The 57,201-nt window shown below is 61.1% G+C and carries 49 protein-coding genes, 2 tRNA genes and 1 pseudogene (1 of these 52 only partly in view); 31 read left to right on the top strand and 21 right to left on the bottom strand.

The window, feature by feature from the left end; translation table 11 throughout:
• The 3 genes in view from QQK16_RS17130 to QQK16_RS17120 are tightly spaced (each overlapping or abutting the next) and all read left to right on the top strand, a layout consistent with a single transcriptional unit that may run on beyond the window.
• Positions 1–939: the 3' portion of an ADP-ribosylglycohydrolase family protein gene (locus QQK16_RS17130; protein WP_284197700.1), read on the top strand. It extends 18 nt beyond the left edge of the window; only the last 939 of its 957 coding nucleotides appear in the window; its start codon lies off the left edge, out of view; the stop codon is at positions 937–939.
• Positions 936–1,541, top strand: a complete 606-nt coding sequence (gene pnuC, locus QQK16_RS17125) for a nicotinamide riboside transporter PnuC (protein WP_284197699.1) — start codon at positions 936–938, stop codon at positions 1,539–1,541. The genes QQK16_RS17130 and pnuC overlap by 4 nt, the downstream gene beginning before the upstream one ends.
• Positions 1,541–2,593: an AAA family ATPase gene (locus QQK16_RS17120; protein ID WP_284197698.1), complete on the top strand. Its 1,053-nt coding sequence runs from the start codon at positions 1,541–1,543 to the stop codon at positions 2,591–2,593. Before pnuC ends, QQK16_RS17120 begins: the two co-directional genes overlap by 1 nt.
• Here QQK16_RS17120 and metG read toward each other — a convergent pair.
• The 3 genes from metG to rtcR form a co-directional block, all read right to left on the bottom strand.
• Complete coding sequence (metG, locus tag QQK16_RS17115) at positions 2,573–4,102, bottom strand: methionine--tRNA ligase (RefSeq protein ID WP_284197697.1); 1,530 nt, start codon at positions 4,100–4,102, stop codon at positions 2,573–2,575. The two genes, QQK16_RS17120 and metG, sit on opposite strands and share 21 nt — an antisense overlap.
• A gap of 228 nt (positions 4,103–4,330) precedes the next feature.
• The gene (locus QQK16_RS17110) at positions 4,331–5,215 is read right to left on the bottom strand and encodes a hypothetical protein (protein ID WP_284197696.1); all 885 of its coding nucleotides are present in this window, start codon (positions 5,213–5,215) and stop codon (positions 4,331–4,333) included.
• A 102-nt stretch (positions 5,216–5,317) separates the two neighbouring features.
• The gene (gene rtcR, locus QQK16_RS17105; RefSeq protein WP_284197695.1) at positions 5,318–6,910 is read right to left on the bottom strand and encodes an RNA repair transcriptional activator RtcR; all 1,593 of its coding nucleotides are present in this window, start codon (positions 6,908–6,910) and stop codon (positions 5,318–5,320) included.
• Between the two features lie 202 nt (positions 6,911–7,112).
• On the opposite strand from rtcR, the gene QQK16_RS17100 reads away from it, so the two are divergent.
• From QQK16_RS17100 to QQK16_RS17025, 16 genes and pseudogenes are all read left to right on the top strand, one after another.
• On the top strand, positions 7,113–8,663 hold the full coding sequence (locus tag QQK16_RS17100; RefSeq protein ID WP_284197694.1) for a vWA domain-containing protein: 1,551 nt from the start codon (positions 7,113–7,115) through the stop codon (positions 8,661–8,663).
• A gap of 831 nt (positions 8,664–9,494) precedes the next feature.
• Positions 9,495–9,926, top strand: coding sequence for a hypothetical protein (locus QQK16_RS17095; RefSeq protein WP_284197693.1), 432 nt, complete (start codon positions 9,495–9,497; stop codon positions 9,924–9,926).
• Between the two features lie 11 nt (positions 9,927–9,937).
• Positions 9,938–10,285: a zinc-ribbon domain containing protein gene (locus QQK16_RS17090; RefSeq protein ID WP_284197692.1), complete on the top strand. Its 348-nt coding sequence runs from the start codon at positions 9,938–9,940 to the stop codon at positions 10,283–10,285.
• Positions 10,286–10,376: 91 nt separating this feature from the next.
• Positions 10,377–11,588, top strand: coding sequence for an RtcB family protein (locus QQK16_RS17085; RefSeq protein ID WP_284197691.1), 1,212 nt, complete (start codon positions 10,377–10,379; stop codon positions 11,586–11,588).
• A gap of 71 nt (positions 11,589–11,659) precedes the next feature.
• The gene (locus QQK16_RS17080; protein ID WP_284197690.1) at positions 11,660–12,451 is read left to right on the top strand and encodes a nucleotidyltransferase domain-containing protein; all 792 of its coding nucleotides are present in this window, start codon (positions 11,660–11,662) and stop codon (positions 12,449–12,451) included.
• 374 nt (positions 12,452–12,825) lie between these two features.
• Entirely contained in the window at positions 12,826–14,112 is a 1,287-nt protein-coding gene (locus QQK16_RS17075) for a hypothetical protein (RefSeq protein ID WP_284197689.1), read from the top strand.
• Between the two features lie 148 nt (positions 14,113–14,260).
• A complete protein-coding gene (gene rtcA / locus QQK16_RS17070) occupies positions 14,261–15,301 on the top strand; it encodes an RNA 3'-terminal phosphate cyclase (protein ID WP_308447070.1) in 1,041 nt (346 codons plus the stop codon).
• 270 nt (positions 15,302–15,571) lie between these two features.
• Positions 15,572–16,297 (top strand): annotated as a pseudogene (locus QQK16_RS17065) (YoaK family protein); the annotation flags it as partial.
• Between the two features lie 118 nt (positions 16,298–16,415).
• The gene (locus tag QQK16_RS17060) at positions 16,416–17,741 is read left to right on the top strand and encodes an SWIM zinc finger family protein (RefSeq protein WP_284197687.1); all 1,326 of its coding nucleotides are present in this window, start codon (positions 16,416–16,418) and stop codon (positions 17,739–17,741) included.
• Positions 17,738–19,249 (top strand): DUF5691 domain-containing protein, encoded by a 1,512-nt coding sequence (locus tag QQK16_RS17055; RefSeq protein ID WP_284197686.1) that lies wholly within the window; start codon positions 17,738–17,740, stop codon positions 19,247–19,249. The genes QQK16_RS17060 and QQK16_RS17055 overlap by 4 nt, the downstream gene beginning before the upstream one ends.
• Positions 19,246–20,349: an ATP-binding protein gene (locus tag QQK16_RS17050; protein WP_308447069.1), complete on the top strand. Its 1,104-nt coding sequence runs from the start codon at positions 19,246–19,248 to the stop codon at positions 20,347–20,349. Before QQK16_RS17055 ends, QQK16_RS17050 begins: the two co-directional genes overlap by 4 nt.
• A 10-nt stretch (positions 20,350–20,359) precedes the next feature.
• Positions 20,360–21,085, top strand: a complete 726-nt coding sequence (locus QQK16_RS17045; RefSeq protein ID WP_284197685.1) for a DUF4241 domain-containing protein — start codon at positions 20,360–20,362, stop codon at positions 21,083–21,085.
• The gene (locus tag QQK16_RS17040) at positions 21,085–23,322 is read left to right on the top strand and encodes a DUF5682 family protein (RefSeq protein ID WP_284197684.1); all 2,238 of its coding nucleotides are present in this window, start codon (positions 21,085–21,087) and stop codon (positions 23,320–23,322) included. The genes QQK16_RS17045 and QQK16_RS17040 overlap by 1 nt, the downstream gene beginning before the upstream one ends.
• Positions 23,319–24,494, top strand: a complete 1,176-nt coding sequence (locus tag QQK16_RS17035; RefSeq protein ID WP_284197683.1) for a vWA domain-containing protein — start codon at positions 23,319–23,321, stop codon at positions 24,492–24,494. The genes QQK16_RS17040 and QQK16_RS17035 overlap by 4 nt, the downstream gene beginning before the upstream one ends.
• Positions 24,495–24,559: 65 nt before the next feature.
• Entirely contained in the window at positions 24,560–25,402 is an 843-nt protein-coding gene (locus QQK16_RS17030) for a hypothetical protein (RefSeq protein ID WP_284197682.1), read from the top strand.
• Between the two features lie 106 nt (positions 25,403–25,508).
• Positions 25,509–26,522: an alpha/beta hydrolase family protein gene (locus tag QQK16_RS17025; protein WP_284197681.1), complete on the top strand. Its 1,014-nt coding sequence runs from the start codon at positions 25,509–25,511 to the stop codon at positions 26,520–26,522.
• A 55-nt stretch (positions 26,523–26,577) separates the two neighbouring features.
• On the opposite strand, the gene QQK16_RS17020 is transcribed toward QQK16_RS17025, so the two are convergent.
• Both QQK16_RS17020 and QQK16_RS17015 read right to left on the bottom strand, forming a co-directional pair.
• Positions 26,578–27,255 (bottom strand): hypothetical protein, encoded by a 678-nt coding sequence (locus tag QQK16_RS17020; RefSeq protein ID WP_284197680.1) that lies wholly within the window; start codon positions 27,253–27,255, stop codon positions 26,578–26,580.
• Between the two features lie 99 nt (positions 27,256–27,354).
• The gene (locus QQK16_RS17015; protein ID WP_284197679.1) at positions 27,355–29,451 is read right to left on the bottom strand and encodes an ATP-binding protein; all 2,097 of its coding nucleotides are present in this window, start codon (positions 29,449–29,451) and stop codon (positions 27,355–27,357) included.
• A gap of 436 nt (positions 29,452–29,887) precedes the next feature.
• On the opposite strand from QQK16_RS17015, the gene QQK16_RS17010 reads away from it, so the two are divergent.
• Complete coding sequence (locus tag QQK16_RS17010) at positions 29,888–30,817, top strand: DUF808 domain-containing protein (RefSeq protein WP_284197678.1); 930 nt, start codon at positions 29,888–29,890, stop codon at positions 30,815–30,817.
• 79 nt (positions 30,818–30,896) lie between these two features.
• On the top strand, positions 30,897–31,241 hold the full coding sequence (locus QQK16_RS17005; protein WP_284197677.1) for a hypothetical protein: 345 nt from the start codon (positions 30,897–30,899) through the stop codon (positions 31,239–31,241).
• Positions 31,242–31,547: 306 nt separating this feature from the next.
• Here QQK16_RS17005 and QQK16_RS17000 read toward each other — a convergent pair.
• Positions 31,548–31,622: transfer RNA gene (locus tag QQK16_RS17000), tRNA-Arg, on the bottom strand.
• A 366-nt stretch (positions 31,623–31,988) separates the two neighbouring features.
• Positions 31,989–32,078, bottom strand: a tRNA-Ser gene (locus tag QQK16_RS16995).
• 105 nt (positions 32,079–32,183) lie between these two features.
• Between QQK16_RS16995 and mltF the strand changes: the two genes are divergently transcribed.
• From mltF to QQK16_RS16980, 3 genes are all read left to right on the top strand, one after another.
• The gene (gene mltF / locus QQK16_RS16990) at positions 32,184–33,611 is read left to right on the top strand and encodes a membrane-bound lytic murein transglycosylase MltF (protein ID WP_284197676.1); all 1,428 of its coding nucleotides are present in this window, start codon (positions 32,184–32,186) and stop codon (positions 33,609–33,611) included.
• Between the two features lie 341 nt (positions 33,612–33,952).
• Positions 33,953–35,866: a jacalin-like lectin gene (locus QQK16_RS16985; protein ID WP_284197675.1), complete on the top strand. Its 1,914-nt coding sequence runs from the start codon at positions 33,953–33,955 to the stop codon at positions 35,864–35,866.
• A gap of 329 nt (positions 35,867–36,195) precedes the next feature.
• Positions 36,196–37,092 (top strand): hypothetical protein, encoded by an 897-nt coding sequence (locus tag QQK16_RS16980; protein WP_284197674.1) that lies wholly within the window; start codon positions 36,196–36,198, stop codon positions 37,090–37,092.
• Between the two features lie 22 nt (positions 37,093–37,114).
• Here QQK16_RS16980 and QQK16_RS16975 read toward each other — a convergent pair whose 3' ends face one another.
• Positions 37,115–38,044 carry a LysR family transcriptional regulator gene (locus QQK16_RS16975; RefSeq protein WP_284197673.1) on the bottom strand — a complete coding sequence of 310 codons (930 nt, stop codon included), beginning with the start codon at positions 38,042–38,044 and terminating at the stop codon, positions 37,115–37,117.
• 91 nt (positions 38,045–38,135) lie between these two features.
• Here QQK16_RS16975 and lysA point away from each other — a divergent pair, with 91 nt between their 5' ends.
• Positions 38,136–39,374, top strand: coding sequence for a diaminopimelate decarboxylase (gene lysA, locus QQK16_RS16970; RefSeq protein ID WP_284197672.1), 1,239 nt, complete (start codon positions 38,136–38,138; stop codon positions 39,372–39,374).
• Positions 39,375–39,834: 460 nt separating this feature from the next.
• Here the strand turns inward: lysA and QQK16_RS16965 are convergent, their stop codons facing one another.
• Positions 39,835–41,004, bottom strand: a complete 1,170-nt coding sequence (locus QQK16_RS16965; protein ID WP_284197671.1) for an HD-GYP domain-containing protein — start codon at positions 41,002–41,004, stop codon at positions 39,835–39,837.
• 80 nt (positions 41,005–41,084) lie between these two features.
• On the opposite strand from QQK16_RS16965, the gene QQK16_RS16960 reads away from it, so the two are divergent.
• Positions 41,085–43,559 (top strand): heavy metal translocating P-type ATPase, encoded by a 2,475-nt coding sequence (locus QQK16_RS16960; RefSeq protein ID WP_284197670.1) that lies wholly within the window; start codon positions 41,085–41,087, stop codon positions 43,557–43,559.
• Positions 43,560–43,562: 3 nt separating this feature from the next.
• Positions 43,563–43,742 carry a cbb3-type cytochrome oxidase assembly protein CcoS gene (ccoS, locus tag QQK16_RS16955; protein ID WP_284197669.1) on the top strand — a complete coding sequence of 60 codons (180 nt, stop codon included), beginning with the start codon at positions 43,563–43,565 and terminating at the stop codon, positions 43,740–43,742.
• A gap of 93 nt (positions 43,743–43,835) precedes the next feature.
• On the opposite strand, the gene QQK16_RS16950 is transcribed toward ccoS, so the two are convergent.
• The 9 genes from QQK16_RS16950 to QQK16_RS16910 all read right to left on the bottom strand — a co-directional run bounded on the left by QQK16_RS16950 (position 43,836) and on the right by QQK16_RS16910 (position 50,858).
• The gene (locus QQK16_RS16950; RefSeq protein ID WP_284197668.1) at positions 43,836–43,997 is read right to left on the bottom strand and encodes a DUF3149 domain-containing protein; all 162 of its coding nucleotides are present in this window, start codon (positions 43,995–43,997) and stop codon (positions 43,836–43,838) included.
• 72 nt (positions 43,998–44,069) lie between these two features.
• A complete protein-coding gene (locus QQK16_RS16945) occupies positions 44,070–45,506 on the bottom strand; it encodes an aminotransferase-like domain-containing protein (RefSeq protein ID WP_284197667.1) in 1,437 nt (478 codons plus the stop codon).
• Between the two features lie 391 nt (positions 45,507–45,897).
• A complete protein-coding gene (locus tag QQK16_RS16940; protein WP_284197666.1) occupies positions 45,898–46,461 on the bottom strand; it encodes a YdcF family protein in 564 nt (187 codons plus the stop codon).
• A 92-nt stretch (positions 46,462–46,553) separates the two neighbouring features.
• Entirely contained in the window at positions 46,554–47,078 is a 525-nt protein-coding gene (locus QQK16_RS16935) for a DNA-deoxyinosine glycosylase (protein ID WP_284197665.1), read from the bottom strand.
• Positions 47,075–48,148 carry a DNA polymerase IV gene (gene dinB, locus QQK16_RS16930; RefSeq protein ID WP_284197664.1) on the bottom strand — a complete coding sequence of 358 codons (1,074 nt, stop codon included), beginning with the start codon at positions 48,146–48,148 and terminating at the stop codon, positions 47,075–47,077. Before dinB ends, QQK16_RS16935 begins: the two co-directional genes overlap by 4 nt.
• Positions 48,149–48,274: 126 nt before the next feature.
• Positions 48,275–48,988 (bottom strand): substrate-binding periplasmic protein, encoded by a 714-nt coding sequence (locus QQK16_RS16925; protein WP_284197663.1) that lies wholly within the window; start codon positions 48,986–48,988, stop codon positions 48,275–48,277.
• 4 nt (positions 48,989–48,992) lie between these two features.
• Positions 48,993–49,844 carry an AAA family ATPase gene (locus QQK16_RS16920; protein ID WP_284197662.1) on the bottom strand — a complete coding sequence of 284 codons (852 nt, stop codon included), beginning with the start codon at positions 49,842–49,844 and terminating at the stop codon, positions 48,993–48,995.
• A gap of 117 nt (positions 49,845–49,961) precedes the next feature.
• Complete coding sequence (locus tag QQK16_RS16915; protein ID WP_284197661.1) at positions 49,962–50,378, bottom strand: hypothetical protein; 417 nt, start codon at positions 50,376–50,378, stop codon at positions 49,962–49,964.
• Between the two features lie 39 nt (positions 50,379–50,417).
• A complete protein-coding gene (locus QQK16_RS16910) occupies positions 50,418–50,858 on the bottom strand; it encodes an acyl-CoA thioesterase (protein ID WP_284197660.1) in 441 nt (146 codons plus the stop codon).
• A 122-nt stretch (positions 50,859–50,980) separates the two neighbouring features.
• On the opposite strand from QQK16_RS16910, the gene QQK16_RS16905 reads away from it, so the two are divergent.
• Together QQK16_RS16905 and QQK16_RS16900 are read left to right on the top strand one after the other, a co-directional pair.
• Positions 50,981–51,433: a universal stress protein gene (locus tag QQK16_RS16905; protein WP_284197659.1), complete on the top strand. Its 453-nt coding sequence runs from the start codon at positions 50,981–50,983 to the stop codon at positions 51,431–51,433.
• Positions 51,434–52,306 carry a radical SAM protein gene (locus QQK16_RS16900; protein ID WP_284197658.1) on the top strand — a complete coding sequence of 291 codons (873 nt, stop codon included), beginning with the start codon at positions 51,434–51,436 and terminating at the stop codon, positions 52,304–52,306.
• Between the two features lie 71 nt (positions 52,307–52,377).
• Here the strand turns inward: QQK16_RS16900 and QQK16_RS16895 are convergent, their stop codons facing one another.
• Positions 52,378–52,686, bottom strand: a complete 309-nt coding sequence (locus tag QQK16_RS16895) for a helix-turn-helix domain-containing protein (protein ID WP_284197657.1) — start codon at positions 52,684–52,686, stop codon at positions 52,378–52,380.
• 631 nt (positions 52,687–53,317) lie between these two features.
• Between QQK16_RS16895 and QQK16_RS16890 the strand changes: the two genes are divergently transcribed.
• A complete protein-coding gene (locus QQK16_RS16890; protein ID WP_284197656.1) occupies positions 53,318–53,953 on the top strand; it encodes a GntR family transcriptional regulator in 636 nt (211 codons plus the stop codon).
• Positions 53,954–54,016: 63 nt separating this feature from the next.
• Here QQK16_RS16890 and QQK16_RS16885 read toward each other — a convergent pair whose 3' ends face one another.
• The gene (locus QQK16_RS16885) at positions 54,017–55,258 is read right to left on the bottom strand and encodes a patatin-like phospholipase family protein (protein ID WP_284197655.1); all 1,242 of its coding nucleotides are present in this window, start codon (positions 55,256–55,258) and stop codon (positions 54,017–54,019) included.
• A 198-nt stretch (positions 55,259–55,456) separates the two neighbouring features.
• A complete protein-coding gene (locus QQK16_RS16880) occupies positions 55,457–55,897 on the bottom strand; it encodes a phasin family protein (RefSeq protein ID WP_284197654.1) in 441 nt (146 codons plus the stop codon).
• Positions 55,898–56,248: 351 nt separating this feature from the next.
• On the opposite strand from QQK16_RS16880, the gene QQK16_RS16875 reads away from it, so the two are divergent.
• Positions 56,249–56,905: an FFLEELY motif protein gene (locus QQK16_RS16875; protein ID WP_284197653.1), complete on the top strand. Its 657-nt coding sequence runs from the start codon at positions 56,249–56,251 to the stop codon at positions 56,903–56,905.
• The last annotated feature ends 296 nt before the right edge of the window (positions 56,906–57,201 follow it).

Below are 57,201 nucleotides of genomic sequence, written 5' to 3'. Positions count from 1 at the left end.
CGAGGTGGTGTGATGACAGAACAAGAGCGTTACCGTGGCTGCCTGCTGGGCCTGGCCTGTGGCGATGCGGTGGGTACGACCGAGGAATTCAGCGTGCGCGGCAGTTTTGCGCCGATTACCGACATGGTCGGGGGCGGGCCGTTCAAGCTGCCGGCTGGTGCCTGGACTGATGATTGCGCCATGGCGCTTTGCCTGGCGCAAAGCCTGCTGTACTGCCAGGGCTTCAATGCGGCCGACCAGATGAACCGCTATACCAATTGGGCTGACCATGGCTATATGAGTAGCACGGGTAGCTGCTTTGATATCGGCATGACGGTGGCGCGGGCGTTGGAGCGTTATCGCAAGACGGGCGACCCCTATGCTGGCGATACCGACCCGCACACTGCGGGCAATGGCTCGCTGATGCGGCTGGCACCGATACCGATGTTCTATGGCAATAGTCTGGCGCGTACGGTGCACTATGCAGGTGAGAGCGCCCGTACCACTCATGGCGCCGAAGAGGCCATTGCCTGTACCAGGCTGTTTGCCACCCAGCTGCATCTGGCGCTCATGGGTGCAGGCAAGCAGCAGATCGTGCTGGAGCACGGCTTTCATACTGGCGTGCCCATGGTGGCTGCGCTGGCGGCAGGGGGCTGGCAGCGCAAGGGCGAGCGCGATATCCGCGGCAGCGGCTATGTGGTCGAATCGCTGGAGGCGGCGTTGTGGTGCTTCTGGCATACCGACAGCTACGAAGCGGCGGTCTTGAAGGCGGCCAATCTCGGCGATGATGCCGATACCACGGCGGCCATCTGCGGTCAGCTGGCAGGTGCCCACTACGGTGTGGCAGGTATACCGCCGAACTGGCTGGCCAAGTTGGTGATGCACGACGATATCGTACAACTGGCTGACCGTTTGCTGGCCGAGCGTGAGCCGGCCGCCCCTTTGGGAGCCCAGCCATGATGCCCTCCTATCTTGAGATTGCTGCGGCGCTGACGACGGCGCTGGCCATCTGGCTGGCTGCGCGCAACAACCCGCATACCTGGTCTACCGGCATCGTGGCCTGCGTGCTGTATGGCGTGGTGTTCTTCCAGGCCAAGCTGTATGCCGATGTGACCCTGCAGGTGTTCTTTGTCATCACCAGCCTGGTGGGCTGGTGGCAATGGCTGCACGGCAAGGCGGGCACCACGCTGCCCATCAGCCGCACACCGGGCCTAAGCCTGGTGCTGTATGTCGTAGGGGCCATTGTGGTGGCGGTGGGCTATGGTGCCATACTGCATTACTACACCGATGCCTATGCGCCGTTTGTAGATTCGCTGGTGCTGACTTTCAGTGTGCTGGGGCAGTTCCTGCTGATGTCGCGGCGGCTGGAGTGCTGGTACGCCTGGCTGATTGTCAACACCCTGTCGGTGCCGCTGTATTTCTCGCGCGAGCTGTACCTGACCGGTGGCTTGTATCTGATCTGCTGGTTCAATGCCTGGTATGGCATGTACCGCTGGCGGCGGGAATTTGCCGCCCAGTCCAAGCCGGCGGCTACCTTGCTGGTGCATGGTGCAGGTGCCTGATGGACAAGCGTTTCCGGGCCGGCCTGGTGGTCGGCAAGTTCTCGCCGCTGCACCAGGGGCATGTGTTCCTGATCAAGACCGCACTGGAGCAATGCCAGCAGGTCTACCTCATCAGCTACTCCCTGCCTGAGCTGCCCGGTTGCGGCGCCGAGTTGCGCGAGCGCTGGCTGGCTGATGCGTTTCCACAGGCGCATAGGCTGGTGGTGACACCGGCCCGGGTGGCAGCCTGGCAGGCCGAGGGCCGTGCTCTGACAGACTTGCCGGATAATGCCGCACCTGATGCCGCGCATCGGCATTTTGTGGGCCAGCTTTGCCTGGCTGTGCTGGAAACCACGGTGGACGCGGTGTTTACCAGCGAGGATTACGGCGATGGCTTCGCCGCGGTACTGAGCCAGGATTTCGCCGCAGTGGATGCGGGGCCGGTGCAGCATGTGCAGGTGGACAGGGCCCGCTTGACCGTACCGATATCGGCTACCCGCCTGCGTGCCGACATCCATGGCCTGCGCGGCTACCTGGCCCCTGGTGTCTATGCCGATTTTGCCCGACGGATCTGCCTGCTGGGAGGGGAATCCACCGGCAAGAGCACGCTGGCGGTGGCGCTGGCAGCCGCCCTGGATACCGTCAGCGTGGCCGAGTACGGCCGCGAGTTGTGGGAGCGCCAGCAGGGCCAGTTGGCCTACCCCGATCTGCTGGACATAGGCCGCGAGCAGGTGCAGCGGGAGAGGCTGGCGGCTGAGTCGGCGCGGCACTACCTGATCTGCGATACCTCGCCGCTGACCACGCTGTTCTACTGCCAGCACCTGTTTGGCCGGGCCGAGCCTGAACTGCAGGCACTGGCCGAGCGGCCCTATGACCTGACCCTGCTGTGTGCACCGGATTTCCCTTTTGTGCAGGATGGCACGCGCCAGGGCGTGGCGTTTCAGGCCATGCAGCATGCCTGGTACCAGGCTGAGCTGGCGGCACGAGGCATTGCCTACAGCCTGGTGCAAGGCAGCGTGGCCGAGCGGGTGACCCGCACGACCAGGCTGCTGTCAGACCGCTTTGGGAAATAACAACAGGGGCATCACCGTACTGCCGGCCTGCAGGCCTTCACCCCAGGGTTGATTCCAGCCACAGGCGCCTGTCAGGCCCAGATGCTGGCGTAGTGTCAGCATCTTGGTGGGCATCACCGGGGCCAGCAGATCGGCCACCACGCGCAGGCCTTCCAGCAGGGTGTAGAGCACCGTATCGAGCCTGGCGGCTTGATCGGCCTGTTTGGCCAGTTCCCAGGGCCGGGTCTGGGCGATGTACTGGTTAAGCTGCCGGACGAACACCATCACCAGCTCGCAGGCCTGCGCCAGCCGCATGGCCTCGACTGCCTGCAGCACTTCTGCCGGCAGTGCCTGCGCGCGGGTGACCAGCGCTTGCTCCAGCTCGCCAGTGCTGCTGGGGGCGGGTGCGCGGCCGTCGCGATACTGCTGCACCATGGCAATGCTGCGGGCGGCCAGATTGCCCAGATCGTTCGCCAGGTCGTGATTGCGGCGCTGTATCAGCACCTGCTCGCTGATGACCCCGTCCAGGCCAAAGCTGACCTCGCGTACCAGGGTGTAGCGCAATATGTCCACGCCATGTCGGCGGGCGGCATCAAGTGGGTCTACCCCATTGCCCAGCGATTTGCTCATCTTGCGTCCATCGCTGCCCAGCAGGTGCCCCGAGACATGGAGCCGCTGGTAGGGTGTGAGGCCTATGGCCCGGCACATGCTCAGCCAGAACAGGGTGTGGGTGCGCAGGATGTCCTTGCCAATCACATGGCGGGCCTCGGGCCAATAGCGGGCATAGGCTGCTTCGCCAGGGTAGCCCAGTGCCGAGACATAGCTCAGCAGGGCGTCGAACCAGACATAGGTCACCTGGCTGGCGTCCCAGGGTATGGGTATGCCCCAGGCCAGCCGGCTAGCTGGGCGCGATATGCTCAGGTCGCCTATGGGCTCGTTCAGTAGTTCCAGTATTTCATTGCGGTACTGCGGCGGCTGGATAAGCTCGGGATGATCTGTCAGGTATTGGCGTATCCCGTCGCGGTGCTGTTCCATCCTGAAAAAATAATTGGTCTCGCGGCGGTGTTGCGGAGGATCCTTGTCTTCGGGCAATTTGCCCTCGACCAGCTCTTTTTCGGTGACATAGCGTTCCTGGCCTATCGAATAGAGACCCTCGTACTCTGCCTGGTAGATATCGCCGGCCTCGTACAGGCGTTGCAGTACCAGGCTGACCACCTGCTTGTGCGCGGGTGCTGTGGTGCGCACCAGTTGGTCGGGCTGCACATCGAGCAAGGCCCAGGCTTGCTGGAACAGGCTGGCGTTGTGGTCAACAAAGGCCTGGATGTCCTGGCCGGCTGCTGCGGCAGCCTTGGCGATCTTCTCGCCATGTTCATCAGTGCCGCTCAGCATATACACGTCCATGCCTGCAGCCCGGTAGTAACGTGCCATCACGTCGGCATGGATGCTGGCGTAGGCGTGGCCCATATGGGGCTTGTCGTTGACGTAGTAGATGGGGGTGGTGATGTAGCGTACCAGCCTGGCTGTCTGCATGTCGTGCTCCAGAAAAAACAAAAGGGACGCATCAGCGTCCCTTGTGGTGAAAAGCTATACCTCAACGCCTGGTGAGTGAGTCATCCAGGGGCATGCGCATCGAGTGGCGGATCAGGTTGATCAGGGGCTGCATGGTCGGGTTTCTTTGGGTTGGTGTAGGGTGATTGGGCCCGTAAGTGGCGCGGACCGAAATCATCGTATCAGAGAAACTGTCCGGGTCGCCAGCGATCAGGGGGTCTGGCCGACATAGTCGCTGCCAAAGAACTCGCGCAGCATGAAGGCCTCCAGCTCTGCGCTATGTTGCGGCCGGGCCGACAGCACCACGGTGCGTCCCAGTCGATGGGATTCCCAGTTGAAATTGCCCTGGTAGTGTCGACGTATCACTTCGATCATCCGCCGTATGATGGCCAGTTCCAGGTCGCCGCCGCGTTCGACCTCGACTTCTATCAGCTCGCGTCGGCCGCTGCTGTAGCTGCCTTGCCAGCCACGGAAGGCAAACTGGGCGGTGCGGCTGCCCTTGTTGACGATGGTGAAGATGCCATTGGTGCCTGGCATCTGCAGATTGCGGCGTATGGTGGCGTCACGCAGGGCTTCGGCTGACGGTGGCGGGGCCTCTGCTTCAGGCTCGGGGGCGATGCCCAGCGCCTCGTCGATGGCGCGGCGTTTCTCGCGCTGCGCCCTGACATAGTCTTCCATGTCCACCGCCTGCGGTGCAGCTTGCACGGGCGGGGGGGCGGGTTCGGGCTGGGGCATGGCCAAGCGCTTGGGGGGCGGTGGCGGCGTCATGGGTGGCGGTGGCTCGGCGGGTTTTTCCTTTTGCGGCTTAGGTTCATCCTCTGCTTTGGCAGGCGTCGGCAAGTTGGTGCTGCTATTGGCGCTGCGGTCGGGCAGCAGGCGCAACACCAGGGGCAGGGTACTCATCTGCCCCTCGGGGCTGACCAGCACCTGCATATTGGCGCGTGTCAGCGCATACAGCATCAGGATGTGGACCAGCGCGGTCAAGCCTATGGCCAAGACCGTGCGCCGCTTGATTGAAAGCTCGACGTCCGTGCTCTGCCAGTGTGGCCATTGCCGGCTCAGGGTGGGCAGGGCGATTGCGGGTGTGCTGCTCATGGGCTGACGGGTAGGTGGCTATCTGAAACCGGATTGGCCTTGCTGGCACGGCCGGCTTTGTGAGTGGTTTTGATCCACTTAGTTTCGCACACCGCCGTTCAATCAAGTGTGAGCAGATTGTATCTGTCGCCAATCCAACCCAAATCGGGCCAGGTATTTGCGCAGACGGTCGGCATCGTTGCTGCTGGCTTTCTCCAGCCGCGAAGCGCCAAACAGGCGACGGCCGGCATCAGATAGCGAGCTGGCCTGGCGGCAGATGCGCAGCACGCTCTCTAGTTGCAGCTTGTCGAACAGGTCCAGCTGGTTTGCCGCTTCACCCAGCAGTGTATCGAGTTCGGAGGTGCTGGTGTCCTGCCAGCCCTGCCGCAGTCGGGTGGTTTCCTCTTCCACCTCGGCCACGCTGATGCGGCCGGCTTCAGCCAGGGTGGCCAGACGGGTGATGGAGGCAGACAACTCGCGGAAATTGCCGCTCCAGCGGGCGTCGGCCGACGTGGCGAACTTCAGGTAGGCGCGCCGTGCTTCGACATTGAAGCGTACCTGTTCGCCCTGTTCGCGAGCGTAGCGGGCCAGTTCGAACTCCAGGTTGGGCTCGATATCCTCAGGTCGTTCAGCCAGGCCGGGCAGGGTGTAGGTCCACAGATTGATACGGGCGTACAGGTCTTCGCGAAAGCGGCCTTCTGCCACCCACTGGCGCAAGTCGCGCACTGTGCCGGCAATCAGCTGGAAGTCGCTTTCCACTTCGCGGTCGCCACCCAGGGGGAAGAAGCGCTTCTCCTCGATGGCCTTGAGCAGCATGGCCTGCTCATCGAGGCCCAGTTCGCCGATTTCGTCCAGAAACAGCAAGCCGCCGTCGGCACTGCGCAGCAGGCCGGCGCGCTCGGTCTGTGCGCCGGTGAAGGCGCCCTTGACGTGGCCAAACAGCGCTGACATGGCGCTATCGCCGCGCAGGGTGGCGCAATTGACTTCCACAAACCGGCCAGCCAGTTGATGGCGGCTGCGGCGCATCTCGTACACCCGCCGGGCCAGGAAGGATTTACCGGCGCCGGTGGGGCCGCAGAACAGCATGGGTGCCTTGGAGCGCACGGCTACCCGTTCTATCTGCTCGATCATGCGATTGAAGCGGGTGTTGCGCGTGGCAATGCCAGATTTGAGGAAAGAGACGGATTCGTCGCGCTCCTGGGCAAAGCGGGTGGCGATCTTGTCGTAGCGCGAGAGGTCGAGGTCTATCAGGGTGTAGCTGCCGGCTACATCCTCGCCTTCGCGCTTTTTGGGGGGCGAGGTTTGCAGCAGGCGGGCGGGCAGGTAGCGCGACTCGGCCAGCAGGAACCAGCATATCTGGGCGACGTGGGTGCCGGTGGTGATATGGACCAGGTAGTCCTCGTTCTCGGTGTCGACAGTGTAGCCATGGACGTAGTCATGTAGTGCGCCATAGACCTCCTCGAAATCCCAGGGGTTTTGCAGGTTGACCTCGACACTGACGACCTCGGTGCCGGGGGAGATGGTGGCGACATCGTTGCGTATGCGCTCGAACAGCCCACGGCTGCGACTATCGTGCAGCAGCTCCAGCCTGTGCACCAGGAGATCGGGCTGCTGGCACAGGCCTACGGTGGGCCGCCATTTCTCCCAGCGTTGACTGCCACGCCCGGCGTAGTCCAGTACGGTGCCGATAAAGCCCATCACCACAGTCTTGCGCATGTCTTATACCAATCGATAAATCAGTATCTAATACTATCAAGTTTTCTGATTTCTGGTTGGCTTGGTATGGATTGCTGGCATGCTGGTTTTGTTTTTATTTTTAATAAAAACAATGACTTGTTGGAGATTTCAATGTCGTTGAACAAGGCTGGCACGCTGGTTGCAATAACTTAGGCATACAACGACGAAAGCGAGATGCCAAATGGCCAACCAGCAACTGTTCAATACCTTGCTCGCCCCATTGCCCACCAGCAACGCAGTGAACCAGGCACAAGCCCCGGCATATGCCTATACCCCCAAGCATAAGCTGGCCCAGCTGGCCATGACGGGCTGCCTGAACCAGACCTACTACGCCGATGCACAGGCACAACTGGCCGATGTGCTGGCGCTGGTGCAGGAACTGGATGCGGACTATGTCGCCAAGACGGCGGTGTATTGCCGCGAACGCGGCCTGATGAAGGATATGCCGGCGCTGCTGACTGCCCTGCTGGCAGCCCAGCGCGCCCCCCAATTGCCAGCCGTGTTCGCTCGGGTGATCAATAACGGCAAGATGCTGCGCAACTTTGTACAGATACTGCGTAGCGGTGTGACGGGTCGCAAATCGCTGGGTAGCCGGCCCAAGAAGCTGGTGCAGGCCTGGTTGAATACGGCCAGCGAGCAGCAACTGTTACAGGCTGCCGTGGGCAATGCGCCGTCACTGGCCGATGTGGTGAAGATGGTGCACCCCAAGCCTGCAGAAGCATGGCGCGAAGCCTTCTTTGCCTGGTTGATAGGTAAGCCTTATCAGGCAGACAAGCTGCCGCCGGCTACCCGTAGCCTGCTGGCCTACCGTGCAGGTGAGTTGACTGAGTTGCCAACCGTGCCCTTCCAGCTCTTGAGCAACGAGGCATTGACTGCGGCGGAATGGGCGGTGCTGGCGCAGCGTATGGGTTGGCAAGCCCTGCGCATGAACTTGAACACCCTGGCCCGCCAGGGGGCGTTTGCCCTGCCTGGTGTGCCCGAGCAGGTGGCAGCGCGGCTGGCAGACCCGGCCGCTGTGGCCAAGGCACGGGTATACCCCTACCAGTTGCTCGCTGCTTACCGTATGGCGGGTGACGATGTGCCGGCCGTGGTACGCAATGCCTTGCAGGACGCACTGGATCTCTCGCTGGTGAATGTGCCCAAGCTGGAGGGGCAGGTGGTGATCTGCCCGGATGTATCCGGCTCCATGTCCAGCCCGGTAACCGGGGTGCGCCAGGGGGCAAGTACCAAGGTACGCTGCATCGATGTTGCTGCACTGGTATCAGCAGCCATCCTGCGAACTCATCCGGATGCCCGTGTACTGCCGTTTGAGGTGAAGGTGGTGGAACTGGCGCTGAATCCCCGCGATTCGGTCATGACCAATGCCCAGAAGCTGGCGGCAATCGGTGGTGGCGGGACGGCGTGCTCGGCGCCGCTGGCCAAGCTGGTGGCAGAAGGCGCCAAGGTCGATGTGGTGATCCTGGTATCGGATAACGAATCCTGGGTCGATGCATCGCGCCGTGGTGCTACCGAGACCATGAAGCAATGGACACTGCTGAAGCAGCGTAACCCGCAGGCCAGGCTGGTGTGTATTGATCTGCAGCCCTACGGAACGACCCAGGCTGTAGAGCGTGCCGACATCCTGAATGTAGGGGGATTTGGCGATGCCGTGTTTGATGTGATGGCCCAGTTCGCGGCCGGCAGTTTTGGTGCGGGACACTGGGTTGAGGCAATCGAGGCAACTGCCTTGTAAGCGGCTGGATGCAGCCGGCAGGTTCAATCGGCCACGCAGGGATGCCTTGGGAGGCGGTGCCTCCACTCGGTTCCTTGCCCTGCGGGGCCGGCCAATTTGGGTATGCATTGAAATAACTGAGGAATCATTTGCAGCATAGGTAGTAGTAAGGATTTCGGTCGGTCAGGAATGCCGGTCGGGACTACATCTATTGGTTGATATCCCTTCGGGGGTACGGGTTCAAATCCCGGAGGCGAGTAACCGCCGGGTCTCGCCAAACTTGTCCTGACTGACCGAAGGTACGAATGCGGGTGGGTGTACATCTGGATATTAGCCGGTTCAAACCCGGCCCACGCGCAAGCGTGTGATCACTCACCGATCTTGTCGTACCTGATTTTTTATGGCGAATGCCGGCGGAACTACACCCTATCACGGTCGAGGTCGTGGGTTCGATTCCCACCCGTGCCTGTAACAGGGCTCGGTAGCTCAGTGGTCAGAGCACGAAAGACGTTTCGCCAATGTTGTCGCCAGCTTTATTGCATGCCTTGGGGCAAATGCAGGTCGGGAGTACATCCACCTGACTGCGGGCTTGATACCCCGCGCCGGCCATGCCGGTTTGTCGCTCTGGCCTATCTTGTTGCCCTGAGACATGCACCCTTTATGCGGCGAATGCCGATGGAACTACATTTAATGACCGTGTCGCGAGTTCGATGCTCGCCAGTGCCAGCGTATCGGCCCTGTAGCTCAGTTGGTAGAGCAGGATGTTTCATCAATATTGTCGCCGCCCTTTTCACCACGCTTCCAGATACCCCGTCAGGCGGGTTTTCTGGTGCCAGAGACAGGACGGGAATCATGGAAGCAACGCTGTACGAAACATGGCGCCTCACGCTGCGGCATCTTGCGCCAGAGCATGCCCGCCGCTGGCTATACCTGCTGGCCCATGATGCCAAGCGCTGGCAGAAGGTCAGCCCCATGATGGTATGGCCCAGCCGCGATGTGGCGTGCATGTTCCCGGATGACCTGGTGAATCGCTTGCAGGCGATGCTGGCCTCGCCCATGGCGGCACGGGATGTGGTGGTGCTGAACAGCCACGCTGGCGAGTGCTATCGCGCCAGGCTTGATACGGTGCTGCAGCTTGTCGCCATGCCGGGCAAGGCAGGACAGCACGATGTACGGTTGGCATTGGTGGAAGGATTCATCTGCATCGTGCCGGGAAAGTTGGTCCTGCTCTGTAACCATGAGGGCGGTGTGGCCTTGTGGGAAAACAGGAATCAGGCAGCTTGAGGTGTATGGAAATGCAAAGCGGAAAACAGAAACGCGCCGCCATCATGGCCCGGCGCGATGCAAGGAAAACCAGGGCAGCTGCGCTGGCACTGGAGGCGGTTCCCAGGGTGCCGGTAAACCGCGCCAGACTGGCTCCCTGCAATAGCTACGGCGAGCCCCAGTTCGTGCATGACGGGTATTACCAGGATCGGCGCTTTATCTGCCGCGACTGCGGTGCGCGCCAGGTATGGACAGCAGAGCAGCAGCAATGGTGGTACGAGACAGCCAAGGGCTATGTGTACTCTACTGCCGTGCGCTGCCTGACCTGCAGGCGGGAGCGGCGCCTGGCCCATAGCGGCCAGATGCGTATAGGTATCTAGCGGGTGGCCAGTTGAGCGGCCCGCACAAGCAGGATGGGTTTGCGCCAGGCGCAAGCCCGATCAAGATCAAGCAAGGATGAAAGCAAGCAATATGAAGCACCAACTACTGGAAGTTGCCAACGGTAAGCCCATCAAGCTGTGGACCGAAGGGGTACCCGTGGAAGACGAAGCCCGCGAGCAGCTGAAGAACACGGCCAAGATGCCTTTTATCTACAAGCATCTGGCGGTGATGCCTGATGTACACCTGGGTAAGGGTTCCACCATTGGTAGCGTGATTCCCACCCTGGGCGCCATTATCCCTGCCGCGGTAGGAGTGGATATCGGCTGCGGCATGATGGCCGCCCGTACCACGCTGACGGCCGCTGACCTGCCCGATAACCTGGCCGGACTGCGTAGCGCCATTGAGGCCGCCGTGCCGCATGGTAAGACCATGGGTAAGCGCGATAAGGGCGCCTGGGATACCCCGCCCGAAACCGTGGATAGCATGTGGTCGGAACTGCACGGCGGGTTCAAGCGCATCACCGAGAAATACCCGGCGCTGGAGCGCACCAACAACCATAAGCACCTGGGAACGCTAGGTACCGGTAACCACTTTATCGAGGTTTGCCTTGATGAAGCCAACCGCGTCTGGTTCATGCTGCACTCGGGGTCGCGTGGTGTTGGTAATGCCATCGGTAACCTGTTCATCGAACTGGCACAGGCCGATATGCGTCAGCATATCGCCAACCTGCCACACCGTGACCTGGCTTACTTCGAGGAAGGTAGCCAGCACTTTGATGACTATGTGGAAGCCGTGGGTTGGGCGCAGGATTTTGCCCGCCGTAACCGCGCCGTGATGATGCAGAACGTGATTGCCGCCGCCCGCAAGGTGATCAGCAAACCATTTGCTGCCGATGTGGAAGCGGTGAACTGCCACCACAACTACGTGCAGAAGGAAACGCACTTCGGCAAGGAAGTGCTGGTAACCCGTAAGGGGGCAGTATCGGCACAGAAGGGGCAGCTGGGGATCATCCCGGGGTCCATGGGTGCCAAGAGCTTTATCGTGCGCGGGCTGGGTAACGAAGAATCGTTCTGCTCCTGTAGCCACGGTGCCGGACGAACCATGAGCCGTACCCAGGCCAAGAAGCGCTTTACCGTGGATGACCAGGTGCGCGCTACCGCCCACGTCGAATGCCGTAAGGATTCGGACGTGATTGATGAAATTCCGATGGCCTACAAGGACATCGATGCCGTGATGGCAGCGCAGTCCGAACTGGTGGAAGTGGTGCATACCCTGCGCCAGGTGGTGTGCGTGAAGGGATAAGCCCGGTGTGCCTTGGCCATCGCTGGCATCGCTGACTGCATGGCAAGGCCTAACCGAAAGATTGAAGTGTGATGAAACTGCTTTACGAACACCCGATAGCGCCGGCCATCCATGCCCGTGTGATGACAGAACTGCAGGCCATAGAGCAACGCCACGACGTGCGAGTACTGTTCGCCTGCGAGTCGGGCAGCCGTGGATGGGGTTTTGCCTCGCCCGATAGTGATTACGACGTGCGCTTTGTCTATGTGCACAAGCTGGACTGGTACCTGCAGGTCGAGCCCCAGCGCGATGTGATCGAGGTGCCCATCAGCGATGAACTCGATGTCTGTGGCTGGGAGTTGCGCAAGGCTTTGCAATTGCTGCGTCGCTCCAATCCTACCCTGTTCGAGTGGCTGGATTCGCCTGTGATCTACCGGGAGGAGGCGGCGCTGGCGGCACAACTGCGCGCACTGGCACCAGCGTTTTTCTCCGGGCTCAAGGGTCGCTATCACTACCTGGCCATGGCCAGGAAGAACTTCCGTGGCTATCTGCAGGGCGAGCAGGTACGCCTGAAGAAGTATCTATATGTGCTGCGGCCGCTGCTGGCGGCCCAGTGGATAGCATCCGGCCGCGGCATACCGCCCATGCGCTTTGCGGATTTGGCCGATGTGATGGTGACCGACCCTGCGCTACGTGCCGAGATCAACCAACTGCTGCTGATCAAGATGGCATCGGGCGAAGCTGAGTACGGCGCGCGTTTCCAGCTGATACACGACTTTATCGAGCATGGCCTGGCTGCCGAGGTGCCGCCTGCCGATTACAAGCGGCCAGCCGGGACGGATGCAGCGCTGGATGCCCTGCTGCGGCAGAGCTTGATGAGCTAGCGCCTGTTCACGATTTCTCACCCCAGGACGAAAAGATCGTGAACAGGCTCTACGGCGGTCTGGGGCAAGTCCGTGCCTGATGCCCAGGCGCCGTCAGCAAGCAAGATCAACGCAGTTGTGTTGATTGACTTACTGCCCCCACCGCCGCGTGGTGACTGGGGGCAGACTGGCCGGCAGCCATGGCCGGGTTGTTGACCGGTTGGCGTTTGAGCACGGATACACCCGTTTTTTCGGTAAGCTTCCCCCGCCTTGTGGTACTGGGGCGGGAGTTACAGTGAGAATCCTGCTTGTGATTGCGATGAAGTCGCTGCGGCAGAGTGGTTTCGCCGCACCCAATGTTTCGTAGCACCATATTAATTACCAGACTATTTGCCATGTCCAAGATGAATAACGAGTACGCCATCGCCTTGTCGCGCCATCGGGACGGCTTCAATCGTGAGGCAGCCCTGCGCTATCTCCAGCAGTGGCCCTGCGCTATTGCCTTGTCCCTTGTGCTGGAAAGGATGAATGACCATGTGCCTGAGATACGTAACCTCGCGCTTCAGATTTGCTGGGGCTATATCGACGCCGGTAAGGTGGCGGATATCCTGGCTTGTACCAAGCAGTGGATGGCATTGCGCCAGAAAACGCGGCTGAGTCATGAGCGCGTATTGAGCGCTATCGCAGATTTGCTCGCTGAACCAAAGAATAGGGCTGCTCTGATTGATGCATTCCATGCAGGACGTGGCCCGGCCGCAAGGCATTTGCTTGCTTGGGTGATGGGCAAGGAAGGTAATTGCATAGGTTTGCGTGAAGGACTGTCGCACTCGGATTTCACCGTCAGGCTTTGTAGCCTTGCTGCGATACCGCATACATCAGTTGATGCTGTGCTGGAGTTGGTCGTCTCCGCATTGCGCGATGAATCATCCGCAGTGCAAAAGCAGGCTTTGATTCTGGTGATGAAGAGCAATGCAGATGATGAGCAAAAGCGGATATGGCTACTTCCGCTCTTGTTTAGTGCATCACGCGGTGTGAGAGAAATGACCCGTTGGTATCTGGGGCAATTGTCGGTGGACGTAAGGTTGCAGTATCGAAATGCTCTGGACCAAGGCGTGTTTTCGGCGACCGAACTGGAGTCGCTGCTCTGTGAGGCCGAGAGAGATGGAATAGCTGAGGCCTTGCCATTGGCGCGGTTGCATGTGGGGCATTCCAGGGCACGCATACGGAAGGCCGCCTTGCAGCTATTAATCAAGCATGCGCCAGCTGAGCAAGAGGAATGGCTCAAATTGGTTTGGCGTGATGCTTCGCTAAAGCTCAAACGTTACTTCGTCGAGCAGATTGGGACACATATCCTGGTGACTGCAGAAGCAGGGTACGAGATGGCTATGGCTGCTTGGCAACGTGATGAGGATGGCTTGGCGTTGTCTCTGACCTGGAAGCTGGGTCTGTGGCGTAGCGTGGGCCTGATGCTTGAGTTGGCGCAGGATGAGCGAAAACAAGCTGTGGCTCTAGGTATTTTGCGTAGCTGGGATACACCAACTGGGTTGAAGTACGCCAATCCTTATGCGGCAGATAGAGAGTTTATCCGTCGTTTGCTGGGTAAGTCTGAGGTATTGGCGCTTGTAAAAACCATGCCATATCTGAGTCGTGACTTGCATCATTTCAAGATGTGGCCAGAGTAAGTGAATATTTTTTCCATATACAGGATGTTGTGCTGTTCTACTTGCCTAGGCCTGCTCCAAGGACAGATAGGGATACTCTGCACGTATGGCGTAGGGGTACCCGTTGAAATGGCAATGCTAGGTGTTTGTATGTGTATTTGAAGCAAAGATGAGCTGGATGAAAATGAAGCAGATGGATTGGATAGAACTCGACGGCGCCGAAGGTGAAGGCGGTGGGCAGGTGCTGCGTACAGCGTTGACCTTGTCCATGATTACCGGGATACCGTTCCGCATGGAGCGGATACGTGCCAAGCGCAGCAAGCCGGGGTTGTTGCGCCAGCATTTGACGGCCGTGCAGGCGGCCAAGGCGATTTCGGGCGCCAGCGTGGTGGGGGACGTGGTGGGCTCGGCCGAACTGAGCTTTGCGCCAGGTGCCATACGCGGTGGCGATTACCGCTTTGCCATAGGCACGGCCGGGAGCTGCACCCTGGTGTTGCAGACGGTGCTGCCGGCACTCTGGTTTGCCGATGGCGCCAGTACCGTGGCGGTGAGTGGTGGTACCCATAACCGGGCTGCGCCGCCTGCTGATTTCCTGACCGAAGTCTGGCAGCCATTGCTGGCGCGCATGGGGGCGCAGCAGGCGCTGGCCTTGCAGCGTCATGGCTTTTACCCGGCAGGCGGCGGCGAGATGACGGCCAGTGTGACACCCATCGCCAAGCTGCAGCCCATCAGCCTGATTGAGCGCGGCGCCTTGCAAGGCATGCTGGCCGAGGCCAGGGTGGCCGGCGTGCCGGGCCAGGTGGCGCGCCGAGAGGTGGAGCGGGTGAGCGGCCAGATCGCCTATGTGGATGGGCGGGTGCGTGAGTTGCCGGCCAAGGAGGGCCCAGGCAACGTGCTGCTGCTGACCGTGCGCCATGACAACCTGACCGAGCTGTTCAGCGGCTTTGGTGAAAAAGGCGTATCGGCAGAGGCGGTGGCAGACCAGGCGGCGCGCGAGGCGCGCCACTACCTGCAGAGCACGGCAGCCGTTGGCGAGTACCTGGCGGACCAATTGCTGCTGCCGATGGCACTGGCGGGCGGTGGTAGCTTTACTGCCGTTACGGCGTCGTCGCACCTGTTGACTAATATGGCCGTGATCGAGAAGTTCCTGCCGGTGGCATTCGAGCAAACTGCGCTGGCTGATGGGGGTGTGCAGGTATCTGTCAGCTAGGGATGCACGGATGCATCCGGTTACGCGATATTCATCCCTCCCTCCAACCGCGTTGGGTGCCGGTTTTTGCGTGTAACTGATTGATTGTTTGCTGTATTGCGCCGGCCGCTTCGTCTCTGCTGGTACATGAGGCTGGCGTAGGTCGGTGATGCCATGGTGGGATGCCTGGCAGATTTACTGCGCTCGCAATACGGCGTACACGTTTGGAATCTGAGGCTCTTAGAAGCTGAGGGTCAGCTAAACTTGTGAACTGACCCTGCCTCGACCGCCATGCCCATACACTACCTGCGCAAACTGACCAGCCGTGATCGCACCGATGCGGCCAACCGGCAACTGGGCTTGTCGCTCGCCCTGGTGGCGGGGGCCGCCAATGCGGGCGGGTTTCTGGCTGTGGGGCAGTACACCTCGCATATGTCGGGCATCGTCTCGGCCATGGCAGACGATATTGTGCTGAGCCGCTGGACGCTGGTGGGGGCCGGGTTAGGGGGCTTGCTGGCATTCCTGTCTGGTGCGGCGACGTCGGCCATACTGATCAACTGGGGGCGCCGGCGGCAGGCGCATAGCGAGTTTGCCCTACCCCTGGTGCTGGAAGCCGTCCTCCTGCTGGGGTTTGGCCTGATGGGGGCGGCCATGTCGCGTCATGCTGTGGTGCTGGTGCCGGCCACCGTGGCCTTGCTCTGCTACATCATGGGTTTGCAGAATGCCATGATCACCAAGATATCGCGGGCCGAGATACGTACCACCCATGTTACAGGCCTGGTGACCGACATAGGCATCGAGTTAGGGCGATTGTGTTACTGGAACCAGGCCGGGCATCTGCCGCCGGTGACGGCCAACCGCGAGCGCCTGCAATTGCTGTCGGCCTTGCTAGGGATGTTCTTCCTGGGCGGGTTGTTGGGAGCCTGGGGGTTCAATAGCCTGGGCTTTGTGGCGTCGGTGCCGTTGGCTGGCTTGCTCTTGCTGCTGGCTGCCGTACCCGTATGGGACGATCTGCGTCACTGAACACGCCTGGTGAGCACAAGTCATCGCGGCGTGTTGGCTTGCCGCAGGGCATTGCCCATGCGGTAGCGCGATTGTGCTAATTTCCGCGTTTTTCCTCGCCATCCTCCCCCTCATGCAATTGACTGAACAACAGGTGCTGGCATTGGCGCCTGATGCGGGCTCTGCCAGCAATGGCAAGAAGCTTGCGCAAGCCAAGAACTGGCCCTTGCTGGGCCGTAGCCAGCGCGCCCTCTGGGGTGAGTGCCAGGGTAGTGGCGCCAAACCGTACCAGGTGCGGCTGGACATGGCCGACTTCGCAAGCAAATGCTCCTGCCCCAGTTTCAAGTTTCCGTGCAAGCACGCGCTGGGCTTGCTGGTGCTGACTGCCAACCAGCCGCAACTGGTGGCAGACGGTAGCGAGCCTGCCTGGGTGGCCGAGTGGCTGGACAAGCGATCTGATACGGCGGCCAGGAAGGAAGCCAAGGCAGCAGCCAAGGCAGAAGCACCGATCGATGAGGCCGCCCAGCAGAAGCGAGCAGAGAAACGCGATGGCCGTGCTCGCGACGGGATGGCGGCCTTGCAGGTATGGCTGGAAGACCTGGTGCGCAATGGTCTGGCCCGCCTGCCGGCCGAGGGTGCAGCACTGTGGGAGCAGCAGGCTGCCCGCATGGTGGATGCCCAATTGCCCGGCCTGGCCAACCGCTTGCAGGCCCTGGCCGACCTGCCCGGCAGCCGGCCGGATTGGCCCGAGAAACTGCTGGCCGAACTGGGACGCATGGCGCTGGCGCTGCGTGCCTATGAAGGGCTGGCAAGCTTGACGCCGGCGCTGCAGCAGACCCTTCTGCAATACCTGGGTTACCCGGTGCGCGAGGAGGAGGTGCTGGCGCATGGGGATACGCAGCAGGACGAGTGGCAGATCTTGGGCCAAGTGGCGGAAGACGCTGAGCGGGTGCGGGTGCAGCGCACCTGGGTGCAGGGGCGGCACAGTGGCCGGCGTGGCTTACTGCTGCAGTTTGCGGTCGGCAACCAGGCTTTTGCGGCCACCTGGATGCCGGGCACCGCCTTTGAGGCCGAGCTGGCATTCTGGCCCGGCCAGGGCCTACGCGCCATGCTCAAAGGGGTGGCGCAGCCGGCGGCCTTGCCCACGGCCTTGTGGCAGGCAGAATCCATACCCCAGCTATTGCTGCGGGCAGCCCAGGCGCTGGCGACCAACCCTTGGCACGAACGCCTGCCCGCCGTATTGACCGCAGTCACACCCGTACAGCAGGGCGAGCATTGGTGCCTGGTGGACCAGCAGGGCCAGGCGCTGCCATTGCATCCGCCAGCGCCCTGGCTGTGGCTGGCCTTGGCTGGCGGCCAGGCATATGACCTTGCCGTGGAGTGGGATGGCGAAGCAGCACGAGCGCTGGGCCTGCAGATGGATGGGCGCTACCACGCGCTGACGGGAGCCTTGCGATGAATGAACTGACCCGGCTTGCCCTGGTGGGTACGGCCAACCTGCCGATGGACGTGGCCTCCAATGATGCCGTAACAGCGCTGCTGCCAGCTGGCAGCCGCGAGCAAAGGCTGCTCTGGCAGGCTGGTGGCGAGGCCGTGATGGCCACGGCGGGCTACAAGCCTGCGCGCGCTCCCCTGCCACGACAGGCGCCGCTGGACGCGCAGCCGGTACTACCGGCAGTACTGTGGTCGTCGCTCAGCAGTCTGCTGGACAAGACCCAGCACGAGTTGGCCCCGTGGGTGGTGCAGCGTATGCAGCAGACTGGTTACCGCCTGCCGGAAGCCCTGTTGCCGGCTGTGCTGTCGCAGGCAAAGCAGCGCCAGCTGTGGTGGCCAGTAATAGGCGAGCGAGGCCGCTGGCTGGCGGCGCACAACCCGGATTGGGCTGCGCCCGATGTGCTGGAACTGGACACACTGGGCGATGCCGCATTGCTGCGGCTGTGGGAGGAGGGCGATCTCAAGTTGCGCTGCCAGGTGCTGGCCGAGCAGCGTCGGCGCGACCCCGTTGCTGCCCGCAGCCTGCTGCTGGCAGCGCTGCCCAAGGAGAAGGCCGATGCCAGGCTGGCGTTGATACAAGCCTTGGAGCAGGGCTTGAGTCTGGATGACGCCGATACGCTGGAAAACCTGTTGGCGGATAAGAGCGCCACGGTGCGCCAGGGTATAGGGGAATTGCTGTCGCGGCTGCCGGACAGCGCCTACTGTGAGCGGCAGTGGCAGCGCATAGCGCCCTATATGCAATGGGTGCCTGTGGATGGCGGACAGGGCGAAACGGTGTTGCAGGTGTCGTTGCCGCCTGAATTTGACAAGGCATGGGAGCGTGATGGCCTAAAGGAAACCGAGCTGCTCAAGGCGAAACGCAGCTGGTGGTTGACGCAGCTGCTGATGCGGGTGCCGCCGTCGCGCTGGTGCCAGCAGGCCGGTCTGCCGGTAGCCGCATTACTGCCGCAGATTGAAGCGCATGAATGGGGAAGTGAGCTGCTGTGTAGCCTGATGGAGGCAGCACTGCGATTCAAGGATGCCGAGTGGGCCGAGCTTCTGCTGTTCCAGGACCGGCGAAAAATGTACCCCTTGTTCATGCAATGGCACGAACGCCTGGTGGCAGTCATTCCGACTGAACGCCTTGATGAACTGTTGCCTGTGCTCAATGGAACGCAGGGGCTGAACGATATCGTGGCCGTGTGGCGGCAACGGGCTGTGCCCATGACGCCGGCTCGCCTGAACCAGGTGCTTGATGTCTTCGTTGAGACGGAGGCGCGCTCTGGCCTGGAGTACCGCTTGTCCATGTTCGACTGGATGGCGCTCTCCTCCGAGGATGCCTCAATGCCAGCGTTGCTGGCCTACTGCCAGCATCTGCAGCAAAAAGGGTTGGAAGGGACTACCTCCTTCCACCCATACCATCTCGAGCAGCTGGACCGTATTGTCCTGCTGCTGCAAGCCAAACAGACCTTTATCAAGGAGATGCCGCTATGAACGCACCTGCGTCCAATAGCCTGAATGCCGTGCTGCGCCAGCACGCCGAGCAACAGTTTGCCGAGGAGCTGGCCGAGCTGGCCAGCCAGGACAAGAAACCGCGCCCAGGCAATTGGCTGCTGTCGCCCTGGGCGGTCAAGACCTACCTGCTGGGGGGTACGCTGGAGAATGGCTTCCAGGTCAGCCCCAAGTACATCGGCAGTCCACGGTTGATCGAGATTGCCGTCGCCACCCTGGCAACCGACCGTGCGTTATTGCTTTATGGTGTTCCGGGTACGGCCAAGAGCTGGGTATCGGAGCATCTGGCGGCGGCCATCAGTGGTGATTCCAGTCTGCTGATACAAGGTACGGCAGGCACAGATGAGTCGGCACTGCGTTATGGCTGGAACTACGCCCGCCTGTTGGCCGAAGGCCCGTCGGAAGGTGCGATGGTAGCCAGCCCCATGCTTAAGGCCATGCGTGACGGCAAGCTGGCGCGACTGGAGGAAATGACACGGGTGCCCAGCGAAGTGCAGGACACCCTGATTACCCTGTTGTCGGAAAAAACCTTGCCCGTGCCTGAGCTAGGTATTGAGGTACAGGCACGCCGTGGCTTCAATGTGATCGCCACCGCCAATAACCGCGACAAGGGAGTGAACGAAATGTCCTCGGCCTTGATGCGGCGTTTCAATACCGTGATCTTACCGACCCCGGAGACCTTTGACGAAGAGGTGGCCATCGTCAGCCGCCGGGTAGCCGAATTGGGACGCGCACTGGAGCTGCCTGCGGAAAAGCCGGCGCTGGAGGAGGTGCGCCGGGTGGTTGCGGTGTTCCGCGAGCTACGCAGCGGCCTGACCGAGGATGGCAAGACCAAGCTGAAGTCGCCCAGCGGCAGTCTCTCGACTGCCGAAGCGATCTCGGTACTGGGCCATGGCATGGCGGTGGCAGGCTATTACAGCGACGGCGTATTGCGAGCCGCTGATCTGGCAGCCAGCCTGACGGGGGCCATCGTCAAGGACCCGGTACAGGACAAGCTGGTCTGGCTGGAGTACCTCAAAACAGTGGCGCGCGAGCGCGATGGCTGGAAGGATCTCTACCGCGCCTGTATGGACGTGGTGTAGGGGTAGTTGGATGAGCTATCTGCACCCCATCTATCCGGATCGCTGGATGGCCTTGGCCGAAGGCGACTTTGCCTGGACCGTGGACGACAAGCCCATACGCTATCGCCTGCATACCGTGCCCTGCGGCGAGCTGTGGCTCAAACAGGGCAGGTTGGTGCCGTGTGATCCCTTCGTGACGCTGCAATGGCAGGGTAATCCGGAGCTGCAACTGCCGCCGGGCTGCTACCCGGTAGTGGCTACTGTGGCTGATATCAGCGAGGAGCAGGATGGCTCCCATCTGCGTGAATGCTATCTGTCGCTGCTGCTCAGCGCACAGCCTGCTGTGGGCTGGCGTTTTCTGACGCCCGTGGCGCCCGGTATCACGGCGCCCTTGCTGGGCGGACATGAGTTTGTCGGGGTTCCGGTGGATTCGGGTACGGTGGGCTTTGTTGATGCCGATGCGGTGGTCAGGCTGATGCCAGACCCGGACGAAATGGATTGGCAGGACGAGCTGTTCGATAACGGCCAAACCGATGCCTGGTTTGCCCGCATGGACGACCCGAGCCATTTGCAGGCCGGCTTGGCTAATATCTCCCTGCCCGGCGCCACGGATGGCGAAAACCTGATACTGGCCCATTCGGGCTGGGGCGATGGCACCTATGCCGTGGTGGGTAGCTATGACGCAAGCGGTGCGCTGACAGGGGTACATATCGACCTGGCCGTGTTGCCGCTGGCACCCTTGCCGGAGTGGGACTGATGAGCGTCAGCTATTTCGGCATCCGCCACCATGGCCCGGGTTGCGCCCGCGCCTTGCAGCAGGCCCTGGTGGCGCTTGCGCCTGACATCATCCTGCTGGAAGGGCCACCCGAGGCCGATGGCATAGTCGGCCTGGCGGCTGACCCGGCCATGCAACCGCCGGTGGCATTGCTGATCTACCCCACCGAAGCACCCCAGCATGGGGTGTTCTACCCATTTGCGCTGTTCTCGCCCGAGTGGCAGGCCATACAGCACGCCCAACAGGCCGGTGTACCGCTGTGGTTCATGGATCTGCCGGCAACCCACGGTTTTGCCCAGGCCATGGCGGCTGAGCAGACGGCCGACACCGACGAGGAGGGGGACGCACCAGACGAGACCCTGGCAGCGTGGCGCATGGACCCGATAGGCGAGCTGTCGCGAGCGGCCGGCTATGAGGACCACGAGCTGTGGTGGGAAGTGGAGATAGAGCAACGGCGTGATGCCAGCGAATTGTTTGCCGCCATTGCCGAGGCCATGACTGCGTTGCGCGAACATGCACCGCCGCCTGACCTGCGCGAGGCGCGCCGTGAGGCCCATATGCGCAGCCGGGTGCGAGAGGCGCAAAAGGCCGGCTACCAGCGGATTGCCGTGGTATGCGGGGCCTGGCACGTACCGGCGCTGTGCCAAGCGGCTACCGCCAAGGCCGATATGGCTTTGTTGAAGGGATTACCCAAGACCCGTACGGCGGCGACCTGGGTGCCCTGGAGCGACGACAGGCTGGCCTATGCCAGCGGCTATGGCGCCGGGGTGAGTTCGCCGGGGTGGTATCGCCATCTGTGGCAGTGTGCTGAAGGCACGAGCGAGCGTTGGGTGACACGGGCTGCACGCCTGCTGCGCGAGGCCGGGCTCGATGCCTCGTCGGCCAGTGTGATAGAGACGGTACGGCTGAGTGAGGCGCTGGCCGCCCTGCGCGACCTGCCTTTGCCGGGCTTGGCCGAACAACAGGAGGCCATGCTGACGGTACTGTGTCATGGCGACCCCCTGCCCATGGCGTTGATACGGCAGCAGTTGGAAGTGGGCGACCATCTGGGCAGCGTACCGGAGGGCTGCATCGATGCGCCGCTGCTGCGCGACCTGGAAGCAGAACAAAAGCGTTTGCGGCTGAAGCCTAGCACCGAAAACAAGCGGCTGGAGCTGGATCTGCGCGAGGAAAGCGGCCGGCACCGCAGTTGCCTGCTGCACCGATTGAACGTGCTGGATGTGGGCTGGGGCAAGCCACTGGCAGACAGCAACCGCACGGGTACCTTCCGGGAATCCTGGGACTTGCGCTGGTCGCCCGACATGGTGGTGGCATTGATTGCGGCCAGCCGCTATGGCAACACGCTGGCGCTGGCCGCCAGCCGTCAGTTGTCTGAGCGGGCAGGACAGAGCCGGCACCTGCCCGAGCTGTCCGGTATGCTGGATGTGGCAATGCTGGCCAAGCTGCCCGTGGCGGCATCGGTACTGCTGGCGGCAGTGCAGAACCAGGCTGCCGTGGCTGCCGACCTGGGACACCTGATGGATGCCTTGCCACCCCTGGTGCGGGTGGCGCGCTATGGCGACGTGCGGGGGACCGAAGCCGCTAGTGTGCTGCCCATCATTACCACGCTGGTGGAACGGGTAACGGTAGGCCTGGGCGCCGCAGCGACCCAGCTGGATGAGGCGGCGGCCGAGGTGCTGGTGGAGCGTATGGGGATGATGCAGGCCGCCATCGACACGCTGGACGAACCCCTGCTGCGCGATGACTGGCTGGATTGCCTGCAGGTACTGGCTGGGCAGGATAGTGCGGCACCTGCCGTACAGGGCTATGCCTTGCGGCTGGCGTTTGATCGGCAGCGCATTGATGCGGCGCAACTGGCCCAGCAGGCCAGGCTGGCGCTGGCGCCCAGCATGCCGCCGGCGCAGTCTACCGGGTGGTTGGCAGGGGTGTTGCGCGGCAGCGGCCTGTTGTTGCTGCAGCATGATGCGCTATGGCAGGCCATGGACAGTTGGCTGACGGGTCTGGGCGACGAGGTATTCATTGAACGGCTGCCCTTGCTCAGGCGGGCATTCTCGGGCTTCACCCTGGCTGAACGCCGGCAAATGGGTGACAAGCTGAAGCATCTGGGCGGGCCGCAGGCCAGGGTTGCGGCCAGCGCCGAGCTGGATGGAGAGCGGGCGGCCATGGTGTTGCCCGTGCTGGCTGCCGTGCTGGGCACTGCCAAGGAGACGACACAATGACACAGAATAGCTTGCTGGCCACCGACCGCATGCAGCGCTGGCGCCTGGTGCTGGGCGATGCGGCACAGGATAGCTGTGCTGCGGCGCTCTCGCCTGAGCTGCTGCGTGCCGATGCCGCGCTGGAGGCGCTGTACGATGCACCGCGTGCGGGCGGCCTGGGAGCATCCTGCCCGAATGTGGCGCGCTGGTTGGGTGATATCCGTGATTTCTTCCCCACCGCCGTAGTGCAGGTGATGCAGCAGGACGCCCTGACCCGGCTGAACCTGCAGAAGATGCTGCTGGAGCCAGAGCTGCTGGAAGCCGTGGAGCCCGATGTGCACCTGGTGGCCAGCCTGGTTTCGCTGTCGCGGGTACTGCCGGCCAGGACGCGGGATACCGCTCGCCAGGTTGTTCGCCGGGTGGTGGATGAGCTGGAGAAGCGCTTGAAGGAGCCCATGCGGCAGGCCATCGCCGGCAGCCTTAACAAGGCAGAGCGCAACACTAGGCCACGGCTCAGCGAAATCGACTGGCATCGCACCATACAGGCCAACCTCAGCCGCTACCTGCCAGCGCAGCGCACGGTGGTAGCCGAGAAGTTGATAGGCTATGGCCGCAAGCGCAGTGCGTTGCGAGATGTGGTGCTGTGCGTGGATCAGAGTGGTTCCATGGCGGCATCGCTGGTCTATGCCGGTATTTTTGCTGCGGTGATGGCCTCGCTCAAGTCTGTGCGTACCCGCATGGTGGTGTTCGACACCCAGGTGGTGGATCTGACCGATACGGCAGAAGACCCGGTGGAACTGCTGTTTGGCGTGCAACTGGGTGGCGGTACCGATATCAATCTGGCGCTGGGCTACTGCCAGCAGGTGATAGACCGGCCGGAGAAAACCATACTGGTACTGATTACCGATCTGTACGAGGGCGGCAACCAGTCGCAGATGCTGCAGCGTGCCGCTGCGCTCAAGGCGGCTGGCGTGAATGTCATCTGCCTGCTGGCCCTGAGCGATGACGGTGCACCGGGTTATGACCACCAGAATGCCGCGCGCTTTGCTGCGCTGGATATCCCCAGTTTTGCCTGCACGCCGGATCAGTTTCCGGCCTTGATGGCAGCGGCCATACAAAAACAGGATGTCGGCCTTTGGGCGGCAAAACAGGGTTTTGTCACCAATCGGGCTGCGACAGATACAGTCGCTTGATTAAACTGGTTACAGGGCTTGCCTTTGCAACCGTCGGGGCCTGGTGCCTGTTATGAAAGAGAACCATGAAGCAACATGAATTATTGTGGGTGGCGAACAGCCCCGAATGGGACGACGTCCGCAGCGTGGCAGACAAGGTCAGCTACAAGGGCGACACCATGGTGGTCAACTACTCTGGTGAGACGGAGGAGGGTGGCCGCTATGCCGGATCGTTCGAGATTGCCCTGCGTGAGGGGGTGCAATCGGTGGGGGGCGAATACACCGTGTTTTCGCCCAAGGGTAGTGGCGAGAAGTTTACCCAGGTGGTGATCTTCACCCTGACCGGCCAGATCAAATCGCGCAAGGATGGTAGCCATTATTTCACTGGTGTCTGGGAGGAGAGCGGCGTAGCGCAGGACTTCCGCCTCAGCCCGGTAGCCATGAAGGCCGGCGTACAGATAACGCGGGAAGCGGACTCGGAAGGCGATGACGAAGACGGCGGATCCATCCTGGACGGCTTCGATATCGCTACCTTGCCGGCGGCCTTGCAAGGTCACCTGACGGCATTGCGAAGATTCGAGACTACGCTGGGGCACTATCGGCCGCTGGTACTGGGGGTGGCCTGCCTGGCTGAGTTTGATGGCTGGTTCCACCAGCTGGAACCGATTGTTCAGGCTGCCGGACAAGTGCTGGAGCGCCATAGGGCGGGCGAACTGGAGCCGGATGAGGCGGTTGCGGTATTGCGCGACGAGACCTCGCTGGTGCTGGAGCAATGCCTGGATGCCGGCGCCAACCTGGTATTGGCGCCGGATGACGATGCGCTGGGCAGCCTGGCTACCGATCTGCTGGCCTTGACCGAAAACCTGCGCATGGCCACCTTGCGCGAGGGGTATGGCCTGTGCGCCGTGCTATTGGGTGTGGCAAGTTGAACCCTGCGCCACCTTGGCCGTCTATTGAAGCCTGCCATGCAGGCGGAGGCGACCCAGGGTAGTGCCCTGGCCGTAGGTGAGCTGGCCTTGTTTATGGAAACACACCATGTCGATTGATACCTGTCTGATCCAAGCTCGGGGCCTGGCCCTGGCGGCCTTGTTGCTGGTAGGGGTGGCGCCCGTACAGGCGGGCGAACCTGCGTCCGTATCGGTGCCGCCCACCGTACAGGCAGAGGAGCTGCCCTATCAGGTACTGGACATGGACTGGCAGGATGACGCGCGCCAGCGTGCCGTGCCGGTGCGGCTCTATCTCCCCCGACAGGCCAGTGCCGAGCAACCGGTGCCGCTGGTGTTGTTCTCGCACGGCATGGGGGGCTCGCGCCGGGGGTATAGCTATCTGGGGCGCTACTGGGCAAGCCAGGGCTATGCCAGCCTGCATGTGCAGCATGTGGGCAGCGACAGGGAAATCTGGTTTGGCAACACCTTTACCCTGTTGTCCCGCCTGCATGAGGCGGCCAATGAAAGCGAAGCCCTGGCCAGGGTGGCCGATGTGCGCTTCGCGCTAGATAGTGTGCTGGCCGATGGCGAATTGGGCCCCTTGATCAACCCCCAGCATATCGTGGCGGCGGGTCATTCCTACGGCGCCAATACCTCGCTGCTGCTGGCCGGCGCCAAGGTGGAGCGTGGCGGCAAGCCGCTGAATCTGCGTGAGCCACGTATCAAGGCGGCCATACTGCTGTCGGCCCCACCATTTCATGGCGAGAAGGACGCCGCTGGTATCGTGGGCGGCATAGAGATACCGACCTTGCACATCACCAATACCGAAGATGTGATACGCATTCCGGGTTATTACTCCGATGCCGAAGACAGGGTCGCCCTGTTCGATGCCACGGGTGGTGGCCAGAAGCTGCTGGCGGTATTCGAAGGGGGCTCCCACAACATCTTTACCGATCGGAAGGAGGCCGGTGGCATCTTCCTCAACCCCAGGATCAAGGAAGCCACACAGGCGCTGTCGCTGGCTTTTTTGCGGCGCTTGATCAACGGCGATGCCAGCCAGTTGAAAAGCTGGCCGGAGCGTTTTGCGCCCTTGCTGGCGCGATTCGTGCCGGATAAATCCTGATCGCTATGCGTGATCGATGGGCGCGGTGCTGCCAGTTTCTCGTGCCCCGCGCCCGCTAGTCTTCCAGCTTGAAAGAAAACGGCACCAGCACCTGTACGGTCTGCCCGCCGGTATTGCACTGCAGCCTGCGCACGGCGCTACGGGCCAGTTTGGCGACCGATTGGTTGCTGGATGACTGTACGACGACCTCACCGATCTGGCCGTTGCCGTGGGCGGTCACCTTCAGCATGACCTCTGCCTGCTGTATGCCTTCCGCATCGGCGATGACGGCGAACTTGTCTCCCAGCCCCTCCTTGACCGCTGCAAAATTGCTGCAGGCCACCTGAGCACTGACCGTGGCTTCGCGCGCTACGGGTGGTGGCGGTGCCGTTGGGGTGACGACAGGCGGGGTGGGGCGGATAGGCGCCACCTGCTCAGGTGGGGGCGTGGTGGTGAAGGCGGTGATGCTCGCCGGTGGGTCCACAGGGGCAGGCAGGCGCACCTCTGGCGGTGGAATAAAGGCGCTTGGCGGTGGTGGCGCCTGGATATCAGGCAGGGGTACCGGTTCGAGCTCGGGCGGCGGCGTCTTGGGTGCCTCGATGATCTCGGCCTCGACTGGGGGCTGGATGAACCTGACGACATCCCTTGCCAGACCATGCATCAGGCCATACAGCAGTACGACATGCAGCAACACGGCCAACCCAAAGTTCAGGAGTCGTTTGCCTGGTCGCCGCTGTAACGCTGCATAGTCCATGACCTTCCCCGGTCTTTACGCCGTCCTGTGATTGGAACACGTATTGACGCGGGAAATTCATCCTACACCGATGGTACGGCGGTTTTGTGCGACGTACGGTCAGGCGTGAGCCGGTATCCAGCGCAGCAGCGTCTCGAACAGTTCCTGCGGCTCTATGGGCTTGGTCAGGTGGTCGTTCACCCCGGCCGCCAAACAGGCGCTGCGGTCATCATGCGTGGCGTTGGCGGTCAGCGCCACGATGGGCAGGCGATCCATGCCGGGCAGGCGGCGTACCAGGCGGGTGGCGGTGTAGCCATCCATGACGGGCATCTGCATGTCCATCAGCACCAGGTCGTACTCGGCCTTGCCCAGCTGCTCGATGGCTGCCTCACCGTGCTCGACCACGGTAACGATCACGCCGGTGCGTTCCAGCAGGTGGACGGTGATTTCCTGATTGATCTCGTTGTCTTCCACCAGCAGCACCCGGCGCCCCCTGATGGGGGAGAAATCGAGGGCAATGGGCATGCCTGGCTTTGCGGCCTTGGGCGCTGCTACGCCCAAAACGGCGGTAAACCAGAATGTACTGCCCTGGCCGGGGTGGCTGCGTACGCCGACTTGGCCGCCCATCAGCGTGGCCAGTTCCTTGGCAATGGCCAGCCCCAGGCCCGTGCCGCCATACTTGCGGGTAGTGGTGGCGTCAGCCTGCTGGAACGACTGGAACAGCAAGGCCTGCTGCTCTGGTGTCATGCCTATGCCGCTATCCTGCACCTCAAAGTAGACCGTGGCTTGATCCTGTGCGCGTTCTTGCAGGCGGGCGCGCACGGTAACGGTGCCATGGTCGGTGAACTTGACTGCATTGTTGGCGAAGTTGATCAGCACCTGGCCCAGCCGCAAGGCATCCCCCTGCATCTGCTTGGGCAAGGCGGGGTCGATCTCGAACTGCAAGGCCAGTCCTTTGCGGGTACAGGCTTCGCCAACCAGGTTGCGGACATTGTCGAGCACGGCCTGCAGTTCGAAGTCGGTGCGCTCCAGGGTCAGCTTGCCGGCCTCCACCTTGGAGAAATCCAGTATGTCGTTGATGATGCCCAGCAGGTGGTGGGCAGAACGCTGGATCTTCTCCACATAGTCACGCTGCTTGGGGTTGAGATCGCTGATCAAGGCCAGGTGGGACATGCCGATGATGGCGTTCATGGGCGTGCGTATCTCGTGGCTCATATTGGCCAGGAACAGCGATTTCATCTCCGACGCCTGTTCGGCCTGTGCCCTGGCGCGCTCCAGTTCCTGCTCATGGGCCAGCAGGTTGGTATTGGCATCGGCCAGTTCACGCGTGCGTTCCTTTACCCTGGCCTCCAGCACTGCCTCGTTATGCTCCAACTCGGCCAGCAGGCGGGCCTTGTCTGCAGCACGCTCGGCCACTGCATTGGCCATGGCGTTGAATGCCTCTGCCAGATGGGCAAACTCATCCTGCCCCGTTACCTTGACCCTGGCCTGGTAGTCGCCCTGGGCGACCTGATCGACCGCGCTGGCCAGGCGCACCACTGGGCGCGACAGGACCCGCGCCAGCCAGAAGCAAGCCAGCATGCCAACCACAAAGATGGTCAGGCCTATGGCCAGCGATTGCCACATGGCCTTGTTCAGCTCTGCCTGCACATAGGAGATATCGACATCGGCGCCGACCACCAGGCGCGTACCGTCCGCCCGCTCTATGGGCTGGAAGACCGAACGGAAGTAACCAAAGCGATCCTTGTATTCGGCGACATTGCTGCGCCCGGTACGCAAGGTATCGAGTATGGCGGGGTGCGGGGTGATCTCGTATAGCTGGAAATAGCGGCCATAGTTGTTGGCGCGTATCTCGGCTTCGTTGGCCGCATCGGCCACATACACCAGCTGACCCTTGTGCTCGGTGAATACATAGAGGTAGCGCAGGCCGGTCTTCTGGCAGTAGTCATGCAGCAGGCGCACCAGATCCAGGTAACTGCGGGGGTCTATGGCCTCTGGGTGGGTGGCGCGGCGCAGGTAGTCCTGGCCTATCATCTTGGGTGCCGCGCTGACGCCAGCAACTAGCCGGGCATCAATCGCGGCGCGGATGTTGGTGACTTGCAGATCCCAGATGTAGAAGGTGTAGGCGGCCGTGGTCACCAGATTGATGACCATGAACAACCACAGTATCTTGGTTCTGGCTGTGCGGGGCTTGAGCCAGTGGAACAGTCGTTTCAAAGCGGCTTACCTCGGATCGCTGCCAAATCGACAGGGGGCTGCTTGGCCATGGCTAGACAAGGAGCAAGCCCGTGTAGACGGGCACTCAAGGAAACCTCGCCAAATGCCTTGTCGTTGCGGGTGGAGAATATTTCCTCACATATTATGTATATGCTTCGTCAATACTGGCCATTTGCACGTTGCGTTGGATGAGCGGGGTTTTTGGTCACACCCACCAGGGTGAAACGCGCGAGGATTATGCCCGAAACCTGCGCTTGATATCGGTTCGGGATATTTCATATACGACAAGTACAACAACAGTGTGCCACTCCTTGCTACGATGCGCGGCGATACGCACCCTGGATGTGCTTGCGGGCCGCCTGGATAGCTTGGCAGACCAGATGGTGCGAACGATTTTCGCAATAAAGATTCAAGATAAAACAAGGAGTTGTACGCTATGGCCGGTTCCAGCCTGCTTGCCCTGATAGATGATGTCGCCACCATACTGGACGATGTGGCGATATTGACCAAAGTCGCTGCCAAGAAAACCTCGGGGGTGCTGGGTGACGACCTTGCCCTGAACGCACAGCAGGTGGCTGGGGTGGCCGCGGACCGCGAACTACCGGTGGTCTGGGCGGTTGCCAAGGGCTCCGCGCTCAACAAGGTGATACTGGTGCCGGCCGCCTTGGCCATCAGCGCCTTCGTGCCATGGTTGGTGACCCCCTTGCTGATGATAGGCGGCGCCTTTCTTTGCTTTGAAGGCTTTGAGAAGCTGGCGCACAAGTTCCTGCACAGCAAGGAAGAGGACGAGGCTCACCATGCCGAACTGATCAAGGCCGTAGCCGACGAGAATGTCGATCTGGTGGCGCTGGAGCAGGAAAAGATCAAGGGCGCGGTGCGTACCGATTTCGTGCTGTCGGCAGAAATTATCGCCATCACACTGGGTACAGTTGCAGACAAACCCTTTGTTACACAAGCGGCGGTCTTGACAGGCATCGCCATCATCATGACTATAGGGGTATATGGCTTGGTAGCCGGCATCGTGAAACTGGACGATGGTGGCCTCTACCTGAGCCGCAAGGAAGGCACCGGTGGTTTCGCCAGCGCTCAGCGCAAGTTCGGCGAATGGATACTGATAGCCGCCCCGTATTTGATGAAGACGCTGGCCATCGTGGGTACAGCGGCCATGTTCCTGGTAGGTGGCGGTATTCTGACGCATGGCGTGCATGCCCTGCATGTGGCTATCCAGAATCTGGCATTAAGCGCCGGCCCCCTGGCTTTTATATTGCCCACGCTGCTGGATGGCCTGGTAGGTGTTATTGCGGGTGCCGTGGTTTTGGCGGGTGTAACCCTGATCCAGCGTGTTTGGCCCAAGAAACAATCGTAGTGCGGCGCTCCAGGCTTTGGCCTGGGGCCGACTACCATCATCTTTATTCGTTTAATCGGACTTGATTGGTCATAGCAGGATGTCTAACCGTCCCAATAACCCTCGTAATTCCGCCCCCGTAGAGGATCTCCGCGCTGCGGCCGAGGCGCTGTTTGCGCCGCTGGAAGGTGCACGCAGCAGCAACCGTGAGCGAGAGGCGGAAACCACCGTCAGCCAGGCCCGTGCTGCGGCCGAGGCCTTGTTTGACAGCGGCGATGGCTGGCGCTCATTGCAGCGCGAACGCGAGGCAGAAACCCATTCGAAGCTGGACCGGTTGCGGGAAAAGCGTGAATTGATGGAGGCCGCAGAAAAAGTGGCGGCACGCTATGGCATGGACCTGGCCGATTTGCTGGCCGAGGCCAGCAAGCAGTCTGAAGACAGCTAACAGCGCCGCTGTTATCTGACCTGATAAAAACCCCGCCGTTTGTGGCGGGGTTTTTTTCGAATTGGCTCAAGCCGGAGTCGCTCCACCGGGGCGGTTCATCCCCGCTTGCCCGGGCGGTATGGAGGGCAGGTTGCCCAGGCAGTGGGTGTTGGGGTGTTTCCCGCACTTGCAAGAGAACCGACCGGTCAAGAGTGCAACGCCCTTGCGAACCTATGGGGCGCTATTACGCTGATGCAGCGGGTTCTGGTACTCGGCAACGATGGCGAGTGTGATTGCGGGGAGTGCTGAGACAGATGCTGCGGAGACTGGCGCTCTCGACAGGAATCGAACCTGTAACTGCCCCTTAGGAGGGGGCCGTTATATCCATTTAACTACAAGAGCGCGCGGGCGGCATTCTATCGGAAAGTGTGGTCGGGTGCAGCTAGCATGTGCGGGGTGGGCTGGGTGGGGTCAGCACGGGGGGCTCTGCGGCACCGTGATGGTAACCAGGAGCGGCCAACAAATCCCCTCGGATGTTGTTGTGCAAGCTTGCCGTACCTGCGCACTAGTTGCCGTGCGCTTTTTCACACGCCTAGCCGGCACTGCTAGGCTTGGGCTTGTGAGCGACGCTGAGCAAGCTCGGGGCCCTGCGGCTAAGCTGGATAAACGGGTCGCGGGATGGTTACCTACGAAGCAGCGCCCTGTTCGCGGAGCGAACATAACAAGCAAAAGGCCCAGCATGTAGAACATGCTGGGCCTTGCTGTACTTGGCGGAGAGGGTGGGATTCGAACCCACGGATACGTTGCCGCATCGCCTGATTTCGAGTCAGGTACATTCGACCACTCTGCCACCTCTCCGGCTCGAAGGCGCGCATTGTGTCTATTCATTGGCGGCTTGTCAACCCATATGTTTTTTGCGTGGTCGTGGCACAATCGCGGGATGGACAAGGGGATGACATGCGCATGCTGCGCCAACTGTGGTGGATAGCACTGGGCTTGCTGGTGGGGTGTACGCCTGCGCCGGTCGAGACCGAGATCAAGCCTGTGGCGCCCTTGAGCGAGACGGGCGAGATGGTGGTGCTGATACGTAACGGGGCGACCAGCTTTTATGTGGATGCCGAGGGCAAGTATGCCGGGTTGGATTACGACCTGGTGACGGGCTTGGCGGGTGAGCTGGGGGTGAAGGTGAAGTTCGTGGTGTCGCCCCGGGTGGCCGAGATGCCCATGCGGGTGGCGGCGCACGAGGCGCATCTTGGGGTGGGGATGGCGCGGCACCAGGCGGAGGGGGTGCAGTTTGGCCCAGCCTATTTTGGTCACCGGCCGGTGTTGGTGTACCGCACCGAGGAGCGCAAGCCCCGTGGTCTGGGTGATCTGGGCAAGGGTATTTTGATGGTGGCCAGTCTGTTTGCGCCCACCATGCGCGAGCTGCAGCCCAAGTATCCGCAACTGGCCTGGAACGAGGCGCAGTATCAGGATACGGAGGAGTTGATCGAGAAGGTGGAGAACGGCCTGATCGATTACGCTATCGTGGATGGCAAGGGGGCGGAGGTGGCGCAGAACTTCCACCCTGGGGTGGGGGTGGCGTTCGAGGTGGCCGATGCCTTGCCGGTGGCTTGGGCTTGGCCTGCGGATGCGCCGAAACCCTTTGTGGATCGCCTGAAAGTGTATTTTGCCCGGATACAGAAGGATGGCACGCTGGCGCGCCTGATAGACCGCTATTACGGCCATGCGAACCGTTTGCAGCCGATTGATGCGACCACCTTCCTGAGCCGGCGTAATACCGTGTTGCCCAAGTTCCGCCCCCTGTTTATCGAGGCGGAAGCGCGCTATGGGCTGGATTGGCGGATGCTGGCGGCACTGAGCTACCAGGAATCGCACTGGGACCCGTTTGCGACCAGTGCCTATGGCGTACGGGGCATGATGATGCTGACCACGGATACGGCCGACCGGCTGGGGGTGGAAAACCGGCTGGATGCCAAGCAGAGCATCATGGGGGGGGCCAAATACATCAATATGCTGCGCGAGCGCTTGTCGCCACGGATAGCGGAACCCGACCGGGCCTGGCTGGCGCTGGCCAGCTACAACATCGGGGTGGCGCACCTGGAGGATGCCCGGGTGCTGGCGCAACGCTTGGGCAAGAACCCGAACAGCTGGACAGACCTGAAAACGGTGATACCGCTGCTGCGTAACTATGAGTATTTCAGCACGCTGAAGTATGGCTTTGCCCGAGGTGGTGAAACCGTCATCTTCGTCGAGAACGTGCGCAGCTATTACGACATCCTGGTGCGATTCGAGAAACCGGTACAGACGATGTTTCCGCCGTTTGACGACCAGGTGACGGTGGCCAATCCGGAAGGGGTTCGGCTGGGGATAGACGCGGCGGCGAAATAACCGGGCTGCGTTTTGTGGGGGCTTGGTGTGGCATGACAGGGGCTGGCCGTATGGCTGGCCCCTTGTGTTTTGACGGGACGATAGCTTGCTGGGTGGGGCATGCTGCCTTGCCAAATACGCAATTTTGCGTATTCAGCCTATGGTTGTCGATCCTTATAGTGGTGGCTGCACGAATCATTCATCTTTAGGGCACTCCCAGACACCTCGCTTTTGTTGCAAGGCGGTGTGGCGTGCGCTTATTGGGAAATGGATTGTGCATTTTGATAAACCGGCGGCCTTGAAGGGGTATTAACCAAGGGTTTGCCTGGGTTTGTCTTTGCTCACAATAGGGAGAAGGAAATATGAGGAATTGGAAAATCAATGCCATGGCATTGGCCGCTGCTTGTCTGGCACCGCTTGCGGCGCAGGCTGGGGCGGTGGATGACTTTCAGCACAGCTTTGAGGGCAAGGCCTGGAAGCAGCAGCGTTTGCTGGATCTGGATACGCCGCTGTCAGAAAACAGCATGATAGGCACCCACAACAGTTTTAATTCCAGCGTAGACACCACGGCATATCGCTATCTGGATCCGCAGCAGTCTTATTCGGTTTACGATCAATTGCGCCTGGGCGCACGTTATATTGAGCTGGATGTGCACTGGACCACCAAGATGGTCAATACCACGACCTATCGTGATGAACTGTTGCTTTGCCATGGCGAATCGAACCATGCGGGCTGCAGCATGTTTGATAAATATCTGTCGGAAGATTTGCAGGATATTGAGAAGTGGCTCAAGAGCGATGAGGCAAAAGACCAGGTATTGATACTGTATATAGAGGGGTATTTGAATACGCACCAAGACGAATTGCGCGACATGGTGAAGCGCTATATCGGGGGGTATCTTTACCGGCCCAAGAGTTGCATGAACATTCCGGACGATCTGACCAAGGCGCAGGTGCTGGCGGCGGGCAAGCAGGTGATTGTTTACGACGACCAGCGCCGCGACTGTGATGACTATGGCTACGATACGTTTGCCTTCAAGGGCCTGGGTGGCATAGGCCGCAGGGCGGAGGACATGACCAAGGCGTCGCTGGCGGCGGGTAAGCGGGTGTATTACTCGGGCAGCGATATTGCTCGGTATCTGGCCGAGGGCATCAATACGGTGAATCTCGACTACCTCAGCCCCAGCGATGGCCGTTTACGGACTGCGGTATGGAGCTGGGCCGAAGGGGAACCGAACAATGCCGGCAATAACGAGCATTGCGCCATCAGTGCCGCCAGTGGCCGGTGGAATGATTATGTGTGCACTGCATCGGCGCGCTATGCCTGCCGCGACGACAGCAAGAACTGGAAGATCACGCAGGCCGCAGGTGCCTGGCGCCATGGGCCGGAAACCTGTGCCCGTGAGTTCGGTGATGGCTTCAAGTTTGGCACACCTGCCAATGCAACCGAGAACAAGGCCTTGAAGGCGGCCAAGGGGGCGACGGAGGTCTGGATAGGCTATAGCGATCTGGCCAAAGAAGGGCAGTGGAGCCGCGATCTGTATCTGTGGGATGAGCGCCAGCCGGACAATATGGGCGGTACCGAGCACTGTGCTGCCTCCTGGGGCAGCGGCAGGCTCAATGATGCCAGCTGCGCCGAGAACCAGGCCTTTGCCTGCAAGAACAGCGCGGGTGAGTGGTTTGTGACGCAGGCCACCGGGCCGTGGACGCAAGGCCAGGAGGCTTGCCAGGCGATGAATAGCAGCTATGTGTTTGCTTATCCCGGCAGCTGGCGCGACTACCAGCGCTTGCTGGCCGCCAAGGCTGCAGCAGGTAGGGGAACCGCATGGGTGGCTTACAACGATGCGCGGGAGGAGGGCAATTGGCGTAGCCGTGGTGGGTTATACGCCAGTGCGGTGGGCGGTGATGGTGGTGCCTCTTTCGATATGGAGGTGCATGTACCCAAGCAGCTTAACCAGATCTTCATCCGTACCGGCCGCCGGCTGGACCAGATCAGCGTGGTCTACAACAACGGCGATATGGTGAGCTACGGTGGCGATGGCGGAAGCAGCAAGACGCTGTGGCTGGATATCCGCGCTGGCGAGCGCTTGACCCAGGCTACGCTGTGCTCGGAGGGCAAGCATGTGGACTACGTCAAGTTCACCAGCAGCAAGGGTCGCAGCATAGAGGGCGGTGAGCGCAAAGGTAGCTGCCAGGAAGTACGAGTAGAAGACATTGCGGGCTTTTATGGCCGGTCTGGCAAGTTCGTGGACAGATTGGGCGTGATCTACAAGTAAACCTGCGCCGCGATCGGTGAGGTGGGCGGGAGGCCGTGTGTAGCGGTTTCCCGCCATTTTTTTGGTAGCTCTGGCATGGTTGTCACCGGTGGCCTGCAGCATGCTGTTTTCAGCAGCTATGATGTGGGTGCTATCTTTTATTGCAGCGCCACGCGTGGGCGCTTCCAGTAACCTCGTTCGTGAAGCATTTCTCCTTGCATGCTGCGTTGTAGTTGGTATTTCCGCTGTGCTTTGGCTGGTACAGAGGCAGCTGGAAAGCGCCTCCGGGCGGTGGCGATACTGCCGCTGACTTCAAGCCACACGGGTGGAAACCGGTTTGGAATTTGTCCATGGTTTGGCGTGTTCTCCTGATTGCTCTGCTGTGTCTTGGCGCCATGAATGCGATGGCCGCCCCCTTGCGCCTGGTCTACCCGCCAGGGCAGACGCCGGGCGATAAGCGCTATGAATACTATTGGGAGCTGCTGGCCGCTGTGCTGGCGACCAATGCGGGCAAGTATGGCCCCTATGTGATTACCAGTGCGAACGAGAGCATGAGTGCCTCGCGGGCGGCCCGAGAGGTGGCGACACCCAACGGTCTGGTCAATATCATTGTCCGTACCACCTCGCCAGAGCTGGAGGGCCAGCTCAGGCCCATACGCGTGCCCCTGGACAAAGGCTTGACCGGCTATCGCTTGTTCCTGATACGCAGCGACACCCAGGCGCGGCTGACGGGGGTGCGCAGCCTGAATGATCTGGCGCGCTTTGGCATAGGGCAGGACCGCACTTGGGTGGATGTGCGGATACTGCGTGCAGCTGGCCTGCATGTGGTGGAAGGCGAGGGTTATGCGGGCTTGTTTCGCATGCTCGATGTGGGCCGCTTTGATCTGTTCTCACGCGGGGTGAACGAGATTGCCGATGAGCTGGCGGTACAGCGCAAAGTCTTGCCCAACCTGGCGATAGAGCGGGAATTGATGCTGTATTACCCGCTACCGCGTTACTTCTTCGTGCCCCGCACGCCAGAGGGAGAGAAAGTGGCGAGGCGGATAGAACATGGCCTGGAGCGCCTGATTCGGAGTGGCCAGTTTGAGCGCCGCTATCAGGACTACAAGCGCTTGGTGCTGCGTGACCTGCCTTTGCATGGGCGGCGGGTATTGCGCATACCCAACCCCACTTTGTCGCCGGAGACACCCTTGGGTGTGGCGGGGTGGTGGGATGATCTGGCGGTGGAGCTGCGGGCGCGGCCGTAAGCGCCTGAACAGCCGCTTATGCCTAGGGTGGGCACACCGCCTGGGCCAGCCTGGCCTGGATATCGTCTGCGCTATGAGCCAGCGCGGCGACAAAGCGGGGCAGCAGCGGGGTGGCCGGCCTGTGCTCGGGCAGGACCAGGCCCAGCCGGTAGGGAATGGAGATGCTGAAGCGGCGCAATTGCAGGCGTTCGCTGGCAAAGGCCAGGGCGGTGAGTGGGTTGATGATGGAGAGGCCTATGCCTTCGCTCACCATGGCGCAGATGGCGACGGCGCTGTGGGTTTCCACCCTTTGCTGGCGGGCAATGCCCTGGTCTGCAAAAACCTGGTCCAGCAATATGCGATAGGGATCCTGGGCCGACAGACTGATATAGGCCTGCCCAGCGAAGTCGGCTGGTGTCAGGACGGGCTTGTGTAGCAATGGATGGCCCGCAGGCAGAACGCAGACCTCATCAGCCTGCAGCAAGGGCTGGGCGTGTGTGCCCGGCGGGGTGTCGTGGTGCTCGGTCAGGCCCAGGTCGAAGCGCTGGCCGCTGAGCCAGGCTTCCAGCAAAGGCGACTCTTGCGGGGTGATGGAGAGCTGCACGCCAGGATGCGATGCCAGGAACCGGGCACAGGCGGCAGGTAGCAAGGCATGGGTGAGTGCCGGCAGGCTCAATATGCTGAGGTGACCTTGCTCGCCCCGGCCCAGTTGCCGGGCCGTGCTGATAACCTGATCCAGGCCCTGGTAGCTGCGCTGTATCTCGGCATACAGGGCCAGTGCCTGGGCGGTGGCTTGCAGGCGGCCTTTGCTGCGGCTGAACAGGGCATAGCCCAGGATGTCCTCCAGCCTGGCCAGTTCGCGGCTGAGCGTGGGCTGGGAGCTATGCATGAGCCGTGCCGCCTCGGTCACATTGCCGGTGCTCATGACGGTGCGGAATATCTCGATCAGCCGGTGGGAGATGGGCTCAGGCATATCCAGAATGAATGACTACGGCAAAAATGTGCATTGGACGGCATGCTAGCGCGAGCGCACCATGGCAGCAATCCCTTACCGGTAACCTGCCATGCCCTCTTTGCCTGCCCAGCGCCTAGCCACACTAGCCCAAACTTATGGCGCCCCGCTGTGGGTCTACGACGCGGCACTGATACGCCAGCGTATCGCTGAACTGAAGTGCTTTGATGTGGTGCGGTTTGCCCAGAAAGCCTGCTCCAACACACATATCTTGCGACTGATGCGCGAGCAGGGGGTGCAGGTGGATGCGGTGTCGCGCGGCGAGATATTGCGGGCGCTGGCAGCGGGCTACAGCACCGATGGCGATACACCGGGTGTGGTGTTTACCGCCGACCTGCTGGACCGCGCGACCCTGGCTACGGTGGTGGAGCATAGCGTGACGGTGAATGCCGGTTCCATCGATATGCTGCACCAACTGGGCGCCGCCTCGCCAGGGCACAAGGTCTGGCTGCGCATCAATCCTGGTTTTGGCCATGGTCACAGCAATAAGACCAATACCGGCGGCGAGCAGAGCAAGCACGGTATCTGGCATACCGAACTGCTGACGGCGCTGGCGGCGGTGCGCAGCAATGGCCTGCAACTGGTGGGCTTGCACATGCATATCGGCTCGGGCGTGGATTATGCCCACCTGAGCGAGGTGTGCGGGGCCATGGTGGGGTTGGTGCAGCAAACCCAGGCCGCCGGGTACGATCTGCATGCCATCTCTACCGGCGGTGGCCTGTCCATTCCTTATCAGGATGGTGAGCCCAGGGTGGATACCGGGCATTACTTTGGCCTGTGGGATGCAGCCCGGCGCGAGGCCGAACGCATCATGGGCCATGCCTTGGTGCTGGAAATCGAGCCCGGCCGTTACCTTGTGGCTGAGTCGGGTTGCCTGCTGACCGAGGTGCGCGCCACCAAGCAGGCGGGGGCCAACCATTTTGTGCTGGTGGATGCAGGCTTTAACGAGCTGATGCGGCCGGCCATGTACGGCAGCTTTCACGGCATGAGCGTGATCGCGGCAGATGCTGCTGAGCGCCCCTTGGGCGAGTGCGTGGTAGCCGGGCCGCTATGCGAATCGGGCGATGTGTTTACCCAGGGCGATGGCGGGGTGGTACTGCCACGCTTGCTTCCGCGGGCCAGGGTGGGCGATCTGCTGGTCATACACGATACCGGCGCTTACGGCGCCAGCATGTCGTCCAACTACAACTCACGGCCCCTGATTGCCGAGGCGTTGGTGGATGGCGATACCGACCGACTGATAAGGCGGCGGCAGACAGTGGACGAGTTGCTGGCACTGGAAGCGGTGTAAACAGCGCAGGCGGGGGTAGGGGGGATCAATCAGGGGAGAGCCGGCGTTTGGGATGCCGCGATGGTGAGCACCCGGGTTGCCCGGGTGCCTGAGCCATACCTGATACACCCACGCATGCATGCAAGTAATACCAAGCCATCGAGCGCAGCGAGGTTCCCCGCCGGCGGGCGGGGGTAGGGGTGGGGATCAATCAGGGGAGAGCCGGCGTTTGGGATGCCGCGATGGTGAGCACCCGGGTTGCCCGGGTGCCTGAGCCATACCTGATACACCCATACATGCTTGCAAGTAATACCAGGCCCTCGAGCGCAGCGAGGTTCCCCGCCGGCGGGCGGGGGTAGGGGTGGGGATTAATCAGGGGAGAGCCGGCGTTTGGGATGCAGCGATGGTGAGCACCCGGGGTGCCCGGGTGCCTGAGCCATACCCATTGAACCCTCACATGCTTGCAAGTAATACCAGGCTCTCAACCGCGATAGGCTGCCGCACTGCCCCAAATGGCTTCCATATTCACATAGGCCGATAACTGCTTGGGGTCGACCGTTTCCTTGATGGCAAACTGGTCTACCCCGGTATCGCGGGCGACGGCCAGCCCCAGCTTATGGCCGTCGGCGCTCAGTATGCTTTTTACCTGCGGCGTATTGACCTTGCCGCCGGCACGGGTCACGACGCCGATCTCGCCGTTGGCCAGGCGCACCAGCATGCCAGGGGGGAAGATGCCCAGGGTTTTGATGAAGTGGGAGGCGATGGTTTGATCCAGCGATTTGCCGCGCTCCAGCAAAATGCCTTTAAGGGCGACGTTAGAGGCCACGGCAGGGCGATAGGAGCGGGGGGTGACCCGGGCGCAGAACAGGTCGGCCAGTGCCACGATGCGGGCGCCTTCGCTGACCTGGTCCTCCCACAAGCCGCCGGGGTAGCCGCTGCCGTCGATGGATTCGTGATGCTGCTCCACCGCTGCGAGCCAGATCGGGTCGCTGACGCCGCCCTCTCGCAGCATGTCTGCCCCCATCATCGGGTGGCGTTCCAGCCGGCCACGCTGTGCTGGGCTGAGTGGGGTGGTTTGTTCCTTGAGCTGATCCTGGAATTCGATCATGCCGATGTTCATGGTCAATGCGCCGGCAACGATGGAGCGCATGGCGGGGGCTGGTTTCTCCAGCGAGCGGCAGACCAGGGCGGTGACGATGGCGACATTGACCATATGGCGTATGGCGTATTTGCCCTCCTGCCGGAGCAGGATCATGGCGATGGCTACATCCCCGTCGGCGTCGCAGGCGGCGACGATCTCGTCGGCCAGCTCGCCTACCTTGTCGCTTAGCCATTTGCCCTGAATGCTGCGATCCAGCTGTGCCACCATGGCGTCGAGCTTGCGGCGGGCCGCCATGAGCGTACCCACGGTGGAGGGCGGCTTGTTCGACTGCTGTACCTGGCGCATCTTGGCGGCACGCCATTCCTCGCGGCTCTTGAGCAGCTCTTCGCGGTCGGCGAATAGACCCATGGCGATCAAGCGGTTCAGCAGGCTTTCGTTGCTGATGATCTTGCCCTTGGGAATCAGCAACTTGCCTGATTCCTCATACATATTCCATAGCGTTCGGTCGCCAGCGACGAGGTCGTTGGAGGTTACCCGCTCGAATTCCATCGATGATCCCTATTTTATTTGAGCTGCCTCAACCAATCATAGGCCGGGCGAGTGGCTGCCTGCCGGTAGAATATCGACCTATGCAGCAAGATAACCAGCCTGAATTCTGTTTTCACTGTGGCGAACCCGTGGCCGAGGCCGACCGGTTGCCGCCACGCTACCCCGTGACCTATGGGCAGTCCCAGCGTGTGACCTGCTGCACAGGCTGCCAGGCGGTGGCGCAGACCATATTGCAAAGCGGCCTAGCCAGCTATTACGAGCAGCGCGAGAAGCCAGCCGACAGGGCAGCGCCCCTGCCTGAAGAACTGCTGGCGCAGCTTCGGCTATACGATAGCCCTGAGCTGCAGGCCAGCTTTGTAAAGTTGGAACCGGGCGACAGGCGCGAGGCGGCGTTGATACTGGAGGGCATTACCTGTTCTGCATGCATCTGGCTGAATGAGCGCCATCTGCTGAGTCTGCCGGGTGTGCTGGAGGCCAGTGTCAACTACACCACCCATAGAGCCCGGGTCTGCTGGGATAACAGCCGGGTGCAGTTGTCGCAGATATTGCTGGCGGTGGCCGATATCGGTTACCGCGCCCATCCCTATGACCCAGGCCGGCAGGAGGCACTGCGGCAGAAGGAGCGCAAGGGGGCAATAGCGAGGCTGTGGATAGCCGGGCTGTCGATGATGCAGGTGATGATGTATGCCGTGCCGGTCTATCTGGCGGAGCCAGGTGAAATAGGCCCGACCTGGCTGAACCTGATGCAATGGGCCAGCCTGCTACTGACCCTGCCGGTGGTGCTGTATGCCTGCCAGACGTTTCACCAGGGCGCCTGGCGCGATCTGAAGCGGGGCCGGCTGGGCATGGATGCGCCGGTGGTACTGGGAGTCTGGGCGGCGTTTATCGCCAGTTGCTGGGCCACGGTAACGCGGCAGGGCGAGGTCTATTTCGATTCGGTGTCGATGTTTGTCTTCCTGCTGCTGGGCGGTCGCTTTCTGGAGGGCATGGCCCGGCGCAAGGCGGGGGAGGCCGCGGAATCGTTGATCAAGCTATTGCCGGCATTTGCCCATAGGTTGGCGGGTTGGCCGGCGGGGCGCGATGTGGAAGCGGTGCCAGTGGCCCGGTTGGCGGTAGGCGATGTGTTGCTGGTGAAGCCCGGCGAGCGCTACCCAGCGGATGCACAGGTACTGGAGGGCGAGGGTGAGGCGGACGAAGCGTTGCTGACCGGCGAGGCCAGGGCAGTGCCCAAGCAGCCGGGCGCAGCGGTCATAGGCGGTGCGGTGAATGGTAGTACGCCGCTGGTGGTGCGGGTGGCGCGCATAGGCCAGGAGACGCAGCTTGCAGGGATAGTCCGGCTGCTGGACCGCGCATTGGCCGAGAAGCCGCAGCTGGCCTTGCTGGCCGACCGGGTGGCGGGCTGGTTTGTGGCTGCGCTGCTGCTGGTGGCGGCGGCTGGCTGGTTCTGGTGGCAGATGCATGACCCACTTCATGCGCTGCCCATCACGGTGGCCGTGCTGGTGATCTCATGCCCTTGTGCGCTTTCGCTGGCCACTCCGGCGGCATTGACGGCGGCCACCGGGCGTCTGGCACAGGCAGGCTTGCTGGTTACGCGCGGACATGCGCTGGAGACGTTGGCCAGCGCGACCGATGTGGTATTCGACAAGACTGGCACCCTGACCCATGGCCGGCCGACGCTGCAGGCAGTGAAGCTGCTGGTGGCCGACCCTGGTGCGGGCGATGAGACGGCTTTGCGCGCCTTGGCTGCACTGCTGGAGGCCGCTTCGGAGCACCCTATTGCGCATGCCTTGCGTGAGGGCATCGATACCACCGGGTTGGTGGCCAGCGATTACACCAACTACCCCGGTGGTGGCGTGGAAGCCAGCATGGGCGGCCTGCGCTATCGCCTGGGGCGTGCCGACTTTGTGGCGACCTTTTGCAGCGCGCCGCTGGCTGAGGAGGCGCAGGGCTGGCGCGACAAAGATACGGTGGTCTGGCTGGCGAGCGCCAAGCAGTGGCTGGCAGGCTTTGCCTTGGGCGATGCCATACGGCCGGAGGCTGCGGCCTTGCTGGCGCAGTGCGAGGGGCTGACCACCCATGTGCTCAGCGGCGACGCACTGGGGCCGACGCAAGCCGTGGCGCAGACACTGGGGATAGCACAGTTGAAGGCGGCGGCACTGCCTGCTGACAAGCTGGCCTATGTGCAGGCCTTACAGGCGCAAGGCCGGCGGGTGATCATGGTGGGCGACGGGGTCAATGATGCGCCGGTGCTGGCTGCCGCCAACGTTTCGGTGGCGGTGGGCGGCGGCGCCGAGGCTGCGCAGGCGGCGGGCGACCTGGTGCTGGTGGGCAAGCTGACGGCGCTGGGCGAGGGCCTGCAGGTGGCCAGGCAGACCCGTCGCATCATCCGCCAGAACCTGGCCTGGGCGCTGGGCTACAACCTGGTGGCGCTGCCTTTTGCATTGGCAGGCATGGTAACGCCGTGGCTGGCTAGCCTGGGCATGGCGGGAAGTTCGCTGCTGGTGGTGTGCAATGCGCTGAGGCTGGCGGCCAAGGGCAAGGCGGGGGGACAATAGGGCATGGATAGCCTTTATCTTCTTATTCCGCTCTCGGTCTTGGTGGCGGCTGGTGGCGGCCTGCTGTTCTGGTGGGCCAGCCGTTCTGGCCAGTTCGATGACCTCGAAGGGCCTGGCCATCGCATCCTACATGATGACGACAAGCCGCCCGCGACTGACAAGGATGGCGATGCCGTCGACTAGCTGGGCTGGCTTGGCTGCGCTGATGGCTGGCGCCAGGGTTGCCCTGGCGCAGACCGTTAGCACCTATCACTGACTTAAGCTTATGACGGGCGCTCAGTTCCGTCTTTGCTTGGCTGCCTGGGCGGCTTCTTCTTCGCGCACATGTTTGCGGACAAACCAGGCGATATAGCTACCCATGACGATGATGGCCGTAATCACCGCCACGCTCATGATGCCGACGTCGCTCGACAGTAGGTCTTTGATGGCATTGCTCATGGTGCAGCTCTCCAAGGGTCGTGAGTACACCCCTATTAGGCGCTGCCGCAGCCATTGACGCTTTGACCTAACTCAAGCTTGCACGGCTTTGTGCTGCTCTGCCTGCATGGCGTGCGCCAGCCGGCCGATGATGCGTATGCCTTCCTCGATCTGGTTGCTGAGTGGGTAGCCGGCGTTCAGCCGCAGGCAGTTGGCAAAACTGCTGCCTAGGCTGAACAGGGCGCCCGGGGCAAAGGTGTGGCCGGTGGCAAGCACGCGGCGCTGCAGCTCGGCGGCATCGAGGTTATCGGGCAACTCCAGCCACAGCATGAAGCCCCCGTCACCACAGGCCATGCGCGTACCAACCGGGAAGTGCTCGATGACCATCATGCGATAGGCCTGCATCTGGCTGGCCAGCCGGCTGCGCAGGCGCCGCATATGGGGCTCGAATTGCCCACCGGAGAGCAGGGCTGCCATGGTGTGCTGGATAAGCGCAGGCACGGGCTCGCCATGTACCACCTGGCTGGCGGCCAGTGTTAGCCGGTGGCGGCCGGCTGCGATATAGCCTATGCCCAGGCCGGGGCTGACCAGGGTGGAGAGTTCACCGCAGTACAGCACGTTATCGTGGCGATCGTAGGCTTTGATGGGCCTGGGCCGTTGCTCGCCGTGGTTGAGGTCACCAAAGGTATCGACTTCGATCAGCGGCATGCCATGACGCTGGGCCAACTCGACCAGCCTAGCCTTTTCGCTCTCTGGCATGCGGCTGCCGGTGGGGCTGGGGAAGTTGGCGTTGATGATGCAGGCTGCTGGCCTGTTGTGCTGCAGGGCTTGGGCCAGTGCGTCGACAGACAGGCCGTCGCAGGGGTGGGCCGGTATCTCGAGCGCGTGCAGTCCCAGGCCTTCCAGCATCTCCAGCACCCGTAGCGGGCCGGGCGTCTGTATGGCAACGAGGTCGCCAGGCCTGGTCAGCAGGCGCAGGCAGAGGTCGGTGGCCTCGGTATCGCCATGGGTGACAATGATCTCGTCGGGTTGAAAGTTGCAACCGAGTATCAGCGAACGCCGGGCCAACTGCTCGCGCAGGCTAGATTCGCCGCCATAGCTGGCACGGTTAAGTATTTGCGGATCGCGCTGTAATTGCTGCACCAGCAGTTTCTTGACCTGTGCCAGGGGGAACAGCTCATCCGCAATGGCCGACATGCCTAGCCAGGGGTGGGCGACCTCTTCGGTAAATTCGATCACCAGCTTGCGATGCCCTTCGAGCTGTATGGCAGTAGGCAGCGTGGGCTCGGCGCATTGGCTGGGTGGGGCAAAGCGGCGGCTGTGCTGGCGCACGAAAAAACCCAGGCGCGGGCGGGCTTCTATCAGGCCGGCGTCTTCCAGCAGATGCAGGGCATGGGTGACGGTGGCGGGGCTGACTGTGTGCAGTGTGCATAGCTGCCGTACCGAGGGCACGCGGCTGCCCGGTTGCAGCACACCGGCGTGGATGCGGTTGGCCAGGTCGTCAGCCAGGGTCTGGTAGCGTGTGGTCATCGAGGTCTACATCATTGTGCCTGTCCGCATCATAGATTCTATGCGCGGCTGGGTATCGGTACAGCCAGGGCGAAGCTGGGTAGGCACAGGCCTGGATATATGTATTCTGTATCTATTCAGAACAGATAGTCTGAATCTTACCGATACAGAGCTGCCTCCCTAGACTGGCGCCTTGGATCATGCCAAGGAGCGCAGCATGCAGCAAAGTGGAACGAGCGATAAATGGGACAGTTTGAGGGACGGTGATGCCTTCCCGGCTGAGAGGGATGAGACTCGGCCACTTGATGCGGATGAGCGCACGCCGGCTGTAATGGGAGAGCAGCTCGCCTGTAGGCGGGCCGAGTTGGGCTTGGGCATGCTGTAACCCTACTGTACGGCCCTTGTCGCGCTATCAGACACGGCAGGAGTCCACCGTGATGGCGGGGGGCTCGCCGGCCTGGGTGAACCTACGGTAGAGCAGATAGGCGCTGTAGTAATAGGTTTCACGCAGCAGGAAACCCGCCTGGCTGGATAGCCCGGTGTAGCGTGTGCTGGGTGTCGGTGAGGGGGAGGCCGGCAACCCCAGGTCTTGTGCCATGCTGATGGCGCGGCGCATATGCAGTGGATCGCTGACCAGCAGTACTCGGTTGAGCTTGCGCTGCGCTACCCATGGCTTGACGCCCTGCAGGTTTTCCAATGTGACGGTGGAGTGCTGCTCGCAGACCATGGCATGCAGGGGCACGCCTTGTGCCAGCGCATACTGGCTGCCAACAATGGATTCAGGTGGTTCGTCCCGGCTACCACGGCCGCCAGTGAAGACGATCAGGCGGACCTGGCCAGTCTGGTAGAGGTGGATGGCATGGTTGAGCCTTTCGCGAAACACCGGCGAAGGCTGCGTACCCCAAGTGGCGGCGCCCAGCACGATGGCGGCGTCGGCAGGGCGTTTATCGCTGACACGCGCATAGCTCGCGATCATGACGCCGAGCGTGATGGGCCAAGCCAGCAGGAGCAGTAGGATGAGCAATGCGGTGCGGCGTAGTCGGGATCGCTGGCGATAGGGGCGCATGGCTAGGAAGGGAGGGGGCGGGTGGTTGGGTGAGACAGGTAGCCGGCCAGTTGTCGCCACTGTGCCAGCTTGAGGTCATAGGCCATGGTGTGGGCCGGGCTGCTGGAAGGCAGGGCCAGGCAGGGTAGCGATATGCCTTGGTGGGCCAGCTGTTTTTGCCCCAACCTGGCAGCAGTACCGCCATTGAAGGCAATCTGGGCCAGGGTAGGCAGGCTGGCCAGCAGATGGGCCAGGTCGTTCTGGGCGTGCTTGCGTATGGCGGCATCCAGACTGCCAGCGCGCTCCGCCTCGGCTATCACATCCCATAGGCCCACACCGTGCTGCAGTAAGGTAGCCAGGCGCTGATCATACGGCATGGTGGCCAGTGGCTCATCCAGCACGGCACCCATCAGGCGCCAGAATTGATTCTGTGGATGGGCATAGTAGCGGCTGGCCTTGAGTGAGGCCTCGCCCGGCAGGCTGCCCAGTATCAGCAAGCGGGTGTGGTTATCGACTATCGGCGGCAGGCAGCGCTTGCGTTCGCTCATGGCGTGCTCTGGAATAATTCCAACTGGCGTAGCAGGGCTTTTTCCTCTTCAAAGCGTACCCCGACGCCCAATAGCCGTACCGGTCTACGTTGCCGTGCCCATCCCTCGGTCAGCAGTGCCTGCCACACCTCATCGGCGGGGTGGGTGGATATGCATTCGACCGTGGTGTGACTGAAGTCGTCAAAGCGTATCTTGACGAAGGCCTTGTAGGGCAAGGGAGCATCCTTGGCCCGCGCCAGTCGCTCGCGGAAATCGGCAATCAGGGCCTGCAGTTCGATGCGGCAAGCGTCAAGGTCGCGTAAGTCCTGGACGTAGGTGGTCTCGACCGACAGGGATTTGCGAGGCTGGTCGTTGCTGACGGGGCGCTCATCATGGCCGCGGCAGAGTTCATACAGGCGTTGGCCAAAACGCCCGAAATGGCGGGTGAGTTTTTCCAGTGGCCAGTCGCGCAGATCCGCACAGCTTTGGGCCCCCAGTTCATTGAGTTTGGCCGCCGTAACCTTACCGACACCGAACAACTTGCCGACCGGTAGTGCGGCAACGAATGCGTCGGCCTCGTGCGGGCGGACGACGAACTGGCCGTCCGGCTTGTTCCAGTCACTGGCGACTTTGGCAATGAACTTGTTGGCAGCAATGCCGGCGGAGGCCGTGATGCCGACCTCGGCACGGATGCGATCACGGATGGCAAGCGCCATGCGGGTGGCGCTGTTCTGGAAATGCGGGGCGTTGGTGACATCAAGATAGGCTTCATCCAGCGAAAGCGGCTCGATCAGCTCGGTGAAATCGCGGTAGATGGCGTGGATCTGGCGTGAGGCTGCGCGGTAGGCATCGAATCGGGGTGGCAGCAGGATCAAGCCTGGGCAGCGCTTGATTGCCTGGCTGGTCGCCATGGCGGAGCGCACGCCAAAGCGGCGCGCTTCGTAATTGCAGGTGGCGATCACCCCGCGCGTCTCGGCCCTGCCGCCAACGGCGACGGGCTTGCCCCGTAGGCTGGGGTCGTCGCGCGTTTCCACCGATGCGTAGAAGCAGTCGCAATCGATATGTATGATTTTACGCTGGGTGCCTGTCATGGCCGACGTGCCTGTTGCCTGGACGAATTGGAGAACGTTCGTATTCTCGCTGAGCCGGCGCTGCCGGCCAAGGGGCCATGGCGCAGGCTGAGGCACTCATCGATGACTTGAAGTCACCACCGGCCCTCAAAAACCGTACTTGTGCTGCAGGGTCTTGATGGTGGCGTGTTCGGTCTTCATAAAACGATCGAACTCGGCAATCAGCTTAGGGTGGCGGATGCTGGAGAGATAGTATTGGCTGTCCTGAATGGGCATGAGCTTGGGATCGGGCACCAGGGCCTGCTGGATGCCCATATGCTGCAGGTGATAGCGCCCTACCTGCAGGGCCATGTTGGCGCCGTCGACGCGGCCCAGCAGGGTCATGCGAAGCAGGTTGGCCGGGCCTGGGGCTTCTTCCACCTTGATCTGGCCGGCTTCGACTTCGGCCAGGTACTTCCACGGCGTAAAGCCGCGCACCATGCCCAACGTCCGCATGGGTAGACCCAGGCGGGCAGGTTGGACCAGGATCACGTCCTGAAAGGTCAGGGTGGGCACTGAGTAGTGGACCTGCTTGCCCTGCTTCTGTGCCTTGCCCCAGCGCGGATGATCGGGATACGCCAGATCGACCCGATCACGAACATGGTAGGGCGTGATGCGTTTGATCGGCAGGGGCAGGTAAGTGAACTGGTGGCCGCTGTGCTGGGCAAACAGGTCCAGCAGCTCGCGGGCGTAGCCACGGTACTGTCCGTCTGCCGTACTGTAGATGGGGAAGTAGTCGACATCCTCGACGGCGATGGTATAGCTGGCGGCGCTAGCCTGGCAGGCCATCAGGTAGGTAGCGCCAGCTATCCAGGCACGCATGGCATCAGGCCTGTGTGCGCGCCTTGACCATCTTGACCAGGCGCTCGAACAGGCCGATGTCCTGTTCGTTCTTGAGCAAGGCTCCGGAGAGTGGTGGCAGCCCATTGCCTGCGCGGAGTGCCGTGGGTGGCACCTGATCTGCCAATAGCAACTTGAGCCAGTCTATCAATTCCGAGGTCGACGGCTTCTTCTTAAGGCCGGGCATGTCGCGCAAGGCGTAGAACAGTTCCATGGCTTCGCTCAGCAGTTCCTGATGCAGCTGCGGGAAGTGCACATCCACGATCTGCCGCATGGTGTCCTTGTCGGGGAAGCGGATGTAATGGAAGAAACAGCGGCGCAGGAAGGCGTCTGGTAGTTCCTTCTCATTGTTGCTGGTGATGATGATGATGGGGCGATGCCGGGCGGTGATGGTCTGGCGGGTTTCATAGACATCAAAGGCCATGCGATCCAGCTCGCGCAGCAGGTCGTTGGGGAATTCGATGTCGGCTTTGTCGATCTCGTCTATCAGCAGCACTGCCTGCTGTCCGCTCTCGAAGGCTTCCCACAGTTTGCCGCGGACGATGTAGTGGGCAATATCGTTGACCCGTGGGTCGCCCAGTTGGCCGTCGCGCAGGCGCGATACCGCATCGTATTCGTACAGGCCTTGCTGTGCCTTGGTGGTGGACTTGATATGCCAGCTGATCAGCGGGGCGTTCAGGCTGCGTGCGATTTCTTCGGCCAGCAGGGTCTTGCCGGTACCCGGCTCTCCCTTGATCAACAGGGGGCGTTGCAGGGTAATGGCGGCATTGACGGCCAGCATCAGGTCTGGCGTGGCGATATAGCTGTCGGTACCGGTAAAGCGTGGGGCGGAACTCATGCGTGCATCCTGTGTTGGCACCTGCCATGGGGCAGGTTCTGTAAGATGCCGCGATTTTACGGGCAGAGCCGGCTTGGCTGCCAACTCTGCCTGCATGGAGCGCTTACAAAGCGCTGCTTACTTGGCGTAAGCGGCTTCGATATCGTCCAGCGACAAGTGCCAGCGATCCAGCATATGGGCATAGATGGCCAGTTCCGGTTCGGAGATCGAGCGGTCGGCCTTGGCCATATCCAGTGCCAGGGTGGCGACCAGTAGCTGCTTCTTGGGCTCGGTCACGGTATCGAGCAGGTCATCCACCCGTTGCCGGTCGACTAGCTGGATACGGCCTTCGTCGTCAGCTTCATCGCTGAGGTCGTTGCAGTAGGCATGCAGCACTTCGATAAAGCGGGTGCGGCTGATATCGAGTGCTTCGTAGATATGCAGGGTTTCCAGGCTATCAATCTCGCGCGGGTCGAGATTGCCGTCACTCATCATCAGCATCACCAGCAGGCGAGCCATGGATTCGGGGCTGTTGGCGGGGTATTTCTTCATCATCGCATGTGCTCCTGCTCGTTCTCGGTTTTGTAACAGCGATCAAACAGCCGGGACGGGATGCCCCAGGGCGTTCAGGAATTCGGCCGGTACGGCGGCCAGCTTCTTGTTCTGGTAATCGAAAAATACCACGCCTGTCTTGGCATGGAGTACTTCACGGCCATCGGATTGCTGGCGGAAGCGGTAGTAGAGGTCACAGCCATACTTGCTGAACTCGTCGGCGGTGACTTCGGCGACCAGGGTTTCGCCCCAGAACGCTTGGTTCTTGTAGACCAGTACGGCATCGGTTTGAATCAATCCGTAGCCGGCGATGTCCAACTCACTGAAGCCCAGCGAGCGCAGAAACCGCAGCCTTGCCTCGTGGGCTAACGTGAGCGCGGAATCGTTGCCCAGATGACCACCGTAGTTGATGTGGCCTATGCCTATCTCGATCGGAGTGGAGTAGGGGAAATGCTCGGGCAGATCCAGTTTTACGCGGGCCATCTATCAATCATCTGCTAAGTTCTTGTGCCGAGTGTAAGCCTCGCTGCGGTCTATCGGCAACCGCAGGGCTATAGTGAGTGAGTGGATGTATCTGCGCTGCATCTGAGGGGAGGGGTGACATCATGTATCAACGCATACTGGTACCGGTGGACGATAGCGAGACATCAAGACTGGCCTTGGTGGAAACCACCCGCTTTTGCTGCGAGCAGCATGGCAAGACCCGCTTGGTGCATGTGATCGATCTGGCGCAGTTCACCTGGGGAGGGGCTGAGTTCGTGGATGTGGGTGAATTGCAGACCAACCTGCGGGAGAACGGCCGTAAGGTGCTGGAGAGCGCACATGCCCTGCTGCAGGAAAATGGCGTGGAAACCGAGACGGCGATGATAGAAATCTGGGGTGGTTCGATTGCTACTGCCCTGATCGGCGACGCGAGGAGCTGGCAGGCTGATATCATCATCATGGGTTCGCATGGCTGGACCGGCCTCGATCATCTGCTGATGGGCAGTGTAGCGGAAGGGGTGATCAGGCATGCGCCCGTGCCGGTTCTCCTTTTCCCCATCAAGCGCCAGAAATAAGTGTCTGAATCTATCCTCAAACCCCTCGTGCCCTTGGCGGTGACTGATCATCGTCGTGACATACTGGGCTTCAAGTACATCTACCCAGTGGTTTCCCGCCGTGCGGGTGGCGTCTCGGTGGGTATCAACCTGAATCCCAATAATGCCTGTAACTGGCGCTGCGTATATTGCCAGGTACCTGAGCTAGTACGTGGCAATGCACCGGTGCTGGATCTGGTGCAACTAGCCGATGAGCTGGATGCGATGCTGGAAGAGATCGTGCATGGCGATTTCATGCAGCGTAGCGTGCCGGAAGAGGCGCGCAGGCTGAATGACCTGGCCCTCTCCGGCAATGGTGAGCCGACCTCCAGCAAACAGTTCGGTGAGGTGGTGGATCTGCTCGGCGATGCCATGCTGCGTTTTGGTTTACTGGGGCAGATCAAGCTGGTACTGATTACCAATGGTAGCCAGATGTACAAGCCTGCTGTGCAAGCGGCACTCGCCCGTATGGCGGCATTGGGGGGGGAGGTGTGGTTCAAGTTCGACCGCGCACCGGTGGATGGATATAGCGAGGTCAACCAGATTGCCTTGAGCGAGGCACAGGTCGTGCGTCACATGAAGGCGGCCACGGCGCACTGCCCGACCTGGTTGCAGACATGCATGTTTGCCACGGATGGGTTGCCACCTTCAGAGGACGAGCAGCAGGCTTGGCTGGACCTGGTGCTGTCAGCATGTGCGGAAGGGGCGAATCTCGAGGGGGTGCTGCTGTATGGACTGGCAAGACCCTCTACACAGCCGGAAGCCCCTCGCTTGAGCCGCTTGCCAGAGGCCTGGATGCAGGCTTTCGCTGACCGCATTGCGGCTTTGGGGTTGTCGGTAAAGCTGAGCCTCTAGCTTGGGTGGCTGAAAATGTAAAACGCGCACCAGGGGGTGCGCGTTCTACTTTTCGGATACTAGGGTCAGGCTTACTGGCCTTCGGGCTCACCCTCTGGGCGTGCTTTAACGGCTTTTTGCAGGCTTTTGTACAGATCCGGGTGGTTCTCCTTGAGATACTCGATAATTTCGAAGTCCTCACGGCGTACCCGGGTCAAATCTACTTGCTCCACATGTACCAGACGCAACAGCTCCTTGACGGGCTTGGGCATGTTGCGGCCGCTCTCATAGCGGGAGCCACCGCTTTGTGTCACGCCGATCTTGGTCCAGAACTCTTGCTGGTTCAGGCCCAATTTGCGACGCACATCGCGGGGGTTGAACATCTTGTCGAATAATTTCATGGCGGTCGTCCGCAATCCTGTTATATCGGTCTGTCATGCCGGCCACATTGGCCGATATGTCGAATGCCGGTGCTGGCTGTAAATGCCAGTCTGACGCCAAACTAGCTGCTTGGTTCATGCCCCCCTGCAATCGGCATACATCCTGAGTCTAGCGCAATGCAATTTTACTGCGACTCTGCGCTATGCGCGAGGCATGTTGCAATGCGGCGCTGCTTATGCCAGCCATTCTGACATCAAAACCACCTGTTTGTCCTTTACAAACAACATCATTTGTAAAATTTATCAGCCCCATGCTAATTTTGTATTGGACGATAAATTTTTCGAACGGTAGCCTTAACGCATAATTTACGTAGCAACTTGCTCATCGGGGATTTTGTTACTAATCACACGGCCTGTCTAGGCAAGTTGTGCGAGGCGATGATGACGCTTTCCCGCTGCTGCTGGGCCTGCAGGAGTGAGTCCGCGCGGTCAAAGTTTTGCGCGACGGTATGATATATCTAATATTCTCTTAGTGACTGACTTTGTTAGGGTTATCCCCTAGTTTTTGCAGGGTGCAACTACCGGCGTGTTTGTTAGACTCGACGGTTTTGATGGATCAGCAACGGGCCTGCCGGGCCAGAAGCGACAAGGTATGAGCACACTGGTTGACAAGATAGTTCAGGAAATCCGCGATGATATTTTTCGGGGTGGCCTGGCTCCGGGCGAACCCTTGAAGCAGGTGGAGCTGGCCAATCGCTATGGTGTCAGCCCCATTCCCTTGCGAGAGGCCTTACAGCGCTTGCAGGTGGAAGGCTTGGTTGAGTATTTCGCATACCGTGGTGCCATTGTGGCGCGGATGCGCAAGGGCGAGGCTGCCGACATTGCTGACATCCGCAACGCGCTGGAGGCGCTGGCTTTCCAGATTGCCATGCCGACGATGGACGAGGCGCTGATTTCCAGCCTGGAAGCGATTACCAATGAACTGGAATCGCCGCGCGGCCTGGATGCCAGTTTCTTCATGGAGCGCCTGCATCACTACTATGCGGTGTTGCTGTCCAAGTCCAACAGGCCGCTGCTACTGGACATGATACAGACCAACCTGAAGCGCGCTACCCGCTATTATGCGGAGGTCGTGCGCATTACTGACGGCCAACGCCCGGCAGATGCACCATCGCGCCATACCTATATCGCTGCACTGAGGGCTGGGGATGTGGGCTTGCTGGAGCAGCACATGCAGCGCCTGCATGCGGCATATGTCAGTTTTATCGAGGCGAACTTCGAAGACTGAATGGTTGCTGCATATAACAACAAAGCCGGCATAGCCGGCTTTGTTGTTTTGTGGGTCTGGTGATCAGTGCTCGTTCTCGGCATTGAGCCAGTGATCAAGCTGATCCAGCGTGTAGTAGAGCTTGTCGATGGAGGTGTCGGGTTCTGGCTTGTCGTCGAACTTGCGCCAGTAGCGAGCATGCGCCTTGCGCGATAGCCAGCGATCCTCCTCCAGTGCCTCCCGGTTCAAGCTGACGCCATGGCGGGCCAGGATGGGTTCCAGCTCGTCGGCACGGCGGCGCAGGTCTTCGCGGGTGTGCTGGTAGGCGTGTTCGCACATATTCTCCCGATCGGAGTAGCTGAACACGTTGGAGAAGAAGATTTCTTCATCGCCGTGGCTGGGCTCGAACAGTACGACGTCCGCCCCTTCATAGGTATTGGCGTAACGCTGCATGCCAACGCGCATGCGCGAATGGATGATGGAGCGGAAGGTTTGCGATAACACGACGGGTAAGCCGCCACGCATCAGGCGATCACGGGTATTGGGGTGGCCATGCGGTGCCAGGCGGGCATCGAACGGCACGATGGGATTGATGCAGATAACCAATTGGGCGGCTTCATCAAGACTGATGGAGGTGTGCAGGGTCTTCTTCAGGGCGCCATCCACATAATGATCGCCGTCGATCTCTACTGGCGGAAACAGGCCTGGCAGGGCTGCTGAGGCTTGTACGGCCTTGGAGATGGGCACGTGATCGTGACCGCGCCCGCCGAATTTGACCGAGCGGCCCGTATCGAGGTCGGTGGCGACGATATAAAGCTTGGTCTTGAGTGCGCGAAAATCGTTGGTGCGGCCACCGCTGGTAAAGACGCGATTGAGGAAGTGGTCAATTTCGCTATTGTCGAACAGGCCGGTAGGTATGGCGTGAGACAGCTGCATGAATGCGCCGGTCAGGCCAACTTCTCGCGGATGGGTGATGAAATCCCAGAACGAATCCAGCAACAGCTCGGGTATGGCCATCGCCCGGCGGAAGTACTCGCGATAGGCGGGCCGCAGGAACTGATCAGGCTCGAATGGAATATCACGCGAGTCATTGGTGATGAAGATGCGGTACATCTCGCTTGGAGAGATGCCGTTGGCCAGCGCTGCCGAGATAAACCCCCCCGCGCTGACGCCGACATAGACATCCAGGTCGGTGAAGTCCATGCCTACCAAGGCCTCATCCAGCGCGCACAAGGCGCCTACCTCGTAAATGGCACCTAAGGGGCCGCCTGCGGCCAGGTTGAGGCCGATCTGCGGCTTGATGGGTTTACGCGTGGCGCGTGGCATGGTGCTACTCCGGGGAGGCGGGGCGTGGATTGTAGAGCAATTGCTTGGTTAACCACTATGGGTAGATACCAATGCCCATTGCGCTATGCCAGGTTCTGGTGGAATGCCTCTGTGGTGAGCACAAATCCATTCCAGCAGAATCCAGCAAAACGGGGCGGGCGTTTAACGCACCGCCCCGTCTAGGCTGTATTGAGCTGATCAGGCCTTGGCAGCGGCGGCCTTGGCTTCCGGCTTGGCTTCTTCAGCCTTGGCGGCGGGCTTGGCGGCTTGCTTCTTCAGCAGCTCATTGACGCTCTTGTTCAGCTCGTCGATGCGCTTGTTCAGGTCGGCCAGATCCTTGTTGCTGGGCACGCCCAGTGCGTTCAGGGCGCGGGCAACGCGGTCTTGGAACACTTGTTCCAGCTTGTCCCAGGTTTCGGTAGCTTTGCTGGTTACGGCCACAACTTTCTCCTCAGCCGACTTACGGCTCTTTTCTTCAACTTGCTTGCCGGCTTCAACCAGGCCGTCGAATGCCTTGACGCCTTCACCTTGGGCCTTGGCGAAAGCGCCCAGGCCGGCCAGCCAAATCTGGTTGGCGGATTCAAGGATGACGTGGGCGTATTGTTTCTCTTCGGTAGCTTTCTTCAGCGACTTTGCCATGATGGACTCCTAGTTCTAAAAGTGGAAAACAAAAAACTTTGAAATGGTGGGCGCGTTACGCCGAACTTGCGTTACTCCCAAGCACCGCTCTGGCTGGCGGCTCTTATAATCGACCACCAGAATGCTTGCTTGGCGACCTGTGTTGGAATGAATTATCGCGAGGTAGTTGCGCTAAGTTCCAGTTTTTTATCGGTTTTTTCTTTTGCTGTCTGGTGTCGAAACCACACTGTCGTATCATCGCAACGTCGTAGTTCCGCCCCTTTTGGGTGCAATCGCTTGCTGCAACGGGCTTTCTGCAGATGCGTTTGCACCACGCTGTAGGATTTTTGCCAATCACTTTTTTGCCACAGCATGCTCGCCACACCTGATGAAGAGATAGTCCAAAGCGGCCTGAGCCGTCCCCGTTACCTGCTGGCACGCTGGCAGGCCGATAGGTTGGCGGTGACCTATGCAGACCTAAGGGAAAGCGAGCGCTATGCCCAGGCGACGGCTTTTTTTCTGAGCGACCTCTACGGCCCCAAGGATTTCTCCAAGCGCGACCAGGATGGCGAGCGCATCGTTGGCAAGATGCGGGCCTTGCTGCCAGCCCGGGCGATGGCGGCGATTCAGAGTGCGCTACACCTCAATCGACTGAGCCATGAGTTGGATGCGGCGATGGCAGTGCAGCTGTTCGACGAAATGGGCTTGCAGGCCATTGATGCCGCCAGCTATGCCGAGGCGTACCGTCGCTGCGGACTGGAGGCCAGGCGCGAGCAGATCGACCTGGTGGACAACCTGGGGCATGAGCTGGATGCGGTGGTGCAGAAGCCATTGGTACAACTGGCGCTGAAGTTGGCGCATGGGCCGGCGCATATGGCCGGTTTGGGTGAGCTGCAGGATTTCCTGGAGCGTGGCGTGGCGGCATTCCTGCATATGAAGGGTGCAGATGAGTTCCTGGCGACCATCCGTGAGCGCGAAACTCGAATACTGGAGCGGATTGCCGCGCGCGAGCAGGATCCATTCCGTTGAACGCGTACTGTTGCGAATGATTGCAGGACTTGAGATTTGCCATTTACGCTTTGCCCATGCTATTCGCGCGTTCACTAAACTTATATAGCAAATTTCGATCACCACACCCCCGAACGCCCCGCTTGCGGGGCGTTTTGCATGGTTTTTGAGGTTTTCTCGGTTTTTTTGCAGGGCGTGATGTTCCGCTGTGTGTGAGTTGGCGCGGGTTTTGGCTGTGAAGCGATAAAAAGAGGGTGTTGCGGAGATATTACAGATCAGCGACTTAGGCGTGTTGGTGCGGAAAGTAGCGGAATTTT

Source organism: Chitinimonas prasina (genome assembly GCF_030160395.1).
Taxonomy (GTDB): domain Bacteria; phylum Pseudomonadota; class Gammaproteobacteria; order Burkholderiales; family Chitinimonadaceae; genus Chitinimonas; species Chitinimonas prasina.
Note: the sequence above shows the minus strand (reverse complement) of the source record. Positions and strands in the feature narration are given on the sequence as shown.

Coding starts and splice junctions, on each gene's coding strand:
- pnuC (WP_284197699.1), top strand. CDS start 936: ATGATGCCCTCCTATCTTGAGATTGCTGCGGCGCTGACGACGGCGCTG.
- QQK16_RS17120 (WP_284197698.1), top strand. CDS start 1,541: ATGGACAAGCGTTTCCGGGCCGGCCTGGTGGTCGGCAAGTTCTCGCCG.
- metG (WP_284197697.1), bottom strand. CDS start 4,102: ATGCAGACAGCCAGGCTGGTACGCTACATCACCACCCCCATCTACTAC.
- QQK16_RS17110 (WP_284197696.1), bottom strand. CDS start 5,215: ATGAGCAGCACACCCGCAATCGCCCTGCCCACCCTGAGCCGGCAATGG.
- rtcR (WP_284197695.1), bottom strand. CDS start 6,910: ATGCGCAAGACTGTGGTGATGGGCTTTATCGGCACCGTACTGGACTAC.
- QQK16_RS17100 (WP_284197694.1), top strand. CDS start 7,113: ATGGCCAACCAGCAACTGTTCAATACCTTGCTCGCCCCATTGCCCACC.
- QQK16_RS17095 (WP_284197693.1), top strand. CDS start 9,495: ATGGAAGCAACGCTGTACGAAACATGGCGCCTCACGCTGCGGCATCTT.
- QQK16_RS17090 (WP_284197692.1), top strand. CDS start 9,938: ATGCAAAGCGGAAAACAGAAACGCGCCGCCATCATGGCCCGGCGCGAT.
- QQK16_RS17085 (WP_284197691.1), top strand. CDS start 10,377: ATGAAGCACCAACTACTGGAAGTTGCCAACGGTAAGCCCATCAAGCTG.
- QQK16_RS17080 (WP_284197690.1), top strand. CDS start 11,660: ATGAAACTGCTTTACGAACACCCGATAGCGCCGGCCATCCATGCCCGT.
- QQK16_RS17075 (WP_284197689.1), top strand. CDS start 12,826: ATGTCCAAGATGAATAACGAGTACGCCATCGCCTTGTCGCGCCATCGG.
- rtcA (WP_308447070.1), top strand. CDS start 14,261: ATGAGCTGGATGAAAATGAAGCAGATGGATTGGATAGAACTCGACGGC.
- QQK16_RS17060 (WP_284197687.1), top strand. CDS start 16,416: ATGCAATTGACTGAACAACAGGTGCTGGCATTGGCGCCTGATGCGGGC.
- QQK16_RS17055 (WP_284197686.1), top strand. CDS start 17,738: ATGAATGAACTGACCCGGCTTGCCCTGGTGGGTACGGCCAACCTGCCG.
- QQK16_RS17050 (WP_308447069.1), top strand. CDS start 19,246: ATGAACGCACCTGCGTCCAATAGCCTGAATGCCGTGCTGCGCCAGCAC.
- QQK16_RS17045 (WP_284197685.1), top strand. CDS start 20,360: ATGAGCTATCTGCACCCCATCTATCCGGATCGCTGGATGGCCTTGGCC.
- QQK16_RS17040 (WP_284197684.1), top strand. CDS start 21,085: ATGAGCGTCAGCTATTTCGGCATCCGCCACCATGGCCCGGGTTGCGCC.
- QQK16_RS17035 (WP_284197683.1), top strand. CDS start 23,319: ATGACACAGAATAGCTTGCTGGCCACCGACCGCATGCAGCGCTGGCGC.
- QQK16_RS17030 (WP_284197682.1), top strand. CDS start 24,560: ATGAAGCAACATGAATTATTGTGGGTGGCGAACAGCCCCGAATGGGAC.
- QQK16_RS17025 (WP_284197681.1), top strand. CDS start 25,509: ATGTCGATTGATACCTGTCTGATCCAAGCTCGGGGCCTGGCCCTGGCG.
- QQK16_RS17020 (WP_284197680.1), bottom strand. CDS start 27,255: ATGGACTATGCAGCGTTACAGCGGCGACCAGGCAAACGACTCCTGAAC.
- QQK16_RS17010 (WP_284197678.1), top strand. CDS start 29,888: ATGGCCGGTTCCAGCCTGCTTGCCCTGATAGATGATGTCGCCACCATA.
- QQK16_RS17005 (WP_284197677.1), top strand. CDS start 30,897: ATGTCTAACCGTCCCAATAACCCTCGTAATTCCGCCCCCGTAGAGGAT.
- mltF (WP_284197676.1), top strand. CDS start 32,184: ATGCTGCGCCAACTGTGGTGGATAGCACTGGGCTTGCTGGTGGGGTGT.
- QQK16_RS16985 (WP_284197675.1), top strand. CDS start 33,953: ATGAGGAATTGGAAAATCAATGCCATGGCATTGGCCGCTGCTTGTCTG.
- QQK16_RS16980 (WP_284197674.1), top strand. CDS start 36,196: ATGGTTTGGCGTGTTCTCCTGATTGCTCTGCTGTGTCTTGGCGCCATG.
- QQK16_RS16975 (WP_284197673.1), bottom strand. CDS start 38,044: ATGCCTGAGCCCATCTCCCACCGGCTGATCGAGATATTCCGCACCGTC.
- lysA (WP_284197672.1), top strand. CDS start 38,136: ATGCCCTCTTTGCCTGCCCAGCGCCTAGCCACACTAGCCCAAACTTAT.
- QQK16_RS16965 (WP_284197671.1), bottom strand. CDS start 41,004: ATGGAATTCGAGCGGGTAACCTCCAACGACCTCGTCGCTGGCGACCGA.
- QQK16_RS16960 (WP_284197670.1), top strand. CDS start 41,085: ATGCAGCAAGATAACCAGCCTGAATTCTGTTTTCACTGTGGCGAACCC.
- ccoS (WP_284197669.1), top strand. CDS start 43,563: ATGGATAGCCTTTATCTTCTTATTCCGCTCTCGGTCTTGGTGGCGGCT.
- QQK16_RS16950 (WP_284197668.1), bottom strand. CDS start 43,997: ATGAGCAATGCCATCAAAGACCTACTGTCGAGCGACGTCGGCATCATG.
- QQK16_RS16945 (WP_284197667.1), bottom strand. CDS start 45,506: ATGACCACACGCTACCAGACCCTGGCTGACGACCTGGCCAACCGCATC.
- QQK16_RS16940 (WP_284197666.1), bottom strand. CDS start 46,461: ATGATCGCGAGCTATGCGCGTGTCAGCGATAAACGCCCTGCCGACGCC.
- QQK16_RS16935 (WP_284197665.1), bottom strand. CDS start 47,078: ATGAGCGAACGCAAGCGCTGCCTGCCGCCGATAGTCGATAACCACACC.
- dinB (WP_284197664.1), bottom strand. CDS start 48,148: ATGACAGGCACCCAGCGTAAAATCATACATATCGATTGCGACTGCTTC.
- QQK16_RS16925 (WP_284197663.1), bottom strand. CDS start 48,988: ATGCGTGCCTGGATAGCTGGCGCTACCTACCTGATGGCCTGCCAGGCT.
- QQK16_RS16920 (WP_284197662.1), bottom strand. CDS start 49,844: ATGAGTTCCGCCCCACGCTTTACCGGTACCGACAGCTATATCGCCACG.
- QQK16_RS16915 (WP_284197661.1), bottom strand. CDS start 50,378: ATGATGAAGAAATACCCCGCCAACAGCCCCGAATCCATGGCTCGCCTG.
- QQK16_RS16910 (WP_284197660.1), bottom strand. CDS start 50,858: ATGGCCCGCGTAAAACTGGATCTGCCCGAGCATTTCCCCTACTCCACT.
- QQK16_RS16905 (WP_284197659.1), top strand. CDS start 50,981: ATGTATCAACGCATACTGGTACCGGTGGACGATAGCGAGACATCAAGA.
- QQK16_RS16895 (WP_284197657.1), bottom strand. CDS start 52,686: ATGAAATTATTCGACAAGATGTTCAACCCCCGCGATGTGCGTCGCAAA.
- QQK16_RS16890 (WP_284197656.1), top strand. CDS start 53,318: ATGAGCACACTGGTTGACAAGATAGTTCAGGAAATCCGCGATGATATT.
- QQK16_RS16885 (WP_284197655.1), bottom strand. CDS start 55,258: ATGCCACGCGCCACGCGTAAACCCATCAAGCCGCAGATCGGCCTCAAC.
- QQK16_RS16880 (WP_284197654.1), bottom strand. CDS start 55,897: ATGGCAAAGTCGCTGAAGAAAGCTACCGAAGAGAAACAATACGCCCAC.
- QQK16_RS16875 (WP_284197653.1), top strand. CDS start 56,249: ATGCTCGCCACACCTGATGAAGAGATAGTCCAAAGCGGCCTGAGCCGT.